The 57671-nt window shown below is 62.3% G+C and carries 51 protein-coding genes and 2 tRNA genes (2 of these 53 cut by a window edge); 19 read left to right on the top strand and 34 right to left on the bottom strand.

Features of this window, described 5'->3' with window-relative positions:
• The 4 genes in view from AC2CGW_RS19540 to AC2CGW_RS19525 are tightly spaced (at most 50 nt apart) and all read right to left on the bottom strand, a layout consistent with a single transcriptional unit that may run on beyond the window.
• Positions 1 to 424 carry the start of a ChaN family lipoprotein gene (locus AC2CGW_RS19540; protein WP_484574460.1) on the bottom strand. It extends 476 nt beyond the left edge of the window, so 424 of the gene's 900 nt are visible here — the first part of the coding sequence; its start codon is at positions 422 to 424; its stop codon lies off the left edge, out of view.
• Positions 425 to 433: 9 nt separating this feature from the next.
• A complete protein-coding gene (locus AC2CGW_RS19535; RefSeq protein WP_186670396.1) occupies positions 434 to 1201 on the bottom strand; it encodes a heme ABC transporter ATP-binding protein in 768 nt (255 codons plus the stop codon).
• On the bottom strand, positions 1201 to 2184 hold the full coding sequence (locus AC2CGW_RS19530; protein ID WP_186670416.1) for a FecCD family ABC transporter permease: 984 nt from the start codon (positions 2182 to 2184) through the stop codon (positions 1201 to 1203). Before AC2CGW_RS19530 ends, AC2CGW_RS19535 begins: the two co-directional genes overlap by 1 nt.
• A gap of 50 nt (positions 2185 to 2234) precedes the next feature.
• Entirely contained in the window at positions 2235 to 3119 is an 885-nt protein-coding gene (locus tag AC2CGW_RS19525; RefSeq protein ID WP_186711121.1) for a heme/hemin ABC transporter substrate-binding protein, read from the bottom strand.
• 149 nt (positions 3120 to 3268) lie between these two features.
• On the opposite strand from AC2CGW_RS19525, the gene AC2CGW_RS19520 reads away from it, so the two are divergent.
• Positions 3269 to 3586, top strand: coding sequence for a Rieske (2Fe-2S) protein (locus tag AC2CGW_RS19520; RefSeq protein WP_186670400.1), 318 nt, complete (start codon positions 3269 to 3271; stop codon positions 3584 to 3586).
• Here the strand turns inward: AC2CGW_RS19520 and sfsA are convergent.
• Entirely contained in the window at positions 3576 to 4289 is a 714-nt protein-coding gene (gene sfsA / locus AC2CGW_RS19515; RefSeq protein ID WP_411383756.1) for a DNA/RNA nuclease SfsA, read from the bottom strand. The two genes, AC2CGW_RS19520 and sfsA, sit on opposite strands and share 11 nt — an antisense overlap.
• Complete coding sequence (locus AC2CGW_RS19510; RefSeq protein WP_186670404.1) at positions 4289 to 5461, bottom strand: pyridoxal phosphate-dependent aminotransferase; 1173 nt, start codon at positions 5459 to 5461, stop codon at positions 4289 to 4291. The genes sfsA and AC2CGW_RS19510 overlap by 1 nt, the downstream gene beginning before the upstream one ends.
• Before the next feature lie 210 nt (positions 5462 to 5671).
• Here AC2CGW_RS19510 and dksA point away from each other — a divergent pair, with 210 nt between their 5' ends.
• The 13 genes from dksA (at position 5672) to AC2CGW_RS19445 (ending at position 24260) form a co-directional block, all read left to right on the top strand.
• The gene (gene dksA, locus AC2CGW_RS19505; protein WP_054892595.1) at positions 5672 to 6118 is read left to right on the top strand and encodes an RNA polymerase-binding protein DksA; all 447 of its coding nucleotides are present in this window, start codon (positions 5672 to 5674) and stop codon (positions 6116 to 6118) included.
• A 63-nt stretch (positions 6119 to 6181) separates the two neighbouring features.
• Entirely contained in the window at positions 6182 to 7069 is an 888-nt protein-coding gene (gene gluQRS, locus AC2CGW_RS19500) for a tRNA glutamyl-Q(34) synthetase GluQRS (RefSeq protein WP_186711119.1), read from the top strand.
• 156 nt (positions 7070 to 7225) lie between these two features.
• Positions 7226 to 7402 carry a hypothetical protein gene (locus tag AC2CGW_RS19495; RefSeq protein ID WP_003250005.1) on the top strand — a complete coding sequence of 59 codons (177 nt, stop codon included), beginning with the start codon at positions 7226 to 7228 and terminating at the stop codon, positions 7400 to 7402.
• Positions 7386 to 10361: a sensor histidine kinase gene (locus AC2CGW_RS19490; protein ID WP_162714346.1), complete on the top strand. Its 2976-nt coding sequence runs from the start codon at positions 7386 to 7388 to the stop codon at positions 10359 to 10361. Before AC2CGW_RS19495 ends, AC2CGW_RS19490 begins: the two co-directional genes overlap by 17 nt.
• A gap of 4 nt (positions 10362 to 10365) precedes the next feature.
• Entirely contained in the window at positions 10366 to 11817 is a 1452-nt protein-coding gene (locus tag AC2CGW_RS19485) for a sigma-54-dependent transcriptional regulator (RefSeq protein ID WP_186670407.1), read from the top strand.
• 763 nt (positions 11818 to 12580) lie between these two features.
• On the top strand, positions 12581 to 13969 hold the full coding sequence (locus AC2CGW_RS19480; RefSeq protein WP_186711867.1) for a polynucleotide adenylyltransferase PcnB: 1389 nt from the start codon (positions 12581 to 12583) through the stop codon (positions 13967 to 13969).
• 2 nt (positions 13970 to 13971) lie between these two features.
• The gene (folK, locus tag AC2CGW_RS19475; protein WP_186670410.1) at positions 13972 to 14451 is read left to right on the top strand and encodes a 2-amino-4-hydroxy-6-hydroxymethyldihydropteridine diphosphokinase; all 480 of its coding nucleotides are present in this window, start codon (positions 13972 to 13974) and stop codon (positions 14449 to 14451) included.
• Between the two features lie 251 nt (positions 14452 to 14702).
• Positions 14703 to 15503 (top strand): 3-methyl-2-oxobutanoate hydroxymethyltransferase, encoded by an 801-nt coding sequence (panB, locus tag AC2CGW_RS19470; RefSeq protein ID WP_186670412.1) that lies wholly within the window; start codon positions 14703 to 14705, stop codon positions 15501 to 15503.
• Positions 15500 to 16363 (top strand): pantoate--beta-alanine ligase, encoded by an 864-nt coding sequence (panC, locus tag AC2CGW_RS19465; protein ID WP_186670414.1) that lies wholly within the window; start codon positions 15500 to 15502, stop codon positions 16361 to 16363. Before panB ends, panC begins: the two co-directional genes overlap by 4 nt.
• A gap of 228 nt (positions 16364 to 16591) precedes the next feature.
• Positions 16592 to 18256: a glucose-6-phosphate isomerase gene (pgi, locus tag AC2CGW_RS19460; protein ID WP_186720386.1), complete on the top strand. Its 1665-nt coding sequence runs from the start codon at positions 16592 to 16594 to the stop codon at positions 18254 to 18256.
• 156 nt (positions 18257 to 18412) lie between these two features.
• Complete coding sequence (acs, locus tag AC2CGW_RS19455; protein ID WP_186711782.1) at positions 18413 to 20347, top strand: acetate--CoA ligase; 1935 nt, start codon at positions 18413 to 18415, stop codon at positions 20345 to 20347.
• 30 nt (positions 20348 to 20377) lie between these two features.
• On the top strand, positions 20378 to 21247 hold the full coding sequence (locus AC2CGW_RS19450; RefSeq protein ID WP_186711783.1) for an oxygenase MpaB family protein: 870 nt from the start codon (positions 20378 to 20380) through the stop codon (positions 21245 to 21247).
• A gap of 31 nt (positions 21248 to 21278) precedes the next feature.
• A complete protein-coding gene (locus AC2CGW_RS19445; protein ID WP_484574459.1) occupies positions 21279 to 24260 on the top strand; it encodes a DUF748 domain-containing protein in 2982 nt (993 codons plus the stop codon).
• Positions 24261 to 24356: 96 nt separating this feature from the next.
• On the opposite strand, the gene AC2CGW_RS19440 is transcribed toward AC2CGW_RS19445, so the two are convergent.
• The 16 genes from AC2CGW_RS19440 to rlmE form a co-directional block, all read right to left on the bottom strand.
• Positions 24357 to 24710, bottom strand: coding sequence for a BON domain-containing protein (locus AC2CGW_RS19440; RefSeq protein WP_186669415.1), 354 nt, complete (start codon positions 24708 to 24710; stop codon positions 24357 to 24359).
• A gap of 263 nt (positions 24711 to 24973) precedes the next feature.
• Positions 24974 to 27079: a polyribonucleotide nucleotidyltransferase gene (gene pnp / locus AC2CGW_RS19435; RefSeq protein ID WP_186669414.1), complete on the bottom strand. Its 2106-nt coding sequence runs from the start codon at positions 27077 to 27079 to the stop codon at positions 24974 to 24976.
• Positions 27080 to 27337: 258 nt separating this feature from the next.
• A complete protein-coding gene (gene rpsO, locus AC2CGW_RS19430; protein WP_029613930.1) occupies positions 27338 to 27607 on the bottom strand; it encodes a 30S ribosomal protein S15 in 270 nt (89 codons plus the stop codon).
• 151 nt (positions 27608 to 27758) lie between these two features.
• Positions 27759 to 28676 carry a tRNA pseudouridine(55) synthase TruB gene (gene truB, locus AC2CGW_RS19425; protein WP_065861581.1) on the bottom strand — a complete coding sequence of 306 codons (918 nt, stop codon included), beginning with the start codon at positions 28674 to 28676 and terminating at the stop codon, positions 27759 to 27761.
• 3 nt (positions 28677 to 28679) lie between these two features.
• On the bottom strand, positions 28680 to 29078 hold the full coding sequence (rbfA, locus tag AC2CGW_RS19420; RefSeq protein ID WP_054892610.1) for a 30S ribosome-binding factor RbfA: 399 nt from the start codon (positions 29076 to 29078) through the stop codon (positions 28680 to 28682).
• Positions 29079 to 29196: 118 nt separating this feature from the next.
• The gene (gene infB, locus AC2CGW_RS19415; RefSeq protein WP_186669413.1) at positions 29197 to 31734 is read right to left on the bottom strand and encodes a translation initiation factor IF-2; all 2538 of its coding nucleotides are present in this window, start codon (positions 31732 to 31734) and stop codon (positions 29197 to 29199) included.
• A gap of 27 nt (positions 31735 to 31761) precedes the next feature.
• Positions 31762 to 33243 carry a transcription termination factor NusA gene (gene nusA, locus AC2CGW_RS19410; protein WP_186669412.1) on the bottom strand — a complete coding sequence of 494 codons (1482 nt, stop codon included), beginning with the start codon at positions 33241 to 33243 and terminating at the stop codon, positions 31762 to 31764.
• 59 nt (positions 33244 to 33302) lie between these two features.
• The gene (gene rimP / locus AC2CGW_RS19405; protein ID WP_186669410.1) at positions 33303 to 33761 is read right to left on the bottom strand and encodes a ribosome maturation factor RimP; all 459 of its coding nucleotides are present in this window, start codon (positions 33759 to 33761) and stop codon (positions 33303 to 33305) included.
• A 130-nt stretch (positions 33762 to 33891) separates the two neighbouring features.
• Positions 33892 to 33968, bottom strand: a tRNA-Met gene (locus tag AC2CGW_RS19400).
• A 98-nt stretch (positions 33969 to 34066) separates the two neighbouring features.
• A tRNA-Leu gene (locus tag AC2CGW_RS19395) sits at positions 34067 to 34152 on the bottom strand.
• A 21-nt stretch (positions 34153 to 34173) separates the two neighbouring features.
• The gene (gene secG, locus AC2CGW_RS19390) at positions 34174 to 34566 is read right to left on the bottom strand and encodes a preprotein translocase subunit SecG (protein WP_054892613.1); all 393 of its coding nucleotides are present in this window, start codon (positions 34564 to 34566) and stop codon (positions 34174 to 34176) included.
• A 4-nt stretch (positions 34567 to 34570) separates the two neighbouring features.
• Complete coding sequence (gene tpiA / locus AC2CGW_RS19385) at positions 34571 to 35326, bottom strand: triose-phosphate isomerase (RefSeq protein ID WP_484574458.1); 756 nt, start codon at positions 35324 to 35326, stop codon at positions 34571 to 34573.
• A gap of 66 nt (positions 35327 to 35392) precedes the next feature.
• On the bottom strand, positions 35393 to 36733 hold the full coding sequence (glmM, locus tag AC2CGW_RS19380; protein WP_186711621.1) for a phosphoglucosamine mutase: 1341 nt from the start codon (positions 36731 to 36733) through the stop codon (positions 35393 to 35395).
• A 17-nt stretch (positions 36734 to 36750) separates the two neighbouring features.
• Positions 36751 to 37602 (bottom strand): dihydropteroate synthase, encoded by an 852-nt coding sequence (gene folP / locus AC2CGW_RS19375; RefSeq protein WP_484574457.1) that lies wholly within the window; start codon positions 37600 to 37602, stop codon positions 36751 to 36753.
• A gap of 8 nt (positions 37603 to 37610) precedes the next feature.
• Positions 37611 to 39518, bottom strand: coding sequence for an ATP-dependent zinc metalloprotease FtsH (gene ftsH, locus AC2CGW_RS19370; RefSeq protein ID WP_186669402.1), 1908 nt, complete (start codon positions 39516 to 39518; stop codon positions 37611 to 37613).
• 202 nt (positions 39519 to 39720) lie between these two features.
• Positions 39721 to 40347 (bottom strand): 23S rRNA (uridine(2552)-2'-O)-methyltransferase RlmE, encoded by a 627-nt coding sequence (rlmE, locus tag AC2CGW_RS19365; RefSeq protein WP_054892618.1) that lies wholly within the window; start codon positions 40345 to 40347, stop codon positions 39721 to 39723.
• 102 nt (positions 40348 to 40449) lie between these two features.
• On the opposite strand from rlmE, the gene yhbY reads away from it, so the two are divergent.
• A complete protein-coding gene (yhbY, locus tag AC2CGW_RS19360) occupies positions 40450 to 40758 on the top strand; it encodes a ribosome assembly RNA-binding protein YhbY (RefSeq protein ID WP_186669400.1) in 309 nt (102 codons plus the stop codon).
• 12 nt (positions 40759 to 40770) lie between these two features.
• On the opposite strand, the gene AC2CGW_RS19355 is transcribed toward yhbY, so the two are convergent.
• From AC2CGW_RS19355 to grpE, 8 genes are all read right to left on the bottom strand, one after another.
• On the bottom strand, positions 40771 to 41220 hold the full coding sequence (locus tag AC2CGW_RS19355; RefSeq protein WP_081255198.1) for an MFS transporter: 450 nt from the start codon (positions 41218 to 41220) through the stop codon (positions 40771 to 40773).
• A complete protein-coding gene (gene greA, locus AC2CGW_RS19350; protein WP_081255197.1) occupies positions 41198 to 41680 on the bottom strand; it encodes a transcription elongation factor GreA in 483 nt (160 codons plus the stop codon). The genes AC2CGW_RS19355 and greA overlap by 23 nt, the downstream gene beginning before the upstream one ends.
• The gene (gene carB / locus AC2CGW_RS19345) at positions 41677 to 44898 is read right to left on the bottom strand and encodes a carbamoyl-phosphate synthase large subunit (protein ID WP_125930812.1); all 3222 of its coding nucleotides are present in this window, start codon (positions 44896 to 44898) and stop codon (positions 41677 to 41679) included. The genes greA and carB overlap by 4 nt, the downstream gene beginning before the upstream one ends.
• A gap of 106 nt (positions 44899 to 45004) precedes the next feature.
• Entirely contained in the window at positions 45005 to 46141 is a 1137-nt protein-coding gene (carA, locus tag AC2CGW_RS19340) for a glutamine-hydrolyzing carbamoyl-phosphate synthase small subunit (protein WP_186669398.1), read from the bottom strand.
• Between the two features lie 343 nt (positions 46142 to 46484).
• Positions 46485 to 47291 carry a 4-hydroxy-tetrahydrodipicolinate reductase gene (gene dapB / locus AC2CGW_RS19335; protein WP_186711517.1) on the bottom strand — a complete coding sequence of 269 codons (807 nt, stop codon included), beginning with the start codon at positions 47289 to 47291 and terminating at the stop codon, positions 46485 to 46487.
• 13 nt (positions 47292 to 47304) lie between these two features.
• Complete coding sequence (gene dnaJ / locus AC2CGW_RS19330; RefSeq protein WP_186669394.1) at positions 47305 to 48429, bottom strand: molecular chaperone DnaJ; 1125 nt, start codon at positions 48427 to 48429, stop codon at positions 47305 to 47307.
• A 201-nt stretch (positions 48430 to 48630) separates the two neighbouring features.
• Positions 48631 to 50556, bottom strand: coding sequence for a molecular chaperone DnaK (gene dnaK, locus AC2CGW_RS19325; RefSeq protein ID WP_484574456.1), 1926 nt, complete (start codon positions 50554 to 50556; stop codon positions 48631 to 48633).
• A gap of 101 nt (positions 50557 to 50657) precedes the next feature.
• A complete protein-coding gene (gene grpE / locus AC2CGW_RS19320) occupies positions 50658 to 51212 on the bottom strand; it encodes a nucleotide exchange factor GrpE (RefSeq protein ID WP_112897268.1) in 555 nt (184 codons plus the stop codon).
• Positions 51213 to 51393: 181 nt separating this feature from the next.
• Between grpE and recN the strand changes: the two genes are divergently transcribed.
• Positions 51394 to 53067 carry a DNA repair protein RecN gene (gene recN / locus AC2CGW_RS19315; RefSeq protein WP_186720377.1) on the top strand — a complete coding sequence of 558 codons (1674 nt, stop codon included), beginning with the start codon at positions 51394 to 51396 and terminating at the stop codon, positions 53065 to 53067.
• Positions 53068 to 53148: 81 nt separating this feature from the next.
• Here recN and fur read toward each other — a convergent pair whose 3' ends face one another.
• Complete coding sequence (gene fur / locus AC2CGW_RS19310; RefSeq protein WP_046788147.1) at positions 53149 to 53553, bottom strand: ferric iron uptake transcriptional regulator; 405 nt, start codon at positions 53551 to 53553, stop codon at positions 53149 to 53151.
• 97 nt (positions 53554 to 53650) lie between these two features.
• On the opposite strand from fur, the gene AC2CGW_RS19305 reads away from it, so the two are divergent.
• Positions 53651 to 54172, top strand: a complete 522-nt coding sequence (locus tag AC2CGW_RS19305; RefSeq protein ID WP_054892627.1) for an outer membrane protein assembly factor BamE — start codon at positions 53651 to 53653, stop codon at positions 54170 to 54172.
• Positions 54173 to 54241: 69 nt separating this feature from the next.
• On the opposite strand, the gene AC2CGW_RS19300 is transcribed toward AC2CGW_RS19305, so the two are convergent.
• Complete coding sequence (locus AC2CGW_RS19300) at positions 54242 to 54544, bottom strand: RnfH family protein (RefSeq protein WP_186711903.1); 303 nt, start codon at positions 54542 to 54544, stop codon at positions 54242 to 54244.
• The gene (locus tag AC2CGW_RS19295) at positions 54537 to 54971 is read right to left on the bottom strand and encodes a type II toxin-antitoxin system RatA family toxin (RefSeq protein ID WP_054892629.1); all 435 of its coding nucleotides are present in this window, start codon (positions 54969 to 54971) and stop codon (positions 54537 to 54539) included. Before AC2CGW_RS19295 ends, AC2CGW_RS19300 begins: the two co-directional genes overlap by 8 nt.
• Positions 54972 to 55131: 160 nt before the next feature.
• On the opposite strand from AC2CGW_RS19295, the gene smpB reads away from it, so the two are divergent.
• On the top strand, positions 55132 to 55614 hold the full coding sequence (gene smpB / locus AC2CGW_RS19290) for an SsrA-binding protein SmpB (protein WP_027917703.1): 483 nt from the start codon (positions 55132 to 55134) through the stop codon (positions 55612 to 55614).
• A 71-nt stretch (positions 55615 to 55685) separates the two neighbouring features.
• On the opposite strand, the gene AC2CGW_RS19285 is transcribed toward smpB, so the two are convergent.
• Positions 55686 to 56453: an FCD domain-containing protein gene (locus AC2CGW_RS19285; protein ID WP_065864952.1), complete on the bottom strand. Its 768-nt coding sequence runs from the start codon at positions 56451 to 56453 to the stop codon at positions 55686 to 55688.
• A gap of 254 nt (positions 56454 to 56707) precedes the next feature.
• Here AC2CGW_RS19285 and AC2CGW_RS19280 point away from each other — a divergent pair, with 254 nt between their 5' ends.
• Positions 56708 to 57671 carry the 5' portion of a lactate permease LctP family transporter gene (locus AC2CGW_RS19280; RefSeq protein ID WP_484574455.1) on the top strand. Its footprint extends 707 nt past the window's final position, so the window shows 964 of its 1671 coding nt (coding positions 1–964); its start codon is at positions 56708 to 56710; its stop codon lies beyond the right edge, outside the window.

Raw genomic sequence — 57671 nt, 5'->3', positions numbered from 1 at the left:
TCTGCCAATCCCAACCCTTCTGCCAGTCCAGCGCTGTGGCCAAGTCGCTCGGTAGCTGCGCCTGACGCTGCACCTTGTCGATCAGGGGCTGCTGCGCAGGCTGGAGCATCTCCAGCACCACGCTGCCTTGTGGCCTGACGGCCTGCAAGGCCTGCAGCAGCCAACGCTGCAGCGCATGGTGATCGGGGTTATCGTGTTTTTCACCGACCAGTATTCGCGGCATATCGCTCAGCGCCCGAATCAGCTCATCGGGCGTCAGGACACGGCCACTGGGCAACGCCTGTATCTGGCCGAGCGTCGGCTCGTTCAACCCTTGGCTGCTCTGCCAGGCCGGCAACGCTGGCAGCGCAGGCCGATGCACCTGGCAACCCGTTATGGTCAAGAACACCCCCATCGACAGGCCGAACAGCAAGGGATAGCGCATCGAAGGCTCCTAGCGGGTGATGATCAGCGGATGGCCGCGCTCCGGATGGGCCTGCACCAGCACATCGATACCGAATACTGCCTTGAGCGCCTGTGGCGTCAGCACCCGGGCCGGTGTGTCGAGCGCGTGGCTGCGACCCTGTTCCAGCAGCAGAATAGCGTCACAGTAGCGCGCGGCAAGGTTCAGGTCGTGCAGGATCACCAGCACCGCTGCGCCGCGGTCGGCAAAACTGCGCACCGCCTGCAACGTGGTGTGCTGGTGCAGCGGATCGAGGGCCGAGGTCGGCTCATCGAGCAGCAACGTCGCCCCCTCCTCTCCTGGCCACAGTTGCGCCAGCACCCGGGCCAGATGAACACGCTGACGCTCGCCGCCGGACAGCGCGAGGTAACTGCGTTCGACCAGGTGCCAGGCATCGGCCGCCTTCAGCGCCGCCTCGACGATCTCCCGGTCGCGCTGCTGGCCACTGCCGTGGGGCAAACGGCCCAGGCCCACCACCTCTTCGACACTGAAGGCAAAGCCCAGGCTGGACACCTGCGGCAACACTGCCAGGCGTCGCGCACGCTCCTGCCCCGGCCAGTGCGCCAGCGCTCGCCCCTGCAGCAGGACGTGCCCCTGGCTCGGCGCCAGTTCGCCACACAATGCCCCCAGCAAGCTGCTCTTGCCCGCCCCGTTGGGGCCGAGCACGCCCAGCACCTGCCCAGGCCGCAGGTGCAGGTCGATACCGTGCAGCACCTCGGTGCTGCCGCGCTTGAGCGACAAGCCTTTGACTTCGAGCATCAGCGCCCCCTCCTGACCAGCAGGAACAGGAAGAACGGAGCGCCAATGAAGGCCGTCACGATCCCGATCGGCAGCTCCGCCGGCGCCAACGCCAAGCGAGCCACCAGATCAGCGAACAGCAGCAGGGTTCCCCCCGCCAGCAATGACGCGGGCAACAACACGCGATGATCAGGCCCCGCAACCAGACGCACCAAGTGCGGAACCACCAGACCAATGAAGCCGATCAGGCCCGCAGCCGCCACTGCTGCGCCGACACCCAGGGCAGTGCAGAACACCAGTTCACGCTTGAGCCCTTCTACATCGATACCCAGGTGACGCGCCTCCGACTCGCCCAGCAACAACGCGTTCAGCGCCTGCGCCCGGCGCGGCAGCCACAAGGTTACCCCCAGCGCCACCAGCAACAGTGGCCACAGGCGCTCATAGCTGGCGCCGTTGAGGCTGCCCAGGTTCCAGAACGTCAGAGTGCGCAAGGTGGCGTCGTCGGCCAGGTAGGTGAACAGCCCGACCGCCGAGCCGCCGAGGGCGGTCATGGCGATACCGGCCAGCAGCATGGTGGCCACGTCGGTCTGACCATTGCGCCGCCCCAGGCGATAGACCAATGCCGTAACACCAAGCCCGCCGATGAAGGCACAGAGCGACAGCAGATAGGGTGCGAACCACTCCGGTATGCCCCCAAGCCAGGCGCCGCCGACGATGGCGACTGCAGCGCCGAGCGCCGCGCCGCTCGCAACCCCGACCAGGCCAGGATCGGCCAGCGGGTTGCGAAACAGCCCCTGCATGGCCACACCGGACAGCGCCAGCACCGCACCGACGGCCAGCCCCAGGAGCGTGCGCGGCAGGCGGATCTGCCCAAGAATCAGCTCAGCCTGCTCAAGCCCCGTCCGGTCGATGGGCATCCCCAGCAGCCGCAATCCGGCGCGCAGGATATCGGTCAGCGGCAAGCTGACCGGCCCCAGCGCCAACGACAGCCACACCGCCAGCAGGCACAGGAATGTCAGGCAGATGAACAGCGTACGCGGCTGGACCCGCTGCTTCATTGGTTGAGGCTGGCCTTGGCTGCGGGATAGAAGGCGCCGGCCAGCTCATGCAAGGTGGCCGGCAGCCGCGGGCCGAGGCCACCGACCAACAGCGTCGGATCGAGTGACACCAGGCGCTTGTCGCGTACCGCACGCGAAGCGGCCAGCGCCGGATTTTCCTTGAGCAGCGCCTTGAGCGCCTGCTCGCCGTCCAGTGCTCGGTCGGAAAACACCACCACGTCCGGATCCAGCGCGGCCAGCGCTTCGACAGAGAAGTTCTTGTACCCCTGGTGATCCGCCAGGTTGCGCGCCCCAGCCTGACGCAACAGCCAGTCGCCCGAGGTGCCCTGCCCTGCGATCAATGGCTTGGCACCGGCATGACCGACCAGCAGCAACACACCTGGAGCCTTCTGACCGGCCTGGGCCTGCTTGATCTTTGCGTGCAGCGCATCGAGCTGCTGGTGGTAGCGAGTGCTCAGCTCACTGGCTTTTTGCTGCGCACCGAGCAGCTCGCCCAGGTGCTTGAGGTTCTGGTCCACTGCCGCCAGGTCGGCCTCACTGGAGAACAGCTCGACACGCACCCCCGCCCCGCGTACCTGCGCCAGCACCGGTGGCGGCCCCATTTCCTCGGTGCCGACCAGCACATCCGGGCGCAGGCTGAGGATACCCTCGGCTGACAGTTGACGCTGGTAGCCGATGCTCGGCAGTGCCTTGAGCGACTGCGGGTGCTGGCTGGTGGTATCGACGCCGACCAACCGCGCCTCGCCGCCCAGGGCACTGATCCATTCGCTCAGTGCCCCACCGGCGCTGACCCAGCGCTGCGGCAGGTCGGCGGCCAGCAACGGGGAGGAAAGGACAAGACCGGCGCACAAGGCGATCAGGGCAACAGGACGGCGCATCATCGGGTTCCTTTGCAGAAGGCGGCCAGACACCTTGTGGCACCTGACGGAACTGCGCACCATGGACGGGCTGGCGCAGTGGATGCGGGCAATTTGATAATTATTCGCATTGAAGCGTCAAGCCACCATTGGTTTCAAGAGTCTTATCTGCAATGCATTTCCTCTGCTCCTCCCAAGCCCTCGCCGAAGGCTGCAGCCGCGCCTTCAGCGTAGCTGGTGAAACGCTGTTCGGCGTGCGCCGCCAGGGCCGGGTGTACCTGTACCGCAACCATTGCCCGCATCGCGGCATCACGCTGAACTGGGCACCGGACAGCTTTCTCGATGACAGCGCCAGCCTGATTCATTGCGCCCATCATGGCGCGCTGTTCCTGATCGAATCCGGCGAATGCGTGTCGGGCCCCTGCGAGGGCGAGTCGTTGCAGGCCCTGGACTGCCACGAAGACAGCCAGGGCATCTGGCTCAAGGGTTGAGCAATACCGGCAGGCGGCGATCGATGATGATCTGCTCGGCATCAAGGCGCGCACCATAGGCCAGCACCTCGACACCATCGGCCACCGCATCGCGCAGTGCCTGGGCATAACCAGGGTCGATCTCTTCGGCCGGGCGTACCGCCTCGATGCCGGTGAGGTTGACGCAATACAGCTGCACGGCGCGAACACCCTGGCGGGCCAATGCAGCGAGCTCGCGCAGGTGCTTGGCGCCGCGTTGGGTCACCGCGTCAGGGAAGGCCGCCACCGCGGTGTCGGGATAGCCCAGGGTCACGCTCTTGACCTCGACATAGGCCGGGCCCTCGGCGAACTCCAGGCGAAAATCCACGCGACTGCGCTCCTCGCCATAGGCCACTTCACGCTTGAGCGCGGCGAACCCGGCCAGCTCGGTGATCACGCCAGCGCGCAGGGCTTCCTCGACCAGGGCATTGGCCCTGCCGGTATTGACGCAGGCCAGGCGACCCTGAGGCGTTTCACTGATCTCCCAGGTGCCCGCCAGCTTGCGCTTGGGATCGTTGGAACGACTGAACCAGACCTGCCCGCCGTCGCGCATGCAATTGAGCATGGAGCCGGTATTCGGGCAATGGATGGTCATCTGTTCGCCATTGGCCAGCTCGATGTCGGCCAGGAAGCGTTTGTAGCGGCGCAGCAGACGCGCTCGCTCGAGTTCGGGAAGGAAACGCATCAGGGTTGCCAGCTCCGCAGGCCACGGGCAATGCGCTGCACCGCCTCTTCCAGGCGCGGCAGGCTCTGGGTGTAGGCGAAGCGCACGTGATGCCCGGCCTGGTGGCGGCCGAAGTCCAGCCCGGGCGTGAAGGCCAGATGCTCGGTTTCCAGGAAATGTCGACAGAAAGCGAAGGCATCGCCGCCGAAAGCACTGATGTCGGCGTATAGATAGAAGGCGCCCTGCGGCTCCACGGCAATGCCGAAACCGAGCTCGCGCAAGGCGGGCAGCAGGTAGTCGCGACGCCGGGCGAACTCGGCGCGGCGTTCCTCGAAGATGGCCAGGGTGCCGGGCTCGAAGCACGCCAGCGCAGCATGCTGGGCCATGCTCGGCGCACTGATGTAGAGGTTCTGCGCCAGCTTTTCCAGGTCGGCCACGGCCGAAGGCGGTGCGACCAGCCAGCCGAGACGCCAGCCGGTCATTCCGAAATACTTGGAAAAACTATTCAGGACGAAGGCGTCATCGTCCACCTCCAGCACGCTCGGCGCATCCATACCGTAGGTCAGGCCATGATAGATCTCGTCCACCACCAGATGCCCGTGATGCTCACGGGTGGCCCGGGACAGGCTGGCCAGGGCCTCGCGGTCGAGCACGGTGCCGGTCGGGTTGGCGGGCGAAGCCACCAGCGCACCGACGGTATCCTTGTCCCAGTGCCGGTCGACCAGGTCGGCGGTGAGCTGGTAATTCACCTCCGGCCCTACTGGCACCAACTGCGCGCCGCCTTCGACCAGGCGCAGGAAATGGCGGTTGCACGGGTAGCCTGGGTCGGCCAGCAGCCAGTGCTTGCCCGGATCCACCAGCAGGCTGCTGGCCAGCAGCAGCGCGCCGGAACCGCCAGGCGTCACAAGGATGCGCTCGGGATCCACCGACAGGCCATAACGCTGGCCGTAGAAACCTGCGATCGCCTCGCGCAACGCAGGCAGGCCACGGGCGGCAGTGTAGCGGGTATGCCCTGCAGCGAGCGCGGCCTGCCCGGCTTCGACGATCGGCGCGGCCGTGGTGAAGTCCGGCTCGCCGATCTCCAGGTGGATCACGTCATGGCCTGCCGCCTGCAGCTCGTTGGCACGCGCCAGCAGCGCCATGACATGGAAGGGTTCGATGGCGCGGCTGCGCGCACTGTAGGAGTGGGCCATGACCTTCTCTCAATTGGGTCTAAACTGGTGATTCTACTGTCGAGAAACACCGAACGGGCGACGCAGGTTGCTGTCAATACCTCGGATCGGGCGGGGTAGCGCACCCCCGATCTATCTGGTAAGTTCGGCGGCTCGCAGTCGCAGGGCCGGCGGTCGCCGGAGATGGAGCATCCTGCGCATTGGATCAGATGAGTGAGAGGCGGTCTATTCATGTCCACCGTAGAAAAGCAAAAAACCAATCAGACCATGTACGGTGTCGAGCCCTATAAGGAAACCAAGGGTGAAGAGTACATGGGCGAACCCATGCGCAAGCACTTCACCAAGCTGTTGGGTGCATGGAAGCTCGAGCTGATGACCAGTGTCGATCAGACCGTGACCCATATGAAGGACGAAGCCGCCAACTTCCCGGACCCTGCGGACCGCGCGAGCCAGGAAGAAGAGTTCGCCTTGGAGCTGCGTAACCGCGACCGTGAACGCAAGCTGATCAAGAAGATCGACAAGACCTTGCAGAAGATCCAGGACGAAGAATACGGCTGGTGCGACTCCTGCGGCATCGAGATCGGCCTGCGCCGACTGGAAGCCCGTCCCACCGCAGACCTGTGCTTCGACTGCAAGGAAATTGCCGAGAAAAAGGAAAAGACAGTCGGCAAGGGCTGATCCTTCTTCCCTCCGAACGGGGCGCATCGAGCGCCCCGTTTCATTTATATGCCCAGCACATCCATGAACGACTCCCGCTATATCGGGCGATTCGCCCCCACCCCCAGTGGCTTCCTGCATTTCGGCTCGCTGGTCGCCGCCCTCGCCTCCTGGCTCGATGCCCGCGCCGTCGACGGGCGCTGGCTGCTGCGCATGGAGGACACCGATCCGCCCCGGGAAATGCCCGGCGCCCGTGACGCCATCCTGCAGACCCTCGAACGCTACGGCCTGGAGTGGGATGGCGAAGTGGTGTTCCAGAGTCAGCGTCATGAGGCCTACGCCACGGTGGTCGATCGCCTGTTCAGCATGGGCCTGGCCTACGCCTGTACCTGCTCGCGCAAACAACTGGAAGGATACGGCGGCATCTACCCCGGTTTCTGCCGCAACGCTGGCCATGCCCGCGAAAATGCCGCCATCCGCATTCGGGTGCCCGAACTGCTCTACCGCTTCAACGACCGTGTGCAGGGGGAATTCCAGCAGCACCTTGGACGCGAGGTGGGGGATTTCGTCATCCAGCGCCGCGACGGGCTGTATGCCTATCAACTGGCAGTGGTGCTGGACGATGCCTGGCAAGGCGTGACCGACATCGTGCGCGGCGCCGACCTGCTCGACAACACCCCGCGCCAGCTGTACCTGCAGGAACTGCTGGGGTTCTCGCAGCCGCGCTACCTGCACATTCCGTTGATCGTGCAGCCGGATGGGCACAAGCTGGGCAAATCGTACCGTTCACCACCGCTGCAGGCGGACCAGGCCACGCCGCTGCTGTTGCGGGCGTTACGAGCCCTGGGGCAGGCGAGTGATCCGGCGCTGGAAGGTGCCAGTCCGGCCGAGGTGTTGGCGGTGGCGCGCAGGCAGTGGAAACCTGGGGCGATTGCACGGCAGTTGACGGTGCCGGAGGCGGATCTGCGCTGACGCGGCCGGCCCTCTCGCGGGGCAAGCTGCGCACATTCAAAACCCCAACGAATTCAAACCCTTGGCGAACACCCCAGAATCCCGCTAGCATCGCCCCAGCCATTTGCGCCAATAATAAGAAGCTCAAACCCGCAGCGCCCTGCCATCGAGGCCCGCATGTATATCTATCGCTTGGTCCTGCTTCTGGTCGTGGGGATCTATCTGTTCTCCCCGGCCATCATGGACTGGTGGATCGAACCGACCGGAGCCTGGTACCGCCCGTATCTGCTCTGGCTGATCCTGATCGTCGTCACCTTCATCCTGCAGAGCCAACGAGATGCCGATGAGCTTTAGCCTGACCCAGATGATCCTGATCAGCGCCGCCTACCTGCTGGTGCTGTTCGGCGTGGCCTGGGTCAGCGAACGCGGGTTGATCCCGCGCTCGGTCATCCGCCACCCCCTGACCTACACCCTGTCGCTGGGCGTCTATGCCAGTGCCTGGGCGTTCTATGGTTCGGTAGGCCTGGCCTACCAGTACGGCTATGGCTTCCTCGCCTGTTACCTGGGTGTGTCCGGGGCCTTCCTGCTGGCGCCGGTGCTGCTCTACCCGATTCTCAAGATCACCCGCACCTACCAGCTCTCCTCCCTCGCCGACCTACTGGCGTTCCGTTTCCGTAGCACCTGGGCCGGGGCACTGACCACGGTGATCATGCTGATCGGCGTATTGCCGTTGCTGGCCCTGCAGATCCAGGCGGTGGCCGACTCCATCAGCATCCTGACCGGCGAGCCGGTCAAGGCGCGCGTGGCCTTCGCCTTCTGCGTGCTGATCATCCTCTTCACCATTTTCTTCGGCTCACGCCATATCGCCACCCGCGAGAAGCACGAAGGCCTTGTGTTCGCCATCGCCTTCGAGTCGGTGATCAAGCTGCTGGCCCTGGGCGGCATCGGCCTGTACGCCTTGTACGGGGTGTTCGGCGGCCCGCACGAACTGGAAGTCTGGCTGCTGCAGAACCAGACGGCACTGGCCGCACTGCACACGCCGCTGCAGGAAGGCCCATGGCGCACGTTGCTGCTGGTGTTCTTCGCCTCGGCGATCGTCATGCCGCACATGTACCACATGGCCTTCACCGAGAACCTCAGCCCGCGCTCGCTGGTCAGCGCCAGCTGGGGCCTGCCGCTGTTCCTGCTGCTGATGAGCCTGGCGGTGCCGCTGGTGCTGTGGGCAGGCTTGCGCCTGGGCGCAAGCACCAACCCGGAGTACTTCACCCTGGGCCTGGGCATCGCCGCCAACAACGAGGCGCTGGCCTTGCTCGCCTATGTCGGCGGCCTGTCAGCGGCCAGCGGCCTGATCATCGTCACCACCCTGGCGCTCTCGGGCATGGCCCTCAACCACCTGGTGCTGCCGCTCTACCAGCCCCCTGCCGAGGGCAACATCTACCGCTGGCTGAAATGGACCCGCCGCGCGTTGATCGTGGCAATCATCACCGCAGGCTTCGTCTTCTACCTGACCCAGAATACCCACCAGAGCCTGGCCAACCTGGGCATCGTCGCCTTCGTCGCCACGCTGCAGTTCCTGCCGGGCGTGCTTTCGGTACTGTACTGGCCAACCGCCAATCGGCGCGGCTTCATCGCCGGCCTGCTGGCCGGTACGCTGGTGTGGATGGTCACCATGCTGCTGCCGCTGCTGGGCAATGTGCAGGGCTTCTACATTCCGCTGCTGAACATGATCTACGTGCTGGACGACACCAGCTGGCACATGGCGGCCATTGCCTCGTTGGCGGCCAACGTGCTGCTGTTCACCCTGATCTCGCTGTTCACCAACGCCAGCAGCGAGGAGGTCAGCGCCGCCGAGGCCTGCGCAGTCGACAATGTGCGCCGCCCGCAACGCCGTGAACTGCATGCGGCCTCCCCCCAGGAATTCGCCACCCAACTGGCCAAGCCACTGGGCGCCAAGGCCGCGCAGAAAGAAGTCGAGCAGGCCCTGCGCGACCTCTACCTGCCCTTCGACGAACGCCGCCCCTACGCCCTGCGGCGCCTGCGCGACCGCATCGAGGCCAACCTCTCGGGGCTGATGGGTCCCAGCGTAGCCCAGGACATGGTCGAGACCTTCCTGCCCTACAAGTCAGGTAACGAGAACTACGTCACCGAAGACATCCACTTCATCGAAAGCCGTCTCGAGGACTACCACTCGCGCCTGACCGGCCTTGCCGCCGAGCTCGATGCGCTGCGCCGCTACCACCGTCAAACGCTGCAGGAACTGCCCATGGGCGTCTGCTCGCTGGCCAAGGACCAGGAAATCCTGATGTGGAACCGAGCCATGGAGGAGCTGACCGGCATCGCCGCCAAGCACGTGGTCGGTTCGCGCCTAGTGACCATCGCCGAACCTTGGCGCGGGTTGCTGCAAGGCTTCATCGACCTTCCCGACGAGCACCTGCACAAGCAACGCCTGGCCCTCGACGGCCAGCCGCGCTGGCTCAACCTGCACAAGGCGGCCATCGACGAGCCGCTGGCCCCGGGCAACAGCGGCCTGGTGCTGCTGGTCGAAGACCTCACCGAGACCCAGGCCCTCGAAGAAAAGCTGGTGCACTCCGAGCGCTTGGCCAGCATCGGCCGCCTGGCTGCAGGCGTGGCCCACGAGATCGGCAACCCGATCACCGGCATCGCTTGCCTGGCGCAGAACCTGCGCGAGGAACGCGAAGGCGACGGCGAGATCATCGAGCTGTCGAGCCAGATCCTCGAACAGACCAAGCGCGTCTCGCGCATCGTCCAGTCGCTGATGAGCTTCGCCCACGCCGGCGGCAGCCACCAGAATACCGAAGAGCCCGTGTCGCTGGCCGAGGTGGCGCAGGATGCCATCGGTCTGCTGGCGTTGAACCGGCGCAATTTCGAAGTACAGTTCTTCAACCTTTGTGACCCGGACCACTGGGCCGAGGGTGACCCGCAGCGCCTGGCCCAGGTGCTGATCAACCTGCTGTCCAACGCCCGCGACGCCTCGCCACCTGGCAGCGCCGTGCGTGTGCGCAGCGAAGCGAGCGAGCACACCGTCGACCTGATCGTCGAAGACGAGGGCAGCGGTATTCCGAAGAACATCATGGATCGCCTGTTCGAGCCCTTCTTCACCACCAAGGATCCGGGCGAGGGAACCGGACTGGGGCTCGCTCTGGTCTATTCCATCGTGGAAGAGCATTATGGGCAAATCACCATCGACAGCCCGGCCGATCTCGATCGGCAACGTGGCACACGGATCCGCGTGACCCTGCCCCGGCATGTCGTAGCGACGTCCCCTGAAATTCGAGACCGTCGAGAGAATTGAATCAATGCCGCACATTCTGATCGTCGAAGACGAAACCATCATCCGTTCGGCCCTGCGTCGTCTGCTCGAGCGGAACCAGTACCAGGTCAGCGAAGCCGGCTCGGTGCAGGAAGCCCAGGAACGCTTCAGCATTGCCACCTTCGACCTGATCGTCAGCGACCTGCGCCTGCCCGGAGCACCGGGCACCGAGCTGATCAAGCTCGGCCAGGGCACGCCGGTGCTGATCATGACCAGCTACGCCAGCCTGCGCTCGGCGGTCGACTCGATGAAAATGGGCGCGGTGGACTACATCGCCAAGCCTTTCGACCATGACGAGATGCTCCAGGCTGTCGCGCGCATCCTGCGCGACCGGCAGAATGCCCCGGTCGCCACTGCGGCCGCGGCCGAAGTGCGCAGCAACGGCAAGGCACCAGGCGCAGACAAGCAGAGCGGCGCCTCGGCCAACGGCGAAATCGGTATCATTGGCTCCTGCCCCCCCATGCAGGACCTGTACAGCAAGATCCGCAAGGTCGCTCCGACTGACTCCAACGTCCTGATCCAGGGCGAATCCGGCACCGGCAAGGAGTTGGTCGCCCGCGCCCTGCACAACCTTTCGCGACGCGCCAAGGCGCCGATGATCTCGGTGAACTGTGCGGCCATTCCGGAAACGCTGATCGAATCCGAGCTGTTCGGCCACGAGAAAGGCGCGTTCACCGGCGCCAGCGCTGGCCGTGCCGGCCTGGTCGAGGCAGCGGACGGCGGCACCCTGTTCCTCGACGAGATCGGCGAACTGCCGCTGGAGGCTCAGGCTCGACTGCTGCGTGTGCTGCAGGAAGGCGAGATTCGTCGGGTCGGCTCGGTGCAGTCGCAAAAGGTCGATGTGCGCCTGATCGCTGCGACCCACCGCGACCTGAAAAACCTGGCCAAGTCCGGCCAGTTCCGCGAAGACCTTTATTACCGTCTGCACGTCATCGCCCTCAAACTGCCCGCCTTGCGCGAGCGCGGCAGCGACGTCAACGAGATTGCCAACGCCTTCCTCGCCCGGCAGAGCGCGCGCATCGGCCGTGACGACCTGCATTTCTCCAGCGATGCCGAGCAAGCCATCCGCCACTACAGCTGGCCGGGTAACGTCCGCGAGTTGGAGAACGCCGTCGAGCGCGCGGTCATTCTCAGCGAAAGCCCGGAAATATCCGCCGACCTGCTGGGCATCGACATCGAACTGAGCGGCCTGGAAGACGACGACCTCCCCGACAGCCTGCCGATGGTCGCCGGTGTCGGTGGTAACAACGCCAGCCACGAGCCGACGGAAGACCTGTCGCTGGAAGACTACTTCCAGCACTTCGTCCTCGAACACCAGGACCACATGACCGAGACGGAACTGGCCCGCAAGCTGGGTGTAAGCCGCAAGTGCCTGTGGGAGCGTCGCCAGCGCCTGGGTATTCCACGGCGCAAAAGCAACGTCGCCAGCGAGAACTGATACGTCCATAGCTCTACAGCGCCGACCCTGGGTCGGCGCTTTGCGTTCAGGGGCTTGCCCACGGTGAGCCCTACCACACCCCGCCCCTTCAGCAGGTAACACCCGGTTACCGTGAAAAATCTGTTACCTCAACCGTCCGCGACGTAACAAATCGAGGCATACGGTAACGAAATTTCTACATTTTCCCGCCTTGCGCGCGGCCCGAAAATCCGTAACCCATTGATTTAATTGGGTTTGCGAAAGTTGGCACGCCACCTGCTATATCTTTCGTACAAGAACAATAACAAGCACTGCTACTCAGAATAAGAACAAGACGAAACGGCTCACGCATAACAAGAACAAGACGGCGGAGGCGCAGCTAACTGATTCTTTTGGAGAGGAGTTGTGTTTGGGGCTTGCCCCACAACCAGGCAGAGAACAACAAAAACTGCACTAAAGCAGCGCCTGAACTGGTTGGATCGATTGATCAGCATAGCATCAGCGACCAAAGCAATCCGTTTGCTCTTCACCCCTGAATTTGGGGTCGTCCACACGCTTCAAGCTGTGTGGACAGGGCACTCAACAAAAACAAGAAGCCCGACAAAAAAACAATAAGAGCACGCAACGACTTGATGGGGAGCCTAGGCTCCCCATGTCGTTTCTCCCCGCCTTAATCGCCTTTCGGCACCGCCTACACCATTCCGCCAGTAAATGCTAGAATCCCCCGCCATCATGCGGCCATTCTCCTAGTCTTGGCCGAACATTCCTTCAAACAGTGCATCCCATGCTGAAGAAGCTGTTCCAGTCGTTCCGTCCTCCCATCCGTGGTCAACACCACAGGCGCACCACGCCTGAAGTGATCAACAAGAGCCAGCACTCGCTGCAGCGCAGCCAGTTCAGCCGCCACGCCGTGAGCATCGTCGAGCGCCTGCAGGGCGCCGGCTACCAGGCCTACCTGGTCGGCGGCTGCGTGCGCGACCTCCTGCTGGGCATCACCCCCAAGGACTTCGATGTCGCCACCAGCGCCACGCCCGAACAGGTGCGTGCCGAATTCCGCAATGCCAGGATCATTGGCCGGCGCTTCAAGCTGGTCCACATCCATTTCGGCCGCGAAATCATCGAAGTCGCCACCTTCCGCGCTCATCACAGCGAAGATGACCAGGGTGACAGCCACCGTTCGTCGCACAACGCCAGCGGGCGAATCCTGCGTGACAACGTCTACGGCACCCTCGAAGACGATGCCCAGCGTCGCGACTTCACCATCAACGCCCTGTACTACGACCCGGTCAGCGAGCGCGTCCTGGACTATGCCAATGGCGTCCACGATATCCGCAATCGCCTGCTGCGCCTGATCGGCGATCCGACCCACCGTTACCAGGAAGACCCGGTGCGCATGCTGCGCGCGGTACGCTTCGCCGCCAAGCTCGACTTCGGCATCGAGAAGCACACCGTCCAGCCTATCCGCGAACTGGCCAAGCTGCTGCGCGAAATCCCGCCGGCGCGCCTGTTCGAGGAAGTGCTCAAGCTGTTCCTGTCCGGCCAGGGGGCGATCGCCTTCGAAATGCTGGTCGACCTCGAGTTGTTCGAACCCCTGTTCCCGGCCAGCGCCCACGCCCTGGATGAACGCCCGACCTACACCCACACCCTGATCAGCCAGGCGCTGGCCAACACCGACCTGCGCGTCAAGCAGGGCAAACCGGTGACCCCGGCCTTCCTGTTCGCCGCGCTGCTGTGGCCTGCCCTGCCAGCACGTGCCCTGTACCTGCAAAGCCAGGGCGTGCCGCCGATCCCGGCAATGAACGAAGCCGCCCACGACCTGATCGCCGAACAGTGCCAGCGCATTGCTATTCCCAAGCGCTTCACCCTGCCGATCCGCGAAATCTGGGACATGCAGGAGCGCCTGCCACGGCGCAGCGGCAAACGCGCCGACATGCTCCTGGACAACCCGCGCTTCCGCGCCGGCTACGACTTCCTGCTGCTGCGCGAAAGTGCCGGTGAGGAAACCGACGATCTCGGCCAGTGGTGGACCGACTACCAGGACGCCCACGACAGCGAACGCCGCGACATGATCCGCGAGCTGGGCAGCCGTGACGAAGGTTCGGGGCCGGCCCCGCGCAAACGCAAGCGCAGCAATAGCAAGCGCAAGGCCGGTGGCGACGAGGCCTTCGACTGAGCATGCCGGTACGCGCCTATATTGGCCTGGGCAGCAACCTGGACGCCCCCGCCGAGCAACTGCGCAGCGCCCTCCAGGCGCTGGACCAGATCGCCGGGACGCACCTGGTGGCCGCTTCGGCGTTGTACACCAGTGACTCCCTGCTGCCCGGCCAGCCTCGCTACACCAATGCGGTCGCAGCGCTCGACACCGAGCTGGCGCCGCTGGCGCTGCTCGATGCCCTGCAGGGCATCGAGAACGATCAGGGCCGGGTGCGCAAGGAGCGCTGGGGCCCGCGTACACTCGACCTGGATGTGCTGCTGTTCGGCGACCAGGTCATCGATGTGCCACGTCTGAAAGTGCCGCATTACCACCTGCATGCCCGTCCCTTCGTGCTTTATCCGCTGGCCGAGCTGGTCCCTGAAGACTTCCATCTGGCCGATGGCCGCAGCCTCGCGCAACTGCTCCAGGACTGCCCGTTCGTCGGGCTGGAACGCTTGTAATCCGGGCGTTTCAGCCATCGGTAACGCCAGTAACACCCTGAGCGTAACAATGCGGTAACAGGGTCATTGACTTCCCCCCCATCGCTCACGACTATAGGCGTCCCGCGGCGCCCGTATGCCGCATCACACCCATTTAGGCCCGGACAGCCCTGTGACCCGAACATCACGCACGATGATGTGCCGCTCCGGAAGATGAATACACGCGTTGTACGCAGTCGTTTTTCACAGCGCCTGAACGAGGATTTCGCTACATGCCTGAAGTAACCCTGACCACCCTGCATGGCCTGAAGGCCAAGGGTGAGAAAATCACCATGCTGACCTGCTACGACGCCACCTTCGCCAAGGCCGCCAGCCAGGCCGGCGTCGAGGTGCTGCTGGTTGGCGATTCGCTCGGCATGGTCCTGCAGGGCCATGACAGCACCCTGCCCGTCACCACCGACGACATGGCCTACCACACCGCCTGCGTCAAACGCGGCAACGACGGTGCACTGATCCTGGCCGACCTGCCCTTCATGGCCCATGCCACGCTCGAGCAGTCGTTCGTCAACTGCGCCAAGCTGATGCGCGCCGGAGCGCACATGATCAAGGTCGAGGGCGCAGCCTGGTTGGCCGAGACCATCCGCCTGCTGGCCGACCGCGGCGTGCCGGTGTGCGCGCACATGGGCCTGACCCCGCAGACCGTCAACGTGCTCGGTGGCTACAAGGTCCAGGGTCGCCAGGAAGCCCAGGCGCAACAGATGCGCGCCGATGCCATCGCCCTCGAGCAGGCTGGCGCCGCCATGCTGCTGCTCGAATGCGTGCCCAGCGAGCTGGCCACGGAGATTTCCCAGGCGGTGAGCATTCCAGTGATCGGTATCGGTGCCGGCAGTGGTACCGATGGCCAGGTACTGGTGCTGCACGACATGCTGGGCTTGTCCCTCAGCGGCCGCGTACCGAAGTTCGTGAAGAACTTCATGGCCGGCCAGCCCGATATCCAGAGCGCCCTGGCGGCCTACGTCAAGCAGGTCAAAGATGTGAGCTTCCCGGCCCCCGAACACGGGTTCAGCGCATGAATACCGTCAAGACTGTCCGCGAACTGCGCGCCGCCGTGGCACGCGCCCGGGGCGAAGGCAAGCGTATCGCCTTCGTCCCGACCATGGGCAACCTGCACAGCGGCCACGCCGCCCTGGTGACCAAGGCCGCCCAGCGCGCCGACTTCGTGGTTGCCAGCATCTTCGTCAACCCGCTGCAGTTCGGCGCAGGCGAAGACCTCGACAAATACCCACGCACCCTCGCTGCCGATCAGGAAACCCTGTTGCAGGCCGGTTGCCATCTGCTGTTCGCGCCTACTGTCGAAGAGATGTACCCCGACGGCATGACCGTGCAGACCCGGGTGAGCGTGCCGCAACTGTCCGAAGGCCTGTGTGGCGCCAGCCGCCCCGGGCACTTCGAGGGTGTGGCGACTGTGGTCAGCAAGCTGTTCAACATGGTCCAGCCGGATCTGGCCGTGTTCGGCGAAAAGGACTACCAGCAGCTGGCGGTCATCCGCGCCATGGTGCGAGACCTGAACATGCCGATCCAGATCATCGGCGAGCCGACCGTGCGGGCTGAGGATGGGTTGGCGCTGTCGTCGCGCAACGGTTATCTGAGCGCTGAACAACGCGCTGCGGCACCGATGCTATACAAAGTGCTGAGCCTGTTGGCCGAGGCGGTCCGGCGGGGTCAGCGCGATTATCTGACGCTGCTGGCTGAAGGCCAGGCGCAGCTGACAGCCGCCGGGTTCCGCCCGGACTACCTGGAAGTGCGTCATGCCGTCAGCCTGAAACCGGCGCAAGCCGACGATCGTGACCTGGTGATCCTGGGGGCGGCGTATCTGGGTAGCACTCGGCTGATCGACAACCTGTACTTGCACCTGGACGAAAAGACCGCCTGATCGCGGCACCCCCGCAGGTACAGCGCCGCCACTGAATACGGCGTTGTACCTGTGGGAGCGGGCTCGTCCCGCGATTAGGCCAGCACTGACAACCCCACGCAAATATTTCACGCCCCGCCCGCCCGCCCCATTCCCGCCGACCGGCCAATGCCTATAATGGGCCTCTCCTGCAACTGGCAAAGCCTGCCAGTGTCAAAGCCTGACCATGCCCGAAGGAAACCATCCGCAATGGCGTATTACCGCACTCCCCACGATGTGACGGCCCTGCCCGCCTGGCAGGAGCTTCAGCAACACCGCGATGCCATGCAGGGCTTCAGCATGCGCGACGCCTTCGCCGCCGACCCCAAGCGCTTCGAGCAGTTTTCGCTCAGCAGCTGCGGCCTGTTCCTCGACTACTCGAAGAACCTGATCAACGAAAAGACCCGTGAGCTGCTCGTCGAACTGGCTCAGGAAGTCGGTCTGGCTGACGCCATCAAGTCGATGTTCAGCGGCGAGATCATCAACGGCTCCGAAGGCCGTCCGGTGCTGCACACGGCCTTGCGCCGCCCGGTCGGTGACAAGCTGAATGTCGGTGGTGTCAATGTGATGCCCGAAGTGCACAAGGTCCTCAACCAGATCACCGAACTGGTCGGACGCATCCACGACGGCCTGTGGCGCGGCTACAGCGAAAAACCGATCACCGACGTGGTCAACATCGGCATCGGCGGCTCCTTCCTCGGCCCCGAACTGGTCTCCGAGGCCCTGCTGCCCTATGCCCAGCGCGGCGTGCGCTGCCACTACCTGGCCAACATCGACGGCAGCGAGTTCCACGAACTGTCGGCCAACCTGCGCGCCGAAACCACCCTGTTCATCGTCTCGTCGAAGTCGTTCAACACCCTCGAAACCCTGAAGAACGCCATGGCTGCGCGCACCTGGTACCTGGCCCAGGGCGGCTCGGAAGCCGAGCTCTATCGCCACTTCATCGCAGTCTCCAGCAACAAGGCCGCCGCCGTGGCCTTCGGCATTCGTGAAGAAAACATCTTCCCGATGTGGGATTGGGTGGGCGGGCGCTACTCGCTGTGGTCGGCCATTGGCCTGCCGATCGCCCTGGCCATCGGTACTGCCAACTTCAAGGAACTGCTGTCCGGCGCCTACACCATGGACCAGCATTTCCAGACCGCGCCGTTCGAGAAGAACATGCCAGTCCTGCTGGCGCTGCTCGGCGTGTGGTATGGCAACTTCTGGAATGCCAGCAGCCACGCGATCCTGCCGTACGACCACTACCTGCGTAACATCACCAAGCACCTGCAACAGCTGGACATGGAGTCCAACGGCAAGAGTGTACTGACCGACGGCTCCCCGGTGAAAACCGAGACCGGCCCGGTGATCTGGGGCGGCGTTGGTTGCAACGGCCAGCACGCCTATCACCAGTTGCTGCACCAAGGCACCCAGATGATCCCGGCCGACTTCATCGTGCCAGTGGTGAGCTTCAACCCGGTGGCCGACCATCACCAGTGGCTGTATGCCAACTGCCTGTCGCAGAGCCAGGCGCTGATGCTCGGCAAGACCCGCGAGGAAGCCGAGACCGAGCTGCGCGCCAAGGGCCTGAACGAAGCAGATATCGAAAAGCTGGCACCACACAAGGTGATCCCGGGCAACCGCCCGAGCAACACCCTGGTGGTCGAGCGCATCAGCCCACGCCGCCTCGGCGCGCTGGTGGCCATGTACGAGCACAAGGTCTTCGTGCAGAGCGTCGTCTGGGGCATCAACGCCTTCGACCAGTGGGGCGTGGAGCTGGGCAAGGAGCTGGGCAAGGGCGTGTACCAGCGCCTGGTCGGCAGCCTGGAAGACAGCGCTGAAGATGGCTCGACCCAGGGCCTGATCAACTACTTCCGCGGCCGTCATCGCGGCTGACCTGAAGGCTGCATTCGCGGGCGAGCCCGCTCCTACGGGCCCTTGTAGGAGCGGGCTCGCCCGCGAAGAGGCCAGCACAGGTTGAACAACAGTTCCAGCTACACTGTCCATCGAATAGCCGTTGAAGTCCCTCCGACAAGAGCAGGACCACCCGCCATGTTCGATATCCGCGACTACCCCGAGGCCCTGGCCGCCAGCCAGGCCGCCGAACTCTCCGATGCAGATTACCGCCGCCTCTACCGCCAGTCGGTGGATGACCCCGATACCTTCTGGGCCGAGCAGGCCAGGCGCCTGGACTGGATAAAACCCTGGTCGAGCGTGCAACAGTGCGACCTCAAGACCGGCACCGCACGCTGGTTCGAGGGCGCCCAGCTCAACGTCAGCTACAACTGCATCGACCGTCATCTCGACAAGCGTGGCGAGCAGACCGCCCTGCTCTGGGAAGGCGATGACCCGAAAGACGCCAAACCGATCACCTACCGCGAACTGCATCGCCAGGTCTGCCGCCTGGCCAACGCCCTGAAAGCACGCGGCGTGAAGAAAGGCGACCGGGTTTGCATCTACATGCCGATGATCCCCGAAGCCGCCTACGCCATGCTCGCCTGCACGCGAATCGGCGCCATTCATTCGGTGGTGTTCGGCGGTTTCTCCCCCGATGCCCTACGCGACCGCATCCTCGATGCCGACTGTCGCACGGTGATCACTGCCGACGAAGGCGTGCGTGGCGGCAAACGCATCCCTCTCAAGCAGAACGTCGACAAAGCCCTGGCCAGTTGCCCGAATGTCAGCAGCGTGCTGGTGGTCAAGCGCACCGGGGGTGATGTGGCCTGGAGCGAAGGACGCGACCTCTGGTACCACGAGGCCACCGAGCGCGCAGGCGACGACTGCGCCCCCGAACCAATGGCCGCCGAAGACCCGCTGTTCATCCTCTACACCTCCGGCAGTACTGGCAAACCCAAGGGCGTGCTGCACAGCACGGCAGGTTACCTGCTGCAGGCGACGATGACGTTCAAGGTGGTATTCGATTACCGCGACGGCGAAGTCTTCTGGTGCACAGCCGACGTCGGCTGGGTCACTGGCCACAGCTACATTGTCTATGGCCCGCTGGCCAACGGTGCCATCTCGCTGATGTTCGAAGGCGTGCCCAACTACCCGGACACCTCGCGCTTCTGGCAGGTGGTCGACAAACATCAGGTGAACATCTTCTACACCGCGCCCACAGCGCTGCGCGCCTTGATGCGCGAAGGCAACAAACCGTTGCAGGGCACCTCGCGCGAGAGCCTGCGCCTGCTCGGTAGCGTCGGCGAGCCGATCAACCCTGAAGCCTGGGAATGGTATTTCGAAGCCGTCGGGCAAAAGCGCTGCCCCATCGTCGACACCTGGTGGCAGACCGAAACCGGCGGCATCATGCTCACCCCGCTGCCCGGAACACCACGTCTCAAGCCCGGCTGCGCCACGCAACCGATGTTCGGTGTGCAACCGGTGCTGCTGGACGAAAAAGGCAAGCTGATCGAAGGCCCCGGCGCCGGCCTGCTGGCGATCAAGGCCAGTTGGCCAGGGCAGATCCGCAGCGTCTATGCTGATCACCAGCGGATGGTCGACACCTACTTCAAGCCCATGCCCGGCTACTACTTCACCGGCGATGGCGCACGCCGCGATGCCGACGGCGACTACTGGATCACCGGGCGTATCGACGATGTGATCAACGTATCCGGCCATCGCATCGGCACCGCCGAGGTGGAGAGTGCGCTGGTGCTGCATGACAGCATCGCCGAGGCTGCGGTGGTCGGTTACCCCCACGACCTCAAGGGCCAGGGCGTGTATGCCTTCGTCACCACGATGAATGGCATCACCCCAAACGATGCGCTCAAGGCCGAGCTGCTGGCGTTGGTCAGCAAAGAGATCGGCAGTTTCGCCAAACCCGAGTTGATCCAGTGGGCACCGGCCTTGCCCAAGACCCGCTCGGGCAAGATCATGCGGCGTATACTGCGCAAGATCGCCTGCAACGAGCTGGACAACCTCGGCGATACCTCGACCCTCGCCGATCCCAGCGTGGTCCAGGGCCTCATCGACACACGCCTCAACCAATAGACGGCCGCCAAGCGGCCAGCACAGGTCGCCATGGAAGCCTTACGTCGCCGCATCGAAACCCAGGTCATGAGCCTCACCGGGCTGGCCCTCGGCCAGCTCGACCTGGAGTCCCCCAAAGGCGACCCGGGCCTGTTCGGCCCACAAAGCGTCAGTTGGCAAGTACATGGTGATTTCCCCAGCATGCTGATCGGCGGCATCAGCGCACTGATGCTGCAACTGTTGCATCCGCTGGCACTGGCCGGGGTCTGGGATCACTCGAATTTTCGCGAAGACCTGCTCGGCCGACTGCGCCGCACCAGCCAGTTCATCTCAGGCACCACCTTCGGCTCGACCCGAGATGCCGAATGGCTGATCGAAAAGGTCCGCACCATCCACCTCAAGGTGGTCGGCACCGCTCCCGATGGGCGTCATTACGCCGCCAGCGACCCGGACCTGCTGACCTGGGTACACGTGGCCGAGGTCAGCAGTTTTCTCGCCGCTCACCTGCGCTACCGCAACCCGCGATTGTCAGTGGCCGACCAGGACGCCTACTACGACGAGATCGCCTTGATCGCAGAACGCCTGGGCGCCCGCAACGTCCCGCGCTCATGCCGCCAGGTGGACGACTACCTGCAGCACATGCGCGCACAACTGCTTTGTGATGCTCGCAGCCTGGAAGTGGTCGACATCCTGCTCGAAGCCCCGGCGCCCAGTCGCCTGGCAGAGCCTGTGGGCAAGCTGATGCTGCACGCAGGTATCGACCTGTTGCCCGATTGGGCCAGCGTCATGCTCGGTCAGCACCAGAGCACGCTGCAACGGCGCCTGGTACGTCTGGGCGTAGAGCGTGCGGCGCCCGTGCTGCGCTGGGCCATGCGCGACGGCTCGGCGCATCGGGCTCGACGGCGGATGGGGCTTGTCTGAGAGTTATCCGATGTATCGGAACTGATTTGACGTGCCATACTCCAAGCACCTCCGCTCGAGACAGACGACGCCGCACATGCCCAAAGGATTGAATCGCGCCATTGGCGCCTTGCTGGCCATCGTGGCCCTGTACAGCCTGCTTGGCTTCTTCATTCTTCCCGGTGTGGGCCTGCGCATCGCCAACCAGCAACTGGCGCAGTACGCCACCGTGCCGGCGCACCTGCAGCGTATCGAGTTCAACCCGTTCAGCCTCGAGCTGACGTTGTGGGGCCTGCAGATCGGCGAGCCGGGCAAGGAGCAGGTGGCCTTCGAACGCCTCTACGCCAACCTCTCGCTCGACAGCCTATGGAGCGGCGCCCTGCACCTGGACGCGGTAGAGCTGGACAAGCCGCGCACCGAGCTGCTGTTCGCCAAGGACGGCAGCCTCAACCTCAGTCAGCTGTTCAAGCTGCCGCCGAGCGAGCCAAAACCGGACGAGCCGCCGAGCGATCCGTTCCCGCTGCGGATCGCCAGCATCAAGCTCAACGAAGGCTACCTGCACTTCCAGGACCTACGCCCGAGCGAACCCATCGAGTTCCTCTACGACTCGATGAACCTCGAACTGAAGAACCTCAGCACCTTGCCGGACGACAGCGCCGACATGACGCTGGTCGCCAATGGCCCCAACGGCGGGCGTATCGACTGGAGCGGCAACCTGAGCCTGTCGCCCATCACCTCCGAAGGCACGCTGAAGATCACCGACAGCAAGATGAAGCTGTTCTGGCCCTACGTACGTGATGCCGTACCGCTGGTGCTGGAAGACGGCGTGCTCAGCCTCGATACCCACTACAAACTGAACCTGTCCAAGGAAACCGAGCTGCTGCTCGATAACGCCTCCGTGCGCGTCGCGCCCTTCGCCATCAAGGCGCCCGACGGCCGCCCGCTGGCGCGCCTGGCCAGCCTTGAGGTCAGCGAAACCTCCATCGACCTGGCCAAGCAGTTGGTGACCGTCGGCAAGATCCGCAGCGAAAAACTCGAAACCTGGGCGGCCCTCGAACGTGACGGCCAGCTCGACTGGCAGAAACTCTTCGCCAGTCAGCCCGCCAAAGCCACCCCCAAGGAAAAGGCCGAGCCCGCCACCGCAGCGCCGCCCCCTGAGGAGAACGCCGCCAAGCAGCCCAGCAAACCCTGGCAGGTACTGCTCAAGGATGTTCAGGCACGCAACTACATGATTCACCTGGCCGACCGCAGCCAGAAAGAGCCCGTAGCGCTCGATGTCGGGCCGCTCAACCTGGACATGCAAGGCTTTGACAGCCTCAACAAGTCGCCCTTCACGCTCAAGCTCGACACCGGCGTTGGCCGCCAAGGCAAGCTGCAGGCTGCCGGCCAGGTCAACCTGGCACCGGTCACCGCCAAGCTGGACGTCAGTACCCGCGACATCGACCTGCGCGTAGCCCAGGCCTACATCAGCCCGTTCATTCGCCTGGAGCTGCGCAGCGGCATGCTCGCCAGCGATCTCAAGGTCGACCTCAAGGGCACCGAGCCACTGGCCTTCAGCGTGGCGGGCAAGGCCCAGGTCAACCAACTGCACACCCTCGACACGATCAAGGGGCGCGACTTCGTGAAATGGCAGCAGGTGAACGTCGATGGGCTGTCCTATGTGCACGGCGATGCCCTGTCGATCGACAAGGTCACCCTGTTGCAGCCCTACGCGCGCTTCATCATCAACGAAGACCGCACCACCAGTGTCGACGACCTTCTCATCCCGCAACCTGCTGACGGACCAGCCGCCAGCCAAGCGAAACCGGCCACAGCCAGCAATGAAAAGCCGCTGGGCATCCGAATCGGCCAGATCGATATCAACGATGGCTCGGCCAACTTCGCCGACCTGACACTGACGCCCAACTTCGCCACCGCCGTGCAACAGTTGAACGGCCAGATCGGCACCATCGACAACCGCAAGCCGCTGCCGGCGAAGGTTGACGTCAAAGGCAAGGTCGATCGCTACGCGCCGGTGACCATCAAGGGCGCATTGAATCCGTTCGACCCGATGGCCAGCCTCGACATCGCCACCAGCTTCAAGCGCGTCGAACTGACCACCCTGACGCCCTACTCCGGCAAGTTCGCCGGGTTCCGGATCCGCAAGGGACGCCTGAATCTCGACCTGCACTATGTGATCACCAAGGGTCAGCTCAAGGCCGAGAACAAGGTCGTGGTGGAGCAACTGCAACTGGGTGAAAAAGTCGACAGCCCCGATGCCGTTGACCTGCCTATTCGCCTCGCTGTCGCGTTGCTCAAGGATACCGAGGGCAAGATCTCCATCGAGCTGCCTGTCACGGGCGATCTCAACAACCCGCAGTTCAGCGTCATGCCGATCGTCTGGCAGACCCTGCGCAACCTGGTGCTGCGTGCAGCGCAGGCGCCGTTCAAGTTCATCGGCGGGTTGATTGCCGGTGGCGGTTCGGAAGATCTGGGCAACGTATCCTTCGCTCCCGGTTCCAGCGACCTCAGCAGCGAGGCCCAGTCGGCCCTGGACAAGCTGGCCTCGGCCCTGCAACAGCGGCCGGAACTGCGCCTGGAGATCGAAGGTACGAGCGCGCAGAGCAGCGACGGCCCATTGATCGCCCAGCAACGCCTGGAGCGCGAGTACCAGACGACCTGGTACAAGATCCTGCAGCGTCGCGGCGACAAGGTGCCGGCCAATGCCTCGATGCTGGTGGTCGACGACAGCGACAAGCCGGCCATGCTCGAGGGCATCTACCGCACCCGTCTCAAGCAGCAGCCACCTGCGGAATGGGAAAAGCTCAGCCGCGACGAACGCACCACCAAGCTGCGCGAGGCGGTGATCAAATCCTGGGCCGAAAGCGCGGCCTTGCTGCGCAACCTCGGCCAGGATCGGGCGAGCAGCATCAAGGACTACCTGGTAGACAAGGGCAAGCTGGAGGATGACCGGGTGTACTTCATCGATACCAGCCTGGGGCAGGCCGAAAGCGACGGGCGAGTGATCACCCCGATGCATCTTGACGCAGAGTAATCCCTGAACGATTTCAGATGCGCAAAGAGAAAGCCCCGGCAGATGCCGGGGCTTTCTCTTTGGGTGGCCAGATCCTTCTGACCGACGGGACAATCCTTATTCGGTTTTCAGCGCTTCAGCAGTTACGTCTTTCACGCCTTTGATCTTCTTGGTGATGTTCACCGCGGCTTCTTTCTGCGATGGGGTGACCTTCGTGTCCGAAGACAGGGAGACAACACCGTGGCTGGTTTCAACTTTGATATCGCTGCCCGGGATGCCTTTTTCAGTCAGCAGATCAGCCTTGACCTTGGTGGTGATCCAGGTGTCCGAGGTTTCTTGCTTGGCATCGGCCACCGGTTGGTTGGAAGCCAGCATCACTGGAGCTTGGGTAGCCTCTGCGGCGAATGCGCCGTTAGCCATGGACAGAGTCAGGGCGGTAGCAGTAGCGGCAGCAATGGCAAACTTCTTCATGTGGGTCACTCCTGTTTATTCGAAAGATCTGCGCCGTGGTTCCTGGCTGCAGGTATGAAGGTAGTTGCAGGGGCTGTGCCAGTTTTTCCGCTTCGCTTGATTCCTTTAAAAACAATGACTTACGAAAACATTTATCTTGTTGGTGTCGTGCAATTTGCAAGCCCGGCGAAAAACCTGCATGCAAGATGCAAGTCCGACAGGTTTTTCTGCGCACATAAAAAAAGGACCTCGGAAGAGGTCCTTTTCATCAGGGCCGATAAGGCTTAGACACCCGATGCCTTGGCAGCGGCGACGTCCTTGATCGACAGTTTGATACGGCCGCGGTTGTCCACGTCCAGTACCAGTACTTCGACTTCCTGACCTTCTTTCAGCACGTCGGTGACCTTCTCTACACGCGCATCGCTGAGCATGGAGATGTGCACCAGACCGTCCTTGCCAGGCAGGATGTTGACGAAGGCGCCGAAGTCGACGATACGCTCGACCTTGCCAACGTAGATCTTGCCGATCTCGGCTTCTGCGGTGATGCCCAGGATGCGCTGCTTGGCAGCATCTGCCGCTTCCTTGGTTTCGCCGAAGATCTTGATCGAGCCGTCGTCTTCGATGTCGATCGAGGCCTTGGTTTCTTCACAGATGGCGCGGATGGTGGCGCCGCCTTTACCGATGACGTCACGGATCTTGTCGGTGTCGATCTTCATCGCGATCATGGTCGGGGCGTTGGCCGACAGTTCGGTACGCGACTGACCGATGATCTGGTTCATCTGGCCGAGGATGTTCAGGCGCGCTTCCAGGGCCTGGCCCAGGGCGATCTCCATGATCTCTTCGGTGATGCCGTTGATCTTGATGTCCATCTGCAGCGCGGTCACGCCTTTGGCGGTACCGGCAACCTTGAAGTCCATGTCGCCCAGGTGGTCTTCATCCCCCAGGATGTCGGTCAGGATCGCGAATTTCTCGCCTTCCTTGACCAGGCCCATGGCGATACCGGCAACCGGCGCCTTCATTGGAACGCCAGCGTCCATCAGGGCCAGGGAAGCGCCGCAGACCGAAGCCATGGAGCTCGAACCGTTGGATTCGGTGATTTCCGAAACGACACGGATGGTGTACGGGAATACGTCGGGAGCAGGCAGCATGGCCTGGACCGAGCGACGTGCCAGACGGCCGTGACCGATTTCACGACGGCCAGCACCGCCCATGCGACCACACTCGCCTACCGAGAACGGCGGGAAGTTGTAGTGCAGCATGAAGGGGTCTTTCTTCTCGCCTTCGAGGGTGTCCAGCAGCTGGGCGTCACGGGCGGTGCCGAGGGTGGCAACGACCAGGGCCTGGGTTTCTCCACGGGTGAACAGCGCCGAACCGTGGGTCTTAGGCAGAACACCGACTTCGATGTTCAGCGGACGCACGGTCTTGGTGTCACGACCGTCGATACGCGGTTTGCCGTTGACGATGTTTTCGCGAACGGTGCGGTACTCGATTTCGCCGAAGATGTCTTTGACTTCGCTCGCCGATGGCTGGCCTTCTTCACCGGAGAACTTGGCGACGGCCTGGTCGCGCAGCTCGCCCAGGCGCGCGTAGCGGTCGGCCTTGACGGTGATGGTGTAGCCCTGGGATACGGCTTCACCGAACTCGGCGCGGATAGCGTCGAACAGTGCGGTGTTGGCGACGGCAGGTTTCCAGTCCCAGGTTGGCTTGCCGGCTTCGGCGGCCAGTTCCTTGACGGCCTGGATCACAGCCTGGAATTCGTCGTGGGCGAACAGCACGGCGCCCAGCATCTGGTCTTCGGTCAGCTCCTGGGCTTCCGATTCGACCATCAGTACGGCGTCGGAGGTACCGGCAACGACCATGTCCAGGCTCGAGGCAGCCAGTTGCTCGTAGGTCGGGTTCAGCAGGTAGCCGGTGCTTTCGTGGAAGGCAACGCGGGCAGCGCCGATCGGGCCTTCGAACGGAATGCCGGAGATGGCCAGGGCAGCCGAGGTACCGATCATCGCAGCGATGTCCGGATCGGTCTTCTTGCTGGTGGAAACCACGGTGCAGACGACCTGCACTTCGTTCATGAAGCCTTCGGGGAAGAGCGGGCGGATCGGACGGTCGATCAGACGCGAGGTCAGGGTTTCTTTCTCGGAAGGACGGCCTTCACGCTTGAAGAAACCGCCAGGGATCTTGCCAGCGGCGTAGGTCTTTTCCTGATAGTGCACGGACAGCGGGAAGAAGCCCTTGCCTGGATCAGCTTGCTTGGCACCGACCACGGTCACCAGCACGGTGACATCGTTGTCGACGGTGACCAGCACGGCGCCGGTGGCCTGACGGGCAATGCGGCCCGTTTCGAGAGTGACGGTCGATTGACCGAACTGGAACGTCTTGATTACCGGGTTCACGGTTTCCTACCTTTTCAGTGGCTCTTGGGGGAACTGGGAAAACTGGGATCTTGCGAATTCTTGGGCGGAAGGGAGTGTCGACTCCGTTGACCGTCCAGATACAACACGAGGCTGGGAGCCTGGGCGTCTTGCGAAAAAATCGCTCGACGGCATCAGGCTGCCAACCTCGGAGATACGCGTGGCGTGTCCAAGGGTAGCGCTGACAAGCAGCGCTCCCCAAGCATGCGACACGCCATGCACACCACTGCCAGGCCGCTATTAGCGACGCAGGCCCAGGCGACCGATCAGGGCGCTGTAACGAGTGGTGTCTTTGCCCTTCAGGTAATCCAGCAGCTTACGACGCTGGTTGACCATACGGATCAGACCACGACGGGAGTGGTGGTCTTTTTCGTTGGCCTTGAAGTGGCCTTGCAGCTTGTTGATGTTGGCGGTCAGCAGAGCAACCTGCACTTCCGGGCTACCGGTATCGCCGGCGGCTTGCTGGTAATCGGCAACGATCTGAGCTTTTTCTTCAACGCTGAGGGCCATTTGGCTTCTCCTGATAAACGGATCCCGCAAGCGGGGTCCAATAGGCCAGGGACTGAAATCCCTGTATTAATAAAAAGAGGTCTGACCGTGCCTACTGACAGCCATCCTCGGTTCCACAGCGCATGACCGAAGCCCTGCCCTGTGGTTTCGGTCATTCCGACCGAATCAGTCGACGCGGCGCAATGCGCCCGTCTTCGCTCACTTCACCGATACCGATGAAGCGGCCATTGTGATCCTGTACCCGGACCATGCCGAACTGCGGCGCGTCCGGTGCTCGCACTGCCTGACCGTGCAGCCAGTAGAACGCGCTGTGCTCGGACAACAGCACCAGCGGCCAGTCCTGCAGCCCGCTGTCGGACGGCATGAGGAAGCGATCGAGTGCTTCGTTGCCACCTTCGGCATGCGCCTGCTCGAGCTCCTCGAGCGTCACGGTCTGTGCCAGGGCGAAAGGCCCGGCCTGGGTGCGACGCAGTTCTGCGACATAGGCACCACAGCCCAGCACCTCACCAATATCCTCGACCAACGTGCGGATATAGGTGCCTTTGCTGCAGCCGACCGAGAGGCGCGCACGGGTGCCTTCGCACTCGAGCAACTCCAAGCGGTTAATAGTAACAGAACGCGCCTCGCGCTCCACTACCTCTCCTGCACGCGCCAATTTGTAAAGCGGCTGGCCGTCACGCTTGAGCGCCGAGTACATCGGCGGCACCTGGCGGATCTCACCGCGAAAACGCGGGATCGCGGCTTCGATATCGGCGCGACCAACGGTCACCTCGCGAGTCTGCAGCACCTCGCCTTCGGCGTCCGCTGTGCTGGTAGTCTGCCCCAGCTGCATGACGGTTTCGTAGCCCTTGTCGGAATCGAGCAGGTACTGCGAAAACTTGGTCGCCTCACCAAAGCACAGCGGCAACACACCGGTGGCCAGTGGGTCGAGGCTGCCGGTATGGCCGGCCTTTTCTGCATTGAGCAGCCAGCGGACTTTCTGCAAGGCTGCATTGGAGGTGAACCCCAAGGGCTTGTCGAGCAGGATGATACCACTGACGTTACGACGGATACGTTTGACCTGGGCCACCGCTTACTCCTTGGTGTCCAGCTCGTCAGCATCCTTGTGCAGGCGATCTTCGGCCACCGCACGCTCGATCAGTGCCGAGAGATGAACACCCCGGCTGACACTTTCATCGAAGTGGAAATGCAGTTGTGGAACACTGCGCAGTTGCATCGCCCGGCCGAGGTGCAGGCGCAGGAAACTGGCGGCACTGTTGAGCGCCTTGAGGGTCTGGGGCACTGCGTCGGCGTCGTCCTGGCCCATCACGGTGATGAAGACCTTGGCGTGGCCAAGATCACGGCTGACGTCGACCGCGGTGATGGTCACCAGGCCCACGCGTGGATCCTTGACTTCACGGCGGATCAGCTCGGCCAGCTCGCGCTGCATCTGATCGCCGATGCGTTGGGTACGGCTATATTCTTTTGCCATTTTTGCTACCTGTATCTTAAAGCGGCAAACGCCCGGTCAGGCGGGTGTGCCTGACCGGGCGTTACCTTCAGAGGCCCAGCCAGCCGCCTTGCGACGGGGCCTGGGCCGCGCCCATCCCTTACAGGGTACGGGCAACCTGGACTTTCTCGAAGACTTCGATCTTGTCGCCGACTTTGACGTCGTTGTAGCTCTTCACGCCGATACCGCACTCCATGCCGTTACGCACTTCGGCGGCGTCGTCCTTGAAGCGACGCAGCGATTCCAGCTCGCCTTCGAAGATCACGACGTCCTCGCGCAGTACGCGGATCGGACGGTTGCGGTACACGGTACCTTCGATGACCATACAGCCAGCGATGGCGCCGAACTTCGGCGAACGGAACACATCACGCACTTCGGCGACACCCAGGATGTTCTCGCGAACATCGCTGCCGAGCATGCCGGTCAGTGCTTTCTTGACGTCTTCGATGATGTCGTAGATCACGTTGTAGTAACGCATATCCAGACCTTCCTGCTCGACGATCTTGCGCGCACCGGCATCGGCACGCACGTTGAAGCCGAACAGTACTGCATTCGAAGCCAGCGCCAGGTTGGCATCGCTCTCGGTGATACCACCGACGCCGCCACCGATGACGCGTACCTGAACTTCGTCGTTGCCCAGGCCGCCGAGCGAGCCCTGGAGTGCTTCCAGAGAGCCGCGCACGTCGGTCTTGAGGACGATGTTGAGGGTCTTCTTCTCTTCCTGACCCATGGTCTCGAAGATGTTTTCCAGCTTGCCGGCGTGAGCACGGGCCAGCTTGACCTCGCGGTACTTGCCTTGACGGAACAGCGCGACTTCACGTGCCTTCTTCTCGTCAGCGACCACGGACAGCTCGTCACCGGCTTCCGGAGTGCCATCCAGGCCGAGGATCTCGACCGGGATCGACGGGCCGGCTTCCTTCACAGGCTTGCCGTTCTCGTCGAGCATGGCACGTACGCGGCCATAGTTGGAGCCGACCAGAACCATGTCGCCCTGACGCAGCGTGCCGTCCTGAACCAGGATGGTGGCTACCGGACCACGGCCCTTGTCCAGACGCGACTCGACGACAACGCCACGACCAGGTGCGGTCGGGGTAGCGGTCAGTTCGAGAATCTCGGCCTGCAGCAGGACAGCTTCGAGCAGTTCGTCGACACCGGTGCCCATCTTCGCCGAAACCTTGACGAACGGAGTGTCACCACCCCAGTCCTCGGAGGTCACGCCTTCGACGGCCAGTTCGTTGCGGATGCGATCGAGGTCGGCACCCGGCTTGTCGATCTTGTTCACTGCGACCACCAGCGGAACACCAGCAGCTTTCGCGTGCTGAACCGCCTCACGGGTCTGTGGCATCACGCCGTCGTCCGCCGCCACCACCAGGATGACGATGTCGGTAGCCTTGGCACCACGGGCACGCATTTGCGTAAACGCAGCGTGGCCTGGGGTGTCGAGGAAGGTGACCATGCCGCGGTCGGTTTCCACGTGGTAGGCACCGATGTGCTGGGTGATACCACCGGCTTCGCCAGCGGCAACCTTGGCACGACGGATGTAGTCGAGCAGCGAAGTCTTGCCGTGGTCGACGTGGCCCATGACGGTCACGACCGGCGCACGGGACTCGACTTCACCTTCGAACTTCAGCGATTCGGCCAGGGAATCTTCCAGGGCGGTATCGCTGACCAGGGTGACCTTGTGGCCCAGCTCTTCGGCGACCAGTTGAGCGGTCTCCTGGTCGAGCACCTGGTTGATGGTGACCGGAGTACCCAGCTTGAACATGAACTTGACGACTTCGGCAGCCTTGACCGACATCTGCTGAGCCAGCTCGGAGACGGTGATGGTCTCGCCGATGCTGACGTCACGGATGACGGGGCCGGTCGGGCTCTGGAAGCCGTGCTGGTTACGCTTCTTCAGTTTGCTCTTGCCGCCACGGCCACGACGTGCGCCATCGCTCTCTTCGTCAGTGGTGCGCGGTGCAGCGCGCGGAGTCGGAGCCTTTTCCTTCTCCTTGACCTTGACCTTGATCGAAACGCGAGGGGCTTCACCGCGACGCTCACCACCGGCGCCACGACGGTCGTCGTCACGGGTGCGGTTTTCGTTGCGACGGTTTTCGTCCTTCTTGCGCTCGGCGGCACGTACAGCGGCGTCGTCGGACACCGGGGCGTCGGCCACGACAGGCTCGGCAGCAACCGGAGCCGGCTCGGCACGTGGAGCAGTCGCTGCAACCGGAGCTTCGGCGGCCTGACGGCGAGCCTGCTCTTCGTTGCGCTGGCGAGTCTCGGCCTCGACCTTCTCACGCGCAGCGTTTTCCGCAGCACGGCGCTCTTCAGCCTCACGCTTCTGCTCGGCCTGGATCTCTTCCGGGCTACGCTGTACGAATACTTTCTTCTTGCGTACTTCTACGCTGATGCTCTTGCTACCGGCGACACGCAGGGTGCTGGTGGTCTTGCGCTGCAAGGTAATCTTGCGTGGCTCTTCCGCCTTGCTCTTGTGGCTGCTTTTCAGATGAGTCAGCAGAACCTGCTTCTCATTGTCGGTCACTACCTGACCGGCGTCGGTGTGCGGCAGACCTGCCTCACGCATCTGCTGCAGCAGGCGCTCTACCGGTGCCTCGACCTCTTGGGCCAGTTCTTTCACCGTGACTTGCGTCATGCACTTCTCTCCTCAGGCCGCGCCTAATTACTCGAACCAGTGGGCTCGGGCGGCCATGATCAACTTGCCGGCACGCTCTTCGTCGATGCCGTCGATGTCGAGCAGGTCGTCGATCGACTGCTCGGCCAGGTCTTCGCGGTTAACCACGCCGCGCACCGCCAGTTCCGCCGCCAGATCCTTGTCCATGCCCTCGAGGGAGAGCAGGTCTTCGGCCGGATGGGCGTCTGCCAGTTTTTCTTCGGTAGCGATGGCTTTGGTCAACAAACGGTCCTTGGCACGAGCACGCAGCTCGTTGACGATTTCCTCGTCGAAGCCATCGATGTTGAGCATTTCTTCCAACGGTACGTAAGCAATTTCTTCGAGGCTGGTGAAGCCTTCGTCGACCAGCACCTGTGCCAGCTCTTCGTCGACTTCCAGTTCCTCGATGAAGTTACGCAGGATGTCACCTGTTTCGGCTTGCTGCTTGGCCTGGATGTCCTTCTCGGTCATCACGTTCAGGGTCCAGCCAGTCAGCTGACTGGCCAGGCGAACGTTCTGACCGCCACGGCCAATGGCCTGGGCCAGGTTGTCCTCGGCAACGGCGATGTCCATGGCATGGGCATCTTCATCGACGATGATCGCCGCGACTTCAGCCGGCGACATGGCGTTGATGACGAACTGCGCCGGGTTCTCGTCCCACAGGACGATATCCACACGCTCACCACCCAGTTCACCGGAGACAGCCTGAACGCGCGAACCACGCATGCCGATGCAGGCGCCTTGCGGGTCGATACGCTTGTCCTTGGAGCGCACGGCGATCTTGGCGCGCGAACCCGGATCACGGGACGCTGCCATCACCTCGATCAGGCCTTCGGCGATTTCCGGTACTTCGATGCGGAACAGCTCGATCAACATCTGCGGTGCGGTACGCGACAGGATCAGTTGCGGACCGCGGTTCTCGGTGCGAATTTCCTTGAGCAGGGCACGCAGGCGCACGCCAACACGGAAAGTCTCACGCGGGATGATGTCTTCGCGGGCCAACAGCGCCTCGGCGTTGTTGCCCAGGTCGACGATGACGTTGTCACGGGTGACTTTCTTGACGGTGCCGGAGATGATTTCGCCAACACGCTCGCGATAGGCATCGACCACCTGTGCGCGCTCGGCCTCACGGACCTTCTGCACGATGACCTGCTTGGCGGTCTGGGCGGCGATACGACCGAACTCGATCGACTCGATCTTCTCTTCGATCACATCACCGATCTTGGCTTCGGGGTGAGTGTCCTTGATCTTGTCCAGCCAGGTTTCGATCGCCGGATCGTCAAGGTCGTTTTCATCGACCACGGTCCAACGGCGGAACGTCTCGTAGCTACCGGTGTGGCGGTTGATTTCCACACGCAGGTCGACTTCGTCCTCAAAACGTTTTTTGGTTGCAGTGGCCAGGGCCACTTCCAGCGCTTCGAAAATGACGCCGGGCGGTACACCCTTTTCGTTGGATACCGATTCAACAACCAGCAGTACTTCTTTGCTCATCGTACGCCTCGCCTTGCGCAAGCCATTAGACCCGGAATGTCCGCCGGGCCCGGCACGTCTCAGTCAAAACTGGGAATAATATTGGCCTTGTCGATCGAGTCGATCGGCAGCAGGAATTCGTTGGAGTCCACCTGGACCACCACATCCTGATCCTCCACACCGCGGAGAAGGCCCTGGAAGTTGCGACGCCCCTCGAAGGGCGTACGCAGCTTGATCTTCACTTGTTCGCCGGCATGCGAAGCAAACTGTTCCAGAGTGAACAGCGGGCGATCCATGCCTGGAGAGGACACCTCGAGGGTGTATTCACTGCTGATCGGATCTTCCACATCAAGAATCGCACTGGCCTGACGGCTGACCGCTTCGCAGTCGTCCACCAGGATCCCGTCTTCCTTGTCGATGTAGATGCGCAGTACCGAATGCTTACCCTGGGAAACGTATTCGATCCCCCAGCACTGATAGCCCAGACCCTCGACAACCGGGGCCAACAAGGCCTGCAACTGTTCTAGCTTGCTCGACACCTGAACCCCCTCGTGCATGCTGTGCAAATAAAAAATGGGCGAAGCGCCCATCCCTGAAAGCGCCGTTGAACAACGACGCGAAGAACTGTTCAGCTAGCAAAAAGCCCCTGAAAAGGGGCTCCGCTGAAGCTGGTTGCGGGGGCTGGATTTGAACCAACGACCTTCGGGTTATGAGCCCGACGAGCTACCAAGCTGCTCCACCCCGCGACAAAGCTGGGGCGAAAGTATAAGACCGAACCCTCTGCAGGGTCAATCCGACCTCCACCTGCAAGAAAGCCCGCTAAAGCGGGCTCTCATGCTTCAATTGGTACCGAGAAGGGGACTCGAACCCCTACACCCTATGGGCACAACCACCTCAAGGTTGCGTGTCTACCAATTCCACCACCTCGGCAATATTACATCTTGAAACCCGTTACTTCTGCTCTTCGGTAGGAGGAGGGACATCACCTTTTGGGGCGGCTTCACTCTTCTGTTCCTGGAGCACCGGTACATCATCATTTACTGCCGGCTTTTGCTCTTTGACTTCCAGCACCGCTGGATCTGGCAAACCGGCTTGAGTCAGCTGGTGTGCCTGCTGCTTGGCGAAGTATCCTAACCCAAGTGCAGTCAAAAAGAAAGTGGCAGCAAGTATAGCAGTAAATTTACTCAGGAAGGTAGCAGAACCTTGGCTTCCGAACACAGTATTTGAAGCACCTGCGCCGAAAGATGCACCTGCTTCCGCACCTTTACCCTGTTGCATCAGAACCAGCGCTACCAGCGCCAGCGCAGCCAACAGATGAAAAACAACTACGACTGTTTCCAGCATATGTTCAGTTTCCTGCGGCGCGACAAATTGCACCGAATTCGTCTGCGTTCAGGGATGCTCCACCAATGAGCCCCCCATCAATATCCGGCATGCCGAACAGTTCGGCCGCATTGGCCGCCTTCACGCTACCGCCGTAGAGAAGTTGCACATTCGCTGCAACTTCGGCGTCCTGCGCCGCCAGCTGAGCACGGATGGCAGCATGCACATCCTGAGCTTGCTGAGGCGAGGCCGTCAAACCAGTACCAATGGCCCATACAGGCTCATAGGCAATTACTGCATTGGCAAAAGCACTGATACCGAATGCATCGATAACACTGCTTAGTTGACGCCCTACAACTTCGAGCGTCTTGCCAGCCTCGCGCTCCTCGAGGGTTTCCCCTACGCAAAGCACCGGCTTCAAACCACTTGCCTGTGCAGCTGCAAACTTGCGATTCAGCACTTTGTCCGACTCACCAATGATCTGGCGGCGTTCCGAGTGACCAATCAAGACCAACTTGCAACCGACGTCGGCCAACTGACTGGGTGCAACTTCACCCGTCAGCGCACCCTGCTCGGGCTGTACTGCAGAATTCTGTGCTCCAACGATGATTCCTTTGTCCTTCAGCGCATCAACAACTTGATTGATGAACAGCGACGGTGGAAACACCGCAACTTCGACACTACTCGGAAGAGCCAGATTACTCAGGCTCAGGCTCAGCTCAGCGACGCTGGCGCGGGTACCGTGCATCTTCCAGTTACCAGCTACCATGGGGCGACGCATGCTCTACCTCGTCGGTCAAAGTGGGCGCAGATCTTACCCAACCAGAATCACGCTGGCAAGCATCTTTCAGGCACAAACTTCTGCAACGACCTTGGCCAAGGCTTCGGCGTGGCTGCGCACCTGATTTTCGTCGTCACCCTCGACCATCACCCGCAGCAGCGGTTCGGTCCCGGACTTGCGCAGCAACACACGACCACGACCTGCCATTGCCTCGGTCACCTTGGCACTGGCTTCCTGCACGGCTGGGTTTTCCAGCGGATCGGCGCTGCCGGCGGCATACCGGACATTGATCAGTACCTGCGGGCATTTGCGAATTGCCTGACGGGCCTGGGCAAGATTTTCGCCACGACGTTTGAGCGCCATCAGCACCTGCAGCGCCGCAATGATCGCATCGCCTGTGGTGGTGTGGTTGCAGCACACCACATGGCCGGAGTTCTCGCCACCAAGCTGCCATTCGCGCTCAAGCAGCTCGGCCATGACATAGCGATCACCGACCTTGGCGCGTGCGAACGGAATATCGAGGTCCTTCAACGCCAGCTCCAGACCCAGGTTACTCATGAGCGTGCCAACCACCCCACCCTGCAGCTTGCCACGCTCCTGCAGGTCACGGGCAATGATGAACAGCAGTTCGTCACCGTCGACGATGGCCCCGGTGTGATCGACCATCAGCACCCGATCGCCATCGCCATCGAAGGCGATACCCAGATCGGCATGCCCCACCAGCACGGCCGCCTGCAGCGACTCGATATGCGTAGAACCACAGCCCTCGTTGATGTTCAAACCGTCAGGCTGGGCGTGCAGCACGGTGACATCGGCGCCCAGCTCGCGGAACACGCTGGGAGCGACCTTGTAGGTGGCGCCATGTGCGCAATCGACGACCAGCTTGAGGCCTGCAAAATCAGTGCTGCTGGGCACGCTGCTCTTGCAGAACTCGATGTAACGGCCCGCGGCGTCATTGATTCGAGAAACCTTGCCCAACTTGCTCGACTCAACCACGCTCATCTGTTGATCGAGCAGTTCCTCGATCATCAACTCGACCTCGTCTGGCAGCTTGGTACCGTTACCCGAGAAGAACTTGATGCCATTGTCATCATGCGGATTGTGCGAAGCACTGATGACGATACCCGCTTCGGCATGGAAGGTGCGGGTCAGGTAGGCGATGGCCGGGGTCGGCATGGGCCCGAGAAGCATCACGTCGGCACCGGCGGCCGAGAGGCCGGCCTCCAACGCAGACTCGAACATGTAGCCGGAGATACGGGTATCCTTGCCCACCAGAACGCGGCAGTTGCCCTGCTTGCGGAAGGCCATGCCTGCCGCCCAGCCGAGTTTCAGCATGAAGTCGGGAGTGATCGGATATTCGCCAACGCGGCCACGGATACCATCGGTACCAAAGTATTTTCTGCTCATAGAAACTCCAAACGTTCTTATTCGGCGCTCTGTACCGCAGCGATCATGCGCACCACGTCGACAGTCTCGGCCACATCATGCACGCGCAGAATGCTCGTTCCCATGGTCATGGCCAATGCCGCGAGCGCGAGACTGCCGTACAGCCGCTCGCCGACCGGACGATCCAGCGCCTGGCCGATCATGCTCTTGCGCGAGACGCCCACCAGCAGCGGCCGCCCAAGGCGGTTGAGTACTTCCATATGCTTGAACAGGCTCAGGTTGTGCGCCAGGTTCTTGGCGAACCCGAAACCCGGATCAAGAATGATTCGTTCTGCACCGATGCCAACTGCCGCGCAGGCAGCCATGCGCCGTTCCAGATAGCTAGCCACCTCCTCGGTGACATCGTCATATCGTGGATTGTCCTGCATGTTACCCGGCTCACCACGCATGTGCATCAGGCATACCGGCAGGCCGGTGTCCGCTGCAGCGTCCAGCGCGCCATCGCGTTCCAGGGCGCGCACATCGTTGATCAGCCCGGCACCGAGCCGAGCCGTCTCGCGCATCACCGCAGGCGTAGAGGTATCGACAGAGATGATGACATCGAGGCGACTGCTGATCGCCTCGACGATCGGCGCGACCCGCTCCAGCTCCTCGACGGGCGACACTGCGCGAGCACCGGGGCGGGTGGACTCGCCACCAACGTCGATAAGCGTGGCACCCGCCGCGACCATGGCCTCGGCATGGCGCAGGGCCTCGTCACGGCGATTGAAGCGACCGCCGTCGGAGAATGAGTCAGGGGTGACATTGAGAATACCCATGACATGGGTACGGGACAAATCAAGAACCCGGTTGCCGCAAGGCAACCGGGTCGGGTACTGCTGATAGGTCATATGAACCCTTAGTGTTGAGCCGCCGGACCACCGATCGGCGACTCGGGGCGATCGCCCTGGGAGGCCTGGTTGCCGGAGGTGCCGGCATCGTTGTCCCAGTCGCGCGGCTCGCGCGGCGTGCGGCCCGCCATGATGTCGTCGATCTGGTCGGCATCGATGGTTTCGTACTTCATCAGGGCCTCGGCCATCGCGTCAAGCTTGTCGCGGTTGTCGGTGAGAATCTGCTTGGCAGTGGCATAGCACTGATCGATGATGCTGCGCACTTCGGAATCGATCAGCTTGGCAGTCTCACCGGAGACGCTGGCGTGCTGGCTGCCAGCACTGCGACCGAGGAACACCTCGCCCTCTTCTTCGGCGTACATCAACGGACCGAGCTTCTCGGACAGGCCCCACTTGGTGACCATGTTCCGTGCGATCTGGCTGGCACGCATGATGTCATTGGACGCACCCGTGGTGACGCCGTCGAAGCCCAGGGTCATCTCCTCGGCGATACGGCCGCCGTACAGCGAGCAGATCTGGCTGATCAGCGCGCGCTTGGAGAGGCTGTAACGGTCTTCCTCGGGCAGGAACATGGTCACACCCAACGCACGACCGCGCGGAATGATCGAAACCTTGTACACCGGGTCGTGCTCAGGCACGACACGACCAACGATAGCGTGACCCGCTTCGTGGTAGGCCGTGTTCTGCTTCTCTTTCTCGGACATGACCATGGTCTTGCGCTCGGCGCCCATCATGATCTTGTCCTTGGCCAGTTCGAACTCCTTCATCTCGACCAGGCGCTTGCTGGCACGAGCAGCGAACAGCGACGCCTCGTTGACCAGGTTGGCAAGGTCGGCACCGGAGAAGCCTGGGGTACCACGGGCAATGACGGCGGCATTGACGTTCTCGCCGACCGGCACCTTGCGCATGTGCACCTTGAGGATCTGCTCACGACCACGGATATCCGGCAGGCCGACCACCACCTGGCGGTCGAAGCGACCGGGACGCAGCAGCGCCGGGTCGAGCACGTCAGGTCGGTTGGTGGCAGCGATGACGATGATGCCATCGTTCATCTCGAAGCCATCCATCTCGACCAGCAACTGGTTCAGGGTCTGCTCGCGTTCGTCGTGACCACCACCCATGCCGGCGCCACGGTGGCGACCGACGGCGTCGATCTCATCGATGAAGATGATGCACGGCGCGTGTTTCTTCGCCTGCTCGAACATGTCACGGACACGGCTGGCACCGACACCGACGAACATTTCGACGAAATCGGAACCGGAAATGGTGAAGAACGGCACTTTCGCTTCACCGGCGATGGCCTTGGCCAGCAAGGTCTTACCGGTACCGGGCGGGCCAACCATCAGCACGCCACGCGGGATACGACCACCCAGGCGCTGGAACTTGCCCGGGTCACGCAGGAATTCGACCAGTTCGCCGACTTCTTCTTTGGCTTCATCGCAACCGGCGACATCGGCCAGTGTGGTTTTCACCTGGTCTTCGGAGAGCAGGCGCGCCTTGCTCTTGCCGAAGCTCATCGGCCCGCCCTTGCCACCTGCACCGCCTTGCATCTGGCGCATGAAGAACATGAACACGGCGATGATCACGAGGATGGGGAAGCTGGCAACGAGCAACTGGGTCCAGATGCTCTGCTGTTCGGGTTGCTTGCCTTCGATCACGACGTGATTGTCGACCAGATCACCGATCAGGCCGTTATCGGCGATGGCCGGACGAACGGTCTTGAAGTTGTCGCCATCGGTACGCTTGCCGGTGATGACGGCGCCGTCGACGGTCACGCGCTCGACCTTACCGTCCTTGACCTGCTGGATGAAGTCGGAATAGTTGAGGGTCTGCGGCTCGTTAGGGCTGGAGAAGTTGTTCATCACCGTCACGAGGACAGCCGCGATGATCAACCACAGGATCAGATTCTTTGCCATGTCGTTCAATTAGCTACCCTCTGAGGTCGGCGCACGACGCAGCCGTGCCTCGCATGATATTCACCGCCCTAACTTACTACATTACCTGCGCATCCGCAGGCACCGTCTGTAACCCTTTGTGAAACCTAGACTACACGAAGTTCGGACGATCCAGAGGCCGCGGCCGATTGGAAATAACTATCGGCACCCCGCCCTTCCACAGTCACTCGCCCTTGTACCCCCTGGCCAGCAAGTACTGTTCACGGGAGCGATCCCGAGAGGACGACGGCTTGCGCATCTGCACCTTGTCGAACTTGCTGCGCACATCCTTGAGGTACACATCGAAGCCTTCTCCCTGGAAAATCTTGATCAGGAAGTCGCCGCCGGGCTTGAGCACACGGGTTGCCAGGTCCAGGGCGAGCTCGCAGAGGAACATGGCGCGCGGCATGTCCACAGCGGGCGTACCACTCATATTGGGGGCCATATCGGAAATCACAAGGTCCACATGTGAATCGCCGACCGCCTGGAGAATCTGCTCGAGCACCGAGTCCTGGGTGAAATCGCCCTGGATGAAGGTCACGTCAGGGATCGAGTCCATTTCCAGGATATCGGAGGCAATCAGACGCCCTTGCCCACCAATCAGACGACTGGTCACCTGCGACCAGCCGCCCGGTGCTGCGCCAAGGTCGATCACGCTCATGCCGGGGCGGATGAGGCGGTCCTTTTCCTGGATCTCCAGCAGTTTGTAGCTCGCACGCGAGCGGTAGCCATCCTTCTGCGCCTGCTTGACGAAAGGATCGTTGAAATGCTCTCTCAGCCAGTTATGGCTGCTTTTGGAACGCTGCGCCACGGGGCACCTCGATGATTAGCGTCGTGATTGACTGGGCGGAGCCAGTGGCCCTCGGGTAAAATGGCCACCAATTTTACAGAATCAGACGAAAAGGGTCAGATTATGCCGCTCAATAACGAGCAGAAGAAACAGTACAAGTCTATTGGTCACGACCTGAAACCGGTCCTGATCGTTGCCGGTAACGGCCTGAATGAAGGCGTGATCGCCGAACTGGAGCGTGCGCTGGCCGATCACGAGCTGATCAAGGTCGAAATTCGCTCGGACGATCGTGAAGAGCGCGCCGCCGCTATCGCTGAACTGTGCAAGGCGGGCCGTGCCGAGCTGGTACAGACCATTGGCAAGAAGGCACTGATCTATCGCAAGAACCCACAGCCGAACAAGCAGCTGTCCAACATCCACCGCTACAAGTAAGGGTGGCGCCGGTCAGTGGCGCGCCTTGCGCACCCTGACCGGGACCGGCTGGGCCACCAGCACGATGCCGGAAAAGCCCAGCACCAGGAAACAGAACATCTGCCAGCGCTCCCCTACGGAAATCCCGTAGCGCAGCGTGTAGTAGCCGACACAGGCACCAAAGCCGAGCAACAGCATCTGGCCGCGGAACTGCCGCCACCAGGCCGCCAGGCCATCCACCCTCGCCAGCACTGCCAACTGGGTCAACAGCCCGAGCAGCGCCACGCCGATCAACCAGCGATCGATCTGCCCGGCGATGTCCTGCACCAATAATGGCGCAAGGCCGCTGACCTTCAGCGCCGGCACCAGCCCCACATGAAACACCCACAGGCCACCGACCCAGAATACCTGGGCCAGTTGCCAGAGGATGCCCTCGAGGGACGGCGCGCGCTGGCGCCGATCAGATGTGCTTGACTTCGACAATCTCGTACTCGACGGTGCCGCTCGGCGTCTTGACCACGACCGTATCACCCTCTTCCTTGCCAATGATGGCACGGGCGATAGGCGCGCTCGCCGAGAGCTTGCCTTTCTTGATGTCCGCTTCGTCTTCGCCAACGATCTGGTAGGTGACCTGATCGCCGGTCTCGGTGTTTTCCAGGTCTACGGTAGTCCCGAAGATCACCTTGCCGGTGTGGGCGATGGTGGTGACGTCGATCACCACCGAGTTCTGCAAACGGCCTTCGATGTCGCGGATACGCGCCTCGACCATGCCCTGCTCCTCACGGGCGGCGTGGTACTCGGCATTTTCCTTGAGATCGCCGAGCTCACGAGCCTCGCCGATCGCCTGGCTCAGACGTGGACGCTCGGTCTTGCTCAGGAACAAATGCTCTTCTTCCAGGGCGCGAGCGCCCTGGACGGTCATCGGGTACTTGGTAATGCTCATGCTTTCAGTCCTGCATGCAGATCCTGCAGGCGACGAACGGTCTTTTCGGGACCGAATTTCAGCGCCTCGCAGATGGCTTCACCTGCCGCAATGGTGGTCGTGCAGTAGATCTTGTGCTGCAGCGCATTGCGACGAATCGAGTAGGAGTCGGCGATAGACTGGCGGCCTTCGGTGGTGTTGATGATCAGCGACACTTCGTCGTTCTTGATCATGTCGACCACGTGCGGACGACCCTCGGTCACCTTGTTCACACGGCGCACTTTCAGACCCGCCGCTTCGATAACCTTGGCGGTGCCTGCAGTAGCAACCACTTCGAAGCCCAGGGCAATCAGGTCACGGGCAACGCCAGCCACTTGTGGCTTGTCGTCGTCACGCACGCTGATGAACGCGGTACCGCCGGTCGGCAGCACTTCGCTGGCGCCCATCTGGGCCTTGGCGAAGGCTTCACCGAAGCTGTCGCCGACACCCATGACTTCACCGGTGGATTTCATCTCAGGGCCGAGGATCGGGTCAACCCCCGGGAACTTGGCGAACGGGAAGACGGCTTCCTTGACGCTGTAGAAGTTCGGGATGATTTCCTGAGTGAAGCCCAGCTCTTTGAGGGTTTTGCCGGCCATGACGCGAGCCGCGATCATCGCCAGCGAGGTGCCGATGCACTTGGACACGAACGGTACGGTACGCGAGGCGCGCGGGTTGACTTCGATCACGTAGATCTTGTCACCCTGCAGGGCCAGCTGCACGTTCATCAGGCCGACGACGCCCAGCTCCAGGGCCATTTTCTTGACCTGTTCGCGGACTTCGTCCTGCACTTGCTGGCTGAGCGAGTAAGGTGGCAGCGAACACGCCGAGTCACCGGAGTGAACACCAGCCTGCTCGATGTGCTGCATGATCGCACCGATCACCACGTCGGTGCCGTCGCAGACCGCATCCACGTCCATCTCGATGGCGCAGTTGAGGAAGTGGTCGAGCAGGACCGGGCTGTCATTGGACACCTGGACCGCTTCGCGCAGGTAGCGCTTGAGTTCGTCCAGCTCATAGACGATCTCCATGGCACGACCGCCCAGTACGTACGACGGGCGCACGACCAGCGGGTAGCCGATACCGCCAGCAGCGTTGATGGCCTCTTCTTCGCTACGCACAGTGGCGTTTGGCGGCTGCAGCAGGTTCAGGCGCTGCACCATCTGCTGGAAGCGCTCGCGGTCTTCGGCGCGGTCGATGGCGTCCGGGCTGGTACCGATGATCGGCACCCCGGCTTCTTCCAGGGCACGGGCCAGCTTCAGCGGGGTCTGGCCGCCGTAGTGGACGATCACGCCCTTCGGCTTCTCGACGCGGCAGACTTCCAGCACATCTTCCAGGGTCAGCGGCTCGAAGTACAGGCGGTCGGAGGTGTCGTAGTCGGTGGAGACGGTTTCCGGGTTGCAGTTGACCATGATGGTCTCGTAACCGTCTTCACGCAGCGCCAGGGCTGCGTGTACGCAGCAGTAGTCGAACTCGATGCCTTGGCCGATACGGTTCGGGCCACCACCCAGGATCATGATCTTGTCGCGGGTCGACGGGTTGGCCTCGCACTCTTCTTCATACGTCGAGTACAGGTAGGCGGTGTCGGTGGCGAACTCGGCCGCACAGGTGTCGACGCGCTTGTAGACCGGGAACACTTCCAGCTTGTGGCGGTGACGACGCAGGTTCTTGTCGGTGATGCCGAGCAGCTTGGCCAGGCGCTGATCCGAGAAGCCCTTGCGCTTGAGGCGCAGCATGTAGTCCTTGTCGATGGCCGACAGGGCCAAGGTTTTGACCTTCTCTTCTTCCTTGATCAGATCTTCCATCTGCACCAGGAACCACAGGTCGATACCGGTCAGCTCGAAGATTGCTTCGATGGTCATGCCCGAGCGGATGGCGTCAGCCACGTACCAGATGCGCTCGGCGCCCGGCACGGTCAGCTCGCGCTTGAGGATGCTGGAAGCATCGGCGCTGGCCAGGTCGACTTTCGGGTCCAGGCCACAGGCGCCGACTTCCAGGCCACGCAGGGCTTTCTGCAAGGACTCCTGGAAGGTACGGCCAATGGCCATGACTTCACCGACCGACTTCATCTGAGTGGTCAGGCGGGCATCGGCTTTCGGGAATTTCTCGAAGGCGAAGCGTGGCAGCTTGGTCACGACGTAGTCGATGGACGGCTCGAAGGACGCCGGGGTGCGACCACCGGTGATGTCGTTCTGCAACTCGTCGAGGGTGTAGCCGATAGCCAGTTTGGCGGCGATCTTGGCGATCGGGAAGCCAGTGGCTTTCGAGGCCAGGGCCGACGAACGAGAAACCCGCGGGTTCATCTCGATCACGACCATGCGACCGGTGTTAGGGCAGATACCGAACTGCACGTTGGAACCGCCGGTTTCGACACCGATCTCACGCAGCACCGCCAGCGAGGCGTTGCGCATGATCTGGTATTCCTTGTCGGTCAGGGTCTGTGCAGGAGCAACGGTGATGGAGTCACCGGTGTGCACGCCCATCGGGTCGAAGTTCTCGATGGAGCAGACGATGATGCAGTTGTCCTTCTTGTCACGGACCACCTCCATCTCGTATTCCTTCCAGCCGATCAGCGACTCGTCGATCAGCAGTTCCTTGGTCGGCGACAGGTCCAGGCCACGGGTGCAGATTTCTTCGAATTCTTCACGGTTGTAGGCGATGCCGCCACCGGTGCCGCCCATGGTGAACGAAGGACGGATGATGCACGGGAAGCCCAGCTTCTCGAGGACCGCGTAGGCCTCTTCCATGCTGTGGGCGATACCGGAGCGCGGGCACTCAAGGCCGATGTCCTTCATCGCCTTGTCGAAACGCGAACGGTCCTCGGCCTTGTCGATGGTGTCGGCGTTGGCACCGATCATCTCTACGCCGAACTTTTCCAGAACGCCGTGGCGCTCCAGGTCCAGGGCGCAGTTCAGTGCAGTCTGGCCGCCCATGGTCGGCAGCACCGCGTCAGGACGCTCTTTTTCGATGATCTTGGCCACCGATTGCCACTTGATCGGCTCGATGTAGGTGGCGTCGGCCATGGCCGGGTCGGTCATGATGGTGGCCGGGTTGGAGTTCACCAGGATGACGCGGAAACCTTCCTCGCGCAGGGCCTTGCAGGCCTGGGCGCCGGAATAGTCGAATTCGCAGGCCTGGCCGATCACGATCGGGCCAGCGCCGAGAATCAGGATGCTTTTGATGTCTGTACGTTTTGGCATGGTTGTCACTCAAATCCGCGGGTCAGTCGGCAAGCCGTCTTGAACAATCTGGGTCAGGCGCTTCCGGACGCGGCGCATGCCGGTCCGGGGCCTTGATGCAGGATGCTCAGCGGCGCTTGGCCATGGCATCGATGAAACGATCGAACAGTGGCGCGACGTCGGTCGGGCCTGGGCTCGCTTCAGGGTGGCCCTGGAAGCTGAACGCGCTCTTGTCGGTACGCTCGATACCCTGCAGGGTGCCGTCGAACAGCGACTTGTGGATGGCACGCACGTTGCCCGGCAGGGTGGCTTCGTCGACGGCGAAACCGTGGTTCTGGCTGGTGATCATGACCACACCGGTATCCAGGTCCTGGACCGGGTGGTTGGCACCGTGGTGGCCGTGGCCCATCTTGACGGTCTTGGCACCGGAGGCCAGGGCCAGCAACTGGTGGCCGAGGCAGATGCCGAAGACTGGAATCTCGGTCTCGAGGACATCCTTGATCGCCTGGATCGCGTAGTCGCACGGCTCAGGATCGCCTGGGCCGTTGGACAGGAACACGCCGTCCGGATTCAGCGCCAGCACTTCGCTCGCCGGGGTCTGGGCAGGCACCACGGTCACACGACAGCCACGAGCGACCAGCATGCGCAGGATGTTCAGCTTGACGCCATAGTCGTAGGCGACGACGTGGTACGGCAGGTCGGCGGCCTCGATGGTCGGGTGGCTGTCGGTTTTCAGCTCCCACACGCTGGAACGCCACTCGTAGCGCTCCTTGGTGGAGACGACCTTGGCCAGGTCCATGCCCTTGAGGCCCGGGAAGGCACGGGCAGCGGCGATGGCCTGCTCTTCGGTGATGTTGTCACCGGCCAGGATGCAGCCGTTCTGGGCGCCTTTCTCACGCAGGATACGGGTCAGGCGACGGGTGTCGATGCCAGCGATGGCAACGACGTTGTTGGCCTTGAGGTAGTCCGGCAGCGATTGGGTGTTGCGCCAGTTGCTGGCCAGCAGCGGCAGGTCACGGATGACCAGGCCTGCGGACCATACACGGTTCGATTCGGCGTCTTCCGGCGTAGTGCCGGTGTTGCCGATGTGCGGGTAGGTCAGGGTGACGATCTGCTGCGAATAGGAAGGGTCTGTAAGGATTTCCTGGTAGCCGGTCATAGCGGTGTTGAACACCACCTCACCAACGGTTTGTCCGTCGGCCCCAATGGCCTCACCGCGAAAAATGCTGCCATCAGCAAGGGCGAGTATGGCTGGCTTTGTCAAGAAGACCTCCCGTAAATGACGCATGAAGGGGCGATCGCAGGTTGCAAAAAAGCGGAGTGCCGTATGGATACGTCACCCCGCTTTTATGTGCTGAATTCAATTCTCTGCGCGCTTTTAGTGGATACACTAAAGCTGTAGTCTACAGAAAAGTGAGGTTTCGGTCTACCGTATATGTGCCTCTAAAACACATAATTGCGACAGACTGGCGTCGGCGGTGGCTTCTTCGCGGGCAAGCCCGCTCCCACTGGATTTTTGCAAGCCTTCAGGTTCGTGTATTTCCTGTGGGAGCGGCGGTTCGCCGCTGCGACTTGTCCCGCGAACAAGCCACTGCCGCACTGACGCCTCAATGCAGCTCGAGCACATCCTGCATGTCGTACAGCCCAGGCTCGCGGCCATCCAGCCACAGCGCCGCACGTACGGCACCCTTGGCGAAAGTCATGCGGCTCGAGGCCTTGTGGGTGATCTCGACGCGCTCGCCCTCTGCCGCGAACAGCACAGTGTGATCACCGACCACGTCACCGGCACGCACAGTGGCAAAGCCGATGGTCTGGCGATCACGCGCGCCGGTCTGGCCTTCGCGACCATAGACGGCCACTTCCTGCAGGTCGCGACCCAACGCCTGGGCAACCACCTCACCCATGCGCAGCGCGGTACCCGACGGAGCGTCGACCTTGTGGCGGTGGTGAGCCTCGATGATCTCGATGTCCACCTCGTCACCCAGCACCCGCGCGGCAGTATCGAGCAATTTCAGGCACAGGTTGACGCCAATGCTGAAGTTGGCAGCGAAGACGATCGGAATCTCCTTGCCCGCCTCGACCAGCAGCAGCTTCTCTTCTGGCGAGAAGCCAGTGGTGCCGATCACCATGGCCTTGCCCGCCTTACGGCAGAACGCCAGGTTCTTCAGGGTCACCGACGGGTGAGTGAAGTCGATCAGCACATCGAACTCGTCAGCGACCTTGGTCAGGTCATCGGAGATCGGCACGCCGATACGACCCAGCGCCGCGAGCTCGCCGGCGTCGGCCCCCACCAGGGTGCTGTCCGGACGATCGATCGCCGCCGTCAGGCCAGCCTGGGGAGCCTGCTGCTGCACGGCTTCGACGAGGGTCTTGCCCATCCGCCCTGCCGCGCCCATTACCGCAATACGTCGCATAGCCTGTTCCTTGTCAGAGATCGCCGAAGAAGCGCTTCACACCCTCGAACCAGCCGCTGGCCTTGGGCGAATGGGAGCTGTCGCCTTCGAGCGAGTCACGCAGCTCTTCGAGCAGTTCGCGCTGGCGACGGCTCAGGTTGACCGGCGTTTCCACCGCAACACGGCACAGCAAATCGCCCGCCGCACCACCGCGCACCGGCGCCACGCCCTTGCCGCGCAGGCGGAACTGCTTGCCGGTCTGGGTGCCTTCCGGGATCTTCAACTTGACCCGGCCGTCCAGCGTCGGCACTTCCAGCTCGCCACCCAGCGCCGCATCGGTGTAGCTGATCGGCACTTCGCAGAACAGGTGCTTGCCGTCACGCTGGAAGATCGCGTGCTCGCGCACACTGATCACCACGTACAGGTCACCAGTCGGACCACCATGGGCCCCCGCCTCGCCCTCGCCAGACAGGCGGATGCGATCACCGGTATCGACGCCTGCCGGCACCTTGACCGACAGGGTCTTGTATTCCTCGACCCGTCCTTCGCCATGGCAGGCGTTGCAAGGGTCGGTGATGATCTTGCCCTGGCCATGACAGCGCGGGCAGGTCTGCTGCACGGAGAAGAAGCCCTGCTGCATGCGTACCTGACCGATGCCACCGCAGGTCGGGCACGTCGACGGTGTAGAGCCCTTCTTGGCGCCCGTACCGTCACAGGGCTGACAGTTGACCAGCGTCGGCACACGAATGTTGACCGTGGTGCCACGCACTGCTTCTTCCAGGTTCAGCTCGAGGGTGTAGCGCAGGTCACTGCCCCGCTGGGCACCACCACGGCCGCCGCCGCGACCGCCACCAAAGAAGTCGCTGAAGACGTCGCCGAAGATATCGGAGAAGTTCGCGCCGCCGAAACCGGCGCCACCGCCACCCATACTCGGGTCGACGCCGGCATGGCCGTACTGATCGTAGGCCGCGCGCTTGCTGGCATCGGAGAGCACTTCGTAGGCCTCGTTGGCCTCCTTGAATCTCTCTTCCGACTCTTTGTCGCCCGGGTTGCGGTCCGGGTGGAATTTCATCGCCAGGCGGCGATAGGCCTTCTTGAGGTCACCTTCGCTGGCGCCGCGCTCGACACCCAGGACCTCATAAAAATCACGCTTTGCCATAGGTCATTTGCACTCTTGAGGGCTTTCGGCATCTGTGCACCGTGCCGTCAGCACCTGCCGCAACACGCCTGATGCGCCCTGACAGATGCTGGAAATATTTCCCGTGTTCCAGACACGCCAACGCGGGAGCAAGCCCCCGCGCGGCGACATCCTACCAGTTCACCGACCAATGGCGATGAACCGGCCGACAACATGCAGGCATTAATGCTTGTTGTTGTCTTTCACTTCCTCGAACTCGGCGTCAACCACGTCATCGTGCTTGGCTTCCGGCTCGGCCTGCTGAGCGCCGTCCTGAGGCTGCTGTGCCTGTTGCTCGGCGTACATCTTCTGGGCAACTGGCGCGGAGACCTTGGACAGCTCCTCGACCTTGGCGTCGATGGCAGCCTTGTCGTCGCCCTTGACGGCAGCTTCCAGGGCAACCACGGCAGCTTCGATCGCAGCCTTTTCCTCGGCAGTCGCCTTGTCACCGGCGTCGACGACCATCTTGCGGGTCGAGTGAACCAGCGCATCACCCTGGTTGCGGGCAGCGGCCAGCTCTTCGAACTTGCGGTCTTCCTCGGCATTGGCCTCGGCATCACGCACCATGCGCTCGACTTCTTCGTCGGACAGGCCGGAGTTGGCCTTGATCACGATCGACTGCGCCTTGCCGGTGGCCTTGTCTTTCGCGCCGACATGCAGGATGCCGTTGGCGTCGATGTCGAAGGTCACTTCGATCTGTGGAACGCCGCGCGGGGCTGGCGGAATGTCAGCCAGGTCGAACTTGCCCAGCGACTTGTTCTGCGCAGCTTGCTTGCGCTCGCCCTGCAGAACGTGGATGGTCACTGCACCCTGGTTGTCGTCGGCAGTCGAGAACACCTGCGACTTCTTGGTCGGGATGGTGGTGTTCTTCTCGATCAGCGCGGTCATCACGCCACCCATGGTTTCGATACCCAGGGTCAGCGGGCTGACGTCGAGCAGCAGGACGTCCTTCACGTCACCGGCCAGTACTGCACCCTGGATGGCGGCACCCATGGCAACGGCTTCGTCCGGGTTAACGTCCTTGCGCGCTTCCTTGCCAAAGAAGTCGGCAACGGCTTTCTGCACCAGCGGCATACGAGTCTGGCCACCGACGAGGATCACGTCGTCGATCTTGCTCGCGTCGATACCGGCATCTTTCAGGGCGATGCGGCAAGGCTCGATGGTACGGCTGACCAGGTCTTCGACCAGCGACTCCAGCTTGGCGCGGGAGATCTTCACGTTCAAGTGCTTCGGACCGGTTGCATCAGCAGTGATGTACGGCAGGTTGACGTCGGTCGACTGAGCGGAAGACAGCTCGATCTTGGCCTTTTCAGCAGCTTCTTTCAGACGCTGCAGTGCCAGCGGATCGTTCTTCAGGTCCATGCCGGACTCTTTCTTGAACTCGTCGACGAGGTAGTCGATCAGGCGCATGTCGAAGTCTTCACCACCCAGGAAGGTGTCACCGTTGGTGGCCAGTACTTCGAACTGATGCTCACCGTCGACTTCGGCGATTTCGATGACCGACACGTCGAAAGTACCACCACCCAGGTCATAGACGATGACGGTGTGGTCGCCCTTGGCCTTGTCCATGCCATAGGCCAGTGCAGCGGCGGTCGGTTCGTTGATGATGCGCTTGACGTCCAGACCGGCGATGCGACCGGCATCCTTGGTAGCCTGGCGCTGGCTGTCGTTGAAGTAGGCCGGAACGGTGATGACCGCTTCGGTGACAGGCTCGCCGAGGTAGTCTTCGGCGGTCTTCTTCATTTTCTTCAGGACTTCGGCGCTGATCTGCGGCGGAGCCATTTCCTTGCCAGCGGCCTCGACCCAGGCGTCACCGTTGCCGGCCTTGACGATCTTGTACGGGACCAGCTTGATGTCTTTCTGCACGACGTCTTCTTCGAAGCGGCGGCCAATCAGGCGCTTCACTGCGAACAGGGTGTTGTGCGGGTTGGTGACGGCCTGGCGCTTGGCCGACTGACCGACCAGGATTTCGCCGTCGTTGGCGTAGGCCACGATCGAAGGGGTGGTACGCGCACCTTCGGCGTTCTCGATGACCTTGACGTTACCGTTTTCCAGAATGGAGACGCACGAGTTGGTCGTCCCCAGGTCGATACCGATGATTTTGCCCATGTTAACTCTCCCGAAACTTGAATTTGGTAGCAGCGACTACTTTGGCCAACTGCGGTAATACTTGAAGGCTTGACACCTAGATGGGGATGCCCCGGCGGATTTCAAGCCTTTTCATCGATAGAAGGCTGGGGCGCTGCCGGCGCCTTGCTGACCACCACCATGGCGGGGCGCAGCAGGCGACCGTTGAGCAGATAACCCTTCTGGAACACGTTGAGCACGCTGTTCGGCTCTACCTCGGCGTTTTCCTGCATGGCCATGGCTTGGTGATGCTCAGGGTTGAACGGCTGGCCATGGGGATCGACGGCTTCGAGGTTGTAGCGCTTGAGGGTGTCCTGGAACATCTTCAGGGTCAGCTCGACACCTTCGCGGATCTGCTTGACGTTCTCGTCATCGGCACTGGAGTGGGCCAGGGCCAGTTCCAGGCTGTCGATCACCGGCAGCAGGTCGCCGGCGAATTTCTCCAGGGCGAACTTGTGAGCCTTCTCGACGTCCTGCTCGGCACGACGGCGGATGTTCTGCAGGTCTGCAGCCACGCGCAGCGACTGATCCTTGGCGGCGGCCAGCTGCTCCTCGAGCACCTGGACGCGGGCACCGAGATCTTCGGAGCCGGCTTCTTCGGCGTTAAGGTTTTGTTCATCCAGCTGTTCGTCAGCCATCGGGTCTCTCCTCCGCAATTTCTGGTGTACAGGTCATGCCTGCCTTGTCTGCCGGTTATATGGGGTCGGAAAAAACAGGTTCAAGGGGCGAGCGGCATTTCCACATTCATCAGGCGAGCATTGGCAGGCAGGAAAAAAGTACTGTATAAATAACCAGACATGACCTTTGGGAGTGGCCCTCATGCTGGTGCACCTGTCCATTCACAACTACGCCATCGTCGAGCACCTCGACCTCGAACTCGCCCGCGGAATGTCGGTGATCACCGGCGAAACGGGCGCTGGCAAGTCGATCATGCTCGACGCGCTTGGCCTGGCGCTGGGCGACCGCGCCGACAGTGGCGTGGTACGACCCGGCGCCGACAAGGCCGACCTGCTTGCCACCTTCGACCTGGTCGATATCCCCGAAGCCCGCACCTGGCTGGCAGAACGCGACCTCGACACCGACGGCCCGTGCATCCTGCGGCGGGTGATCACCGCCGAAGGCCGCAGCCGCGGCTACATCAACGGCACTCCCTGCCCGCTTGCCGACCTCAAGGCACTCGGCGAGCTGCTGATCGACATCCACAGCCAGCACGAGCACCAGTCGCTCCTCAAGACCGACACGCATCGTCGTCTGGTCGACGAGTACGCCGGCGCCGTCGACCTCGCCCGCCAGGTGCAACTGGCAGCCCAGCGCTGGCGCCAGACCCGCCTGGAGCTGGAGCGCCTTTCCAACTCCGGCGACGAGCAACGCGCCCGTCATCAGCTACTGAGCTACCAGCTCGAAGAGCTCGACAATCTGGGCCTTGGCGAAAACGAGCTGGAACAGCTTGAGCACGAGCACAAGAACCTGACCAATGCCGAAGCCCTGTTCGGCATCTGCCGCCAGGTCATCGATCAATGCAGCGAAAGCGACTCCGGCAACGTGCTCAGCGCCCTGACGGTCAGCCTCAATCGCCTGACCGCCGTGAACAACGCCCCCAAGGCATTGGGCGAAGCCGTCAACCTGATCGCCAGTGCGCAGATCCAGATCGAGGAAGCGGTTGGCGAGCTCAACCGCTTCCTCGATCACTTCGACGCCGACCCTCTGCGCCTGCAAGCACTGGAAGAGCGGCTCGACACCCTCTATACCCTCGCTCGCAAGCACCGCGTGCACCCGAGCGAGTTGCCACACCTACAACAGCGCCTGATGGAAGAGCTCGAAGGGCTCAACGCCAGCGATGAATCCATCGAGCGCCTGGGCGGCGAGCTGGCCGCCTATGCACAGCACTATAAAGAGAAGGCCGTCGAGCTCAGCAATCTGCGCCGGCAGGCCGCAGCGCAACTGGCGGTGGCGGTCGAGCAGGAGATCCAGCGCCTGGGCATGCCCGGCGGGCGCTTCTGTATCGAGCTGTCGCCCAACGAGAGCGGTGAGCTTTCGCCCCACGGGCTGGAGCAGGTCGAGCTGCTGGTCAGCGCCAACCCCGGCCAACCGCTCAAGGGGCTGGCCAAAGTGGCTTCGGGAGGTGAGCTGTCACGCATCAGCCTGGCCATTCAGGTCATCACCGCACAAACCTCGCGCATTCCCACACTGGTCTTTGACGAAGTGGACGTGGGCATCGGCGGCCCGACCGCCGAGATCGTCGGCCAACTGTTGCGCCGCCTGGGCGAGCGCGGCCAGGTCCTGACCGTCACCCACCTGCCGCAGGTTGCAGCCCAAGGGCACCATCACCTGTTCGTGCACAAGGTACGCAACAGCGACACCACCCATACCGCCGTGGCCAGCCTCGGCAAGCGCGAGCGGGTCGAAGAAGTGGCACGCATGCTGGGTGGGATAGACCTGACCAAAGAGTCCCTGGCGCATGCGCGCAAGATGGTAGTCAGCGGCAAGGCCTGAGGCAGCTCACTCCTCGACCCGCGCCAGAAAGCACAAAGGCGACCCGAAGGTCGCCTTTGCTGTTAATAACGATCGAAATCGTTACTTTTTCTTACGCACATACAGGACCAGGTTGTGGTCCACGAGCTCGTAGCCATGTTCGGCGACGATCTCTTTCTGACGGCGCTCGATCTCCGCATCCATGAATTCGATCACTTCGCTGGTGTCCACGTTGACCATATGGTCGTGGTGTCCGCCATCGGCCAGCTCGAACACCGCGTGGCCGCCATCGAAGTTGTGGCGAACCACCAGACCCGCAGCTTCGAACTGGGTCAGTACGCGGTAGACGGTCGCCAGACCGACATCCTCACCCGCTTCCATCAGCGCCTTGTAAACATCCTCGGCGCTCATGTGACGCTGCTCGGTCGAATCGAGCATCTGAAGGATCTTGACTCGAGGCAGGGTCACCTTGAGACCGGCTTTGCGCAATTCGCTATTTTCAACCATGGTCAGCTTTCTCGCCGATGCTGCTTCGCAGCTTCTCTTAATACGGGTATGATCGGGGTTTACGTTGTCCAGCCAAGATAGTGGAAGTCGCCCACCGATGCAAAACACCAAGCTCTTGCTAACCAGCCTCACCCTCGTGGGACTGCTCGCACTCGCCGGTTGCTCGTTTCCCGGGGTTTACAAAATCGACATCCAGCAGGGCAATGTCGTCACGCAGGACATGATAGACCAATTGCGCCCCGGAATGACCCGACGGCAAGTAAGGTTTATCATGGGCAACCCACTCCTGCAGGACACCTTCAACACCAATCGCTGGGATTATCTCTACAGCATCCAGCCTGGCGGCGGTAAGCGCCAGCAGGAGCGCATGAGTATCTTCTTCAACGAGAGCGACCAACTGGTCAGCCTTTCCGGCGACTTCATGCCGGGCGTAAGCCGCGACCAGGAAATCCTGGGCGGCAGCAGCACCACGACCGTCAGCCCGGCCAACCAGCCGTCTCAACAGCCGGAAAAACCAGCCAAGGCTGGCTCGACGGAAGAGTCGATCCAGCGCGAAATCGACACCATCGAGACGACCCCGGTGCCTACGCCGGCGCCACTGGAGACCTCGCCGCAATAACGGCATGGCCCATGAAAAAGCCCGGACATGGTCCGGGCTTTTTATTGCGCAGCGTATACAGCAACAACCTTACCCGCGTGCAGCCTTGGCCTTTTCGGCTCGCTGTCTGCGCATCGCCTTCGGGTCCACCAGCAGCGGCCGGTAGATTTCCAGGCGTTCACCCTCCTCTACCTGACGCTGATGCGGTTCGGCAACGACCTTGCCAAACACGCCCACCGGGCAGCTTTCAATATCCAGCCCTGGCACTTGCGCAGCAATGCCAGACAACCGCAAGGCCTCACGCAGCGTCACGCCATGCGGCACCAGACACGCCAGCAGCCATTGGCGCTCGGCAGTCGCGTAGGCCACCTCGATACGCAGGGTCTCAGCCATGAAGCTGTTTGGCGCGCTGGCAGAAGGCATCGACGAGGGTGTTGGCTGCCTGGTTGAACAATGGCCCGAGGGTGGCGCGCACCAGCGGCCCGGCATAATCGAACGACAGGTCGAGGCTGATCTTGCAGGCTTTTTCGCCCAGCGCCTTGAACACCCATACGCCATGCAACTGGGTGAAGGGTCCTTCTTCCAGGTTCATCTCGATGGATTGCCCCGGCACCAGCACATTGCGCGTGACGAACTGCTGGCTCATGCCGCCCTTGGCCACCTCCAGCTTCGCCCGCATGTGGGTGTCACTCGCCTCGAGCACCGTCGAGTCCGAGCACCAGGGAAGAAACTCAGGGTAGCTGGCCACGTCGTTGACCAGGTCGTAGAGCGCCTGGGCAGGGTATGGCAGCAGGGCGGAGCGTTGAATATGGGTAGTCATCCAGGCATCACTTCCAAGCTGGGCGGCAGCGCATCACAGCGCTTCGGAACGGTTCCGTGCAACGGAACGAGGCCTGCATTGTCCGGGATTCATCCTGCAGGCTCAAGCGCACCGAACCCCATAGCCAGAGGACGTGGCGACTGCCTATAATGCCGCCCCTATGGCTAAGCAAAAGAAACATCCGACCGGGACCATCGCGCAGAACAAGAAAGCGCGACACGATTACTTCATCGAACACAAGTTCGAGGCCGGGCTGGTCCTGTCCGGTTGGGAAGTAAAAAGCCTGCGGGCCGGCAAGGCGCACCTGACCGACAGCTACGTGCTGCTCAAGGATGGCGAAGCCTGGCTGTTCGGCAGCCACATCACCCCGCTGAACACCGCCAGCACCCACGTCATCGCCGACCCCATGCGTACCCGCAAGCTGCTGCTGAACAAGCGCGAGCTCGAGCGCGTGGAAGCTGCCGTGGCGCAGAAAGGCTACACCTGCGTGGCCTTGGCGCTGTACTGGAGCAAGCACCTGATCAAGTGCGAAATCGCGCTCGGCAAGGGCAAGAAGGAGTTCGACAAGCGCGACACGATGCGCGAGCGCGACTCCAACCGCGAGCTGCAGCGTGCGGTGCGCAACAAGGGCAAGGAAGAGTAGATCTTCTTCAGCGGGCAAGTCGCAGCGGCGGTTCGGCGCTTCGGCTTGCCCGCGAATGCTGCAACACCTGTCTAGCGCCCGCTGCGTCGCTCCGCACGCGCCACGCGCTGAGCTTCCTGCTGCGCCTCTTCCAGCACTTCCTGCACATACAGGATGTGCCGGCTCGACACCTCCCGCGCATCTTCCGCACGCCCCTCGACGATCGCCTCGTACAGTTCGCGATGCTGACTGATCAGCATGTCGCGCGTCTCCGTGCGCTGCTGGTACATGCCCCCGATGTTGGTCACCACATTGCGCTTGAGCAGGTCGAACAGGCCACGAATGGTATGCAGCAGCACGGCATTGTGGCTGGCTTCGGCAATCGCCAGATGAAAACGCGCATCCGCAGCGCCTTCTTCTGCACGACTGACCTCATCGACGCGGGCATAGCAGTCCTGCAGCGCATCGAAGGCGGCCTTCAACCGCGCCCGATCCGGCTCGGTAGCACGCTGGGCTGCGTAGAAGGCGCATGAGGCCTCAAGGGTGTGACGAAACTCCAGCAGGTCGCGCTGAGCCTCAGGGTTGTGCTCGAGCAACTGCAACAAGGGATCACTGAACGTCGATCCCAGCGACTCGGCCACATAGTTGCCGCCCCCCTGGCGGCTGACCAGCAGCCCCTTGGCCACCAGTTTCTGGATCGCCTCGCGCAACGACGGGCGGGAAACGCCAAACTGTTCGGCCAGGGCGCGTTCGGCGGGCAGGCGCTGCCCTGAGGTCAACGTCCCCTCGAGAATCATCCCTTCCAGTCGATCGACGATATCGTCGGACAGGCGCCGTTGGCGGACCTGATCAAAAACCATCACATGCTCTCCACAAACCCCGGCACCGATTTCGGGGCGCCTATTCTGCGCCTATCCGCGGCAGCCCGACAGATATTCCTCGATTGATCCGACGCGATCTCGCCATCCGCTCATCGGCACTCGACCAAAGTTTTGCTTGGGACAAATTGACACACCCCGTATCCGGCTTTTAACCTAGCGACCAGTCATTGTAAATTGGTCTTACCAATTATCCAATGCCAGTGCTGACCAACAACAATTAGGGGTCACCCCATATGCAAACCTGGCAACAACTCTACACACCGCTTGGTAGTCTCGGCCTGTCCGCACTGGCGGCGGTCATCCCCATCGTGTTCTTCTTCCTCGCCCTCGCCGTGTTCCGCCTCAAGGGCCACGTGGCAGGCAGCATTACCCTCGGCCTGTCGATCCTGGTGGCGATCTTCGCCTTCCAGATGCCTGTCGACATGGCCCTTGCCGCAGCAGGCTATGGCTTCCTCTACGGCCTCTGGCCGATTGCCTGGATCATCGTTGCCGCGGTGTTCCTGTACAAACTCACGGTCAAGAGCGGCCAGTTCGAAGTCATCCGCAGCTCGGTGCTGTCGATCACCGACGACCAGCGCCTGCAGGTGCTGCTGATCGGCTTCTGCTTCGGTGCCTTCCTTGAGGGTGCAGCGGGCTTTGGCGCCCCTGTGGCCATCACCGCCGCACTGCTGGTGGGCCTGGGCTTCAACCCGCTGTATGCCGCCGGTCTGTGCCTGATCGCCAACACCGCGCCGGTCGCCTTCGGCGCCTTGGGTATCCCGATCATCGTCGCCGGGCAGGTGACCGGCATCGACGCCTTCCACATTGGCGCCATGACCGGCCGCCAGTTGCCACTGCTGTCGCTGTTCGTGCCGTTCTGGCTGGTGTTCATGATGGATGGCCTGCGTGGCGTGAAAGAGACCTGGCCCGCCGCGCTGGTCGCCGGCCTGAGCTTCGCCGTGACCCAGTACTTCACCTCCAACTTCATCGGTCCTGAACTGCCGGACATCACCTCGGCCCTGGCAAGCCTGATCGCCCTGACCCTGTTCCTCAAAGTCTGGCAGCCCAAGCGCGCGTTCGCCGAGGCCAAGGGCAGTGTCGGTGCAGCCGTGGTCAGCAGTGACGGCAGCCAGCCTTCGCCGTACAGCTTCGGCGAGATCTTCAAGGCCTGGTCGCCATTCCTGATTCTCACCGTGCTGGTGACCATCTGGACCCTCA

Source organism: Pseudomonas sp. SYWMCR5 (assembly GCF_057197165.1).
The sequence above is the reverse complement of the archived record's forward strand: the minus strand, read 5'-3'. Positions and strand labels throughout refer to the sequence as shown.

Coding starts and splice junctions, on each gene's coding strand:
- AC2CGW_RS19535 (WP_186670396.1), bottom strand. CDS start 1,201: ATGCTCGAAGTCAAAGGCTTGTCGCTCAAGCGCGGCAGCACCGAGGTG.
- AC2CGW_RS19525 (WP_186711121.1), bottom strand. CDS start 3,119: ATGATGCGCCGTCCTGTTGCCCTGATCGCCTTGTGCGCCGGTCTTGTC.
- AC2CGW_RS19520 (WP_186670400.1), top strand. CDS start 3,269: ATGCATTTCCTCTGCTCCTCCCAAGCCCTCGCCGAAGGCTGCAGCCGC.
- sfsA (WP_411383756.1), bottom strand. CDS start 4,289: ATGCGTTTCCTTCCCGAACTCGAGCGAGCGCGTCTGCTGCGCCGCTAC.
- AC2CGW_RS19510 (WP_186670404.1), bottom strand. CDS start 5,461: ATGGCCCACTCCTACAGTGCGCGCAGCCGCGCCATCGAACCCTTCCAT.
- dksA (WP_054892595.1), top strand. CDS start 5,672: ATGTCCACCGTAGAAAAGCAAAAAACCAATCAGACCATGTACGGTGTC.
- gluQRS (WP_186711119.1), top strand. CDS start 6,182: ATGAACGACTCCCGCTATATCGGGCGATTCGCCCCCACCCCCAGTGGC.
- AC2CGW_RS19495 (WP_003250005.1), top strand. CDS start 7,226: ATGTATATCTATCGCTTGGTCCTGCTTCTGGTCGTGGGGATCTATCTG.
- AC2CGW_RS19490 (WP_162714346.1), top strand. CDS start 7,386: ATGCCGATGAGCTTTAGCCTGACCCAGATGATCCTGATCAGCGCCGCC.
- AC2CGW_RS19485 (WP_186670407.1), top strand. CDS start 10,366: ATGCCGCACATTCTGATCGTCGAAGACGAAACCATCATCCGTTCGGCC.
- AC2CGW_RS19480 (WP_186711867.1), top strand. CDS start 12,581: ATGCTGAAGAAGCTGTTCCAGTCGTTCCGTCCTCCCATCCGTGGTCAA.
- folK (WP_186670410.1), top strand. CDS start 13,972: ATGCCGGTACGCGCCTATATTGGCCTGGGCAGCAACCTGGACGCCCCC.
- panB (WP_186670412.1), top strand. CDS start 14,703: ATGCCTGAAGTAACCCTGACCACCCTGCATGGCCTGAAGGCCAAGGGT.
- panC (WP_186670414.1), top strand. CDS start 15,500: ATGAATACCGTCAAGACTGTCCGCGAACTGCGCGCCGCCGTGGCACGC.
- pgi (WP_186720386.1), top strand. CDS start 16,592: ATGGCGTATTACCGCACTCCCCACGATGTGACGGCCCTGCCCGCCTGG.
- acs (WP_186711782.1), top strand. CDS start 18,413: ATGTTCGATATCCGCGACTACCCCGAGGCCCTGGCCGCCAGCCAGGCC.
- AC2CGW_RS19450 (WP_186711783.1), top strand. CDS start 20,378: ATGGAAGCCTTACGTCGCCGCATCGAAACCCAGGTCATGAGCCTCACC.
- AC2CGW_RS19440 (WP_186669415.1), bottom strand. CDS start 24,710: ATGAAGAAGTTTGCCATTGCTGCCGCTACTGCTACCGCCCTGACTCTG.
- rpsO (WP_029613930.1), bottom strand. CDS start 27,607: ATGGCCCTCAGCGTTGAAGAAAAAGCTCAGATCGTTGCCGATTACCAG.
- rbfA (WP_054892610.1), bottom strand. CDS start 29,078: ATGGCAAAAGAATATAGCCGTACCCAACGCATCGGCGATCAGATGCAG.
- infB (WP_186669413.1), bottom strand. CDS start 31,734: ATGACGCAAGTCACGGTGAAAGAACTGGCCCAAGAGGTCGAGGCACCG.
- nusA (WP_186669412.1), bottom strand. CDS start 33,243: ATGAGCAAAGAAGTACTGCTGGTTGTTGAATCGGTATCCAACGAAAAG.
- secG (WP_054892613.1), bottom strand. CDS start 34,566: ATGCTGGAAACAGTCGTAGTTGTTTTTCATCTGTTGGCTGCGCTGGCG.
- tpiA (WP_484574458.1), bottom strand. CDS start 35,326: ATGCGTCGCCCCATGGTAGCTGGTAACTGGAAGATGCACGGTACCCGC.
- glmM (WP_186711621.1), bottom strand. CDS start 36,733: ATGAGCAGAAAATACTTTGGTACCGATGGTATCCGTGGCCGCGTTGGC.
- folP (WP_484574457.1), bottom strand. CDS start 37,602: ATGACCTATCAGCAGTACCCGACCCGGTTGCCTTGCGGCAACCGGGTT.
- ftsH (WP_186669402.1), bottom strand. CDS start 39,518: ATGGCAAAGAATCTGATCCTGTGGTTGATCATCGCGGCTGTCCTCGTG.
- yhbY (WP_186669400.1), top strand. CDS start 40,450: ATGCCGCTCAATAACGAGCAGAAGAAACAGTACAAGTCTATTGGTCAC.
- greA (WP_081255197.1), bottom strand. CDS start 41,680: ATGAGCATTACCAAGTACCCGATGACCGTCCAGGGCGCTCGCGCCCTG.
- carB (WP_125930812.1), bottom strand. CDS start 44,898: ATGCCAAAACGTACAGACATCAAAAGCATCCTGATTCTCGGCGCTGGC.
- dapB (WP_186711517.1), bottom strand. CDS start 47,291: ATGCGACGTATTGCGGTAATGGGCGCGGCAGGGCGGATGGGCAAGACC.
- dnaJ (WP_186669394.1), bottom strand. CDS start 48,429: ATGGCAAAGCGTGATTTTTATGAGGTCCTGGGTGTCGAGCGCGGCGCC.
- dnaK (WP_484574456.1), bottom strand. CDS start 50,556: ATGGGCAAAATCATCGGTATCGACCTGGGGACGACCAACTCGTGCGTC.
- grpE (WP_112897268.1), bottom strand. CDS start 51,212: ATGGCTGACGAACAGCTGGATGAACAAAACCTTAACGCCGAAGAAGCC.
- recN (WP_186720377.1), top strand. CDS start 51,394: ATGCTGGTGCACCTGTCCATTCACAACTACGCCATCGTCGAGCACCTC.
- fur (WP_046788147.1), bottom strand. CDS start 53,553: ATGGTTGAAAATAGCGAATTGCGCAAAGCCGGTCTCAAGGTGACCCTG.
- AC2CGW_RS19305 (WP_054892627.1), top strand. CDS start 53,651: ATGCAAAACACCAAGCTCTTGCTAACCAGCCTCACCCTCGTGGGACTG.
- AC2CGW_RS19300 (WP_186711903.1), bottom strand. CDS start 54,544: ATGGCTGAGACCCTGCGTATCGAGGTGGCCTACGCGACTGCCGAGCGC.
- AC2CGW_RS19295 (WP_054892629.1), bottom strand. CDS start 54,971: ATGACTACCCATATTCAACGCTCCGCCCTGCTGCCATACCCTGCCCAG.
- smpB (WP_027917703.1), top strand. CDS start 55,132: ATGGCTAAGCAAAAGAAACATCCGACCGGGACCATCGCGCAGAACAAG.
- AC2CGW_RS19285 (WP_065864952.1), bottom strand. CDS start 56,453: ATGGTTTTTGATCAGGTCCGCCAACGGCGCCTGTCCGACGATATCGTC.